The sequence below is a fragment of the Aeromonas sanarellii genome (assembly GCF_000820085.1).
GTDB classification, from domain to species: Bacteria; Pseudomonadota; Gammaproteobacteria; order Enterobacterales; family Aeromonadaceae; genus Aeromonas; species Aeromonas sanarellii.
Window position 1 is genome coordinate 1 of sequence record NZ_CDBN01000012.1, and the last position, 40,392, is coordinate 40,392.

Sequence of the window (40,392 nt, forward strand, 5' to 3'; positions counted from 1 at the left end):
GGCACCCAATTAAACAGCGATGTGAAGAATCACGTCACTGGCTGCGAGGATGACACCTCATAGAAGCGGCACATGATTTAGCGAAAGCTAACCGAATGCGGAGCGGTAGTTCAGTCGGTTAGAATACCGGCCTGTCACGCCGGGGGTCGCGGGTTCGAGTCCCGTCCGCTCCGCCACTAATTTGAAGGCCTTCCCTGACGGGAAGGCCTTTTTGCTTTTAAGCCGATCTAAAGGATCCAAAAGCCCGGTCATATGACCGGGCTTTTTTCGCTTCGCACGATGTATCGCCGTGGCCACCACACTCCCCTAGTAATAGATGCAGAGCCAGACGGTCGTCTCGGTTGGGTGGGTCCACTCCACCCTGTGCTGAAGGTGGGCTGGGATGTTGATGTAGTCCCCGGGCCCGAGATGTACGCGCTCCTGCACCTCGGTATCCGGGGTGATGAAGACCAGGATGGCCTCCCCCTGCACCAGCAACACCCATTCGTGTTCATCCTGATCGAACCACTCCCCGGTGGGGGTCTGCTGTCCCTGGGAGAGGATGCGTTCGATGCGAAAGTGGTTCGTGCTGACCAGATCCGTGAACACTTCATTGGGCAGGGGGGAGGGGATTTGGCCGAGCAGGTTGCCTGTGTGCATGGGCTTCTCTCCGGTTGATGGGCGAGTGACTAGCTAAGAGTGTAGAAGCTGGGGACGAGACCTCACACTCAATGGTGAGATTCTTATGGGGCTTTAAAGTGGAAAAGTTAGGGAAAATGCCGGCTGATCCGCTGTAATTTCGCCAAATTCTTGCTATTTTGCGCGCCATCACGCAAACGATTTCCATCACACTTTCAGGATGAATTATGGCAACGCAAGAAATGACGGCCCGTACCGGCAACGGCGGATTTCTGGACTCCTATTTTTCCATTACCCAGCGTGGAAGCTCCGTGCGCCAGGAACTGGTCGCGGGGCTGACCACCTTCCTGGCCATGGTCTACAGCATCATAGTGGTGCCGAACATGCTGGGCGCTGCCGGCTTTGAGCAGGGGCCGGTGTTTGTCGCCACCTGCCTGATCGCCGCCTTCGGCTCCCTGCTGATGGGTCTGTGGGCCAAGCTGCCGATGGCCATCGGCTGCGCCATCTCCCTCACCGCCTTTACCGCCTTCAGTCTGGTGCTGGGTCAGGGGTTGAGCATTCCGGTCGCACTGGGGGCCATCTTCCTGATGGGGGTGCTGTTTACCCTGATCAGCGTCACTGGCGTGCGCCAGTGGATCCTGGACAACCTCCCCTCCGGCATCGCCCACGGCACCGGCATCGGTATCGGCCTGTTCCTGCTGCTGATCGCCACCAATGGCGTCGGCATGGTGATCAAGAACGAAGGCGCCGGTCTGCCGGTGCAGCTCGGTGAGGTCACCGCCTTTCCCGTGATCATGACGGTGCTGGGTCTGGCTGCCATCTTCGGCCTGGAGCGCCGCAAGGTGCCGGGCGGCATCCTGATGGTGATCATCGCCATCTCCATCCTGGGCCTCATCTTCGACCCGAAAGTGACCTGGCAGGGCTTCTTCGCCATGCCGAGCCTGACCGGCGAGAAGGGCTCCCTGGTGGGTAGCATGGATGTGCTGGGTGCCCTCAATCCGGTGGTGATCCCCACAGTGCTGGCGCTGGTGATGACCGCCGTGTTTGACGCCACCGGCACCATACGTGCCGTGGCCGGCCAGGCCGGGCTCATCAACGAACGTGGCCACATCATCAGCGGCGGCAAGGCCCTGACCGCCGATTCCGTCAGCAGCATGGTCGCAGGCGCCGTCGGTGGTGCTCCGGCTGCCGTCTACATCGAATCTGCCGCTGGCACCGCCGCCGGCGGCAAGACAGGCCTGACCGCCACCCTGGTCGGCGTGCTCTTCCTGCTGATGATCTTCCTCTCGCCCCTGAGCTATCTGGTGCCGGCCTACGCCACCGCCCCGGCCCTGATGTACGTCGGCCTGCTGATGCTGGGCAACGTCACCAAGCTGGACTTCAACGACTCGGTCGATGCCCTCTCCGGCATGCTGTGCGCCGTCTTCATCGTGCTTACCTGCAACATAGTCACTGGCATCATGCTGGGCTTCGTCGCGCTGGTCGTGGGTCGCCTGTTTGCCGCCGAGTGGAAGAAGCTCAACATCGGCACCGTCATCATCGCCTTGGCGCTGGTGATCTTCTATGCCGGTGGTTGGGCCATCTGATCAACCCGGTTATCGAGAAGGGCTCCTGCGGGAGCCCTTTTTTATGGTTGTGAGGTGGTTAACAGTTCTTCCTCATGTGCCTTCCGGATGTTTCAGAGTGAAACGACAGACCCTCCCCTTCCGTTCCAAATCCGAACCGGAACGACCGTCATTTTTCTCCCGATTGATCCCGTTAGACTGGCTCCATCAATCATCTGCCCCCCGTGCGGTGGCAAGCCAAGGAGTGAGCCATGAAGAAGCTGATCAATGCCGTCGATGCCGTGGTCCGTGAACAACTGATGGGGATGGCGGCCGCCCACCCCGAGCTCAAGGTGCGGATCGAACCCCACTACATCACCCGCGCCGACGCCCCCGTGATGGGCAAGGTGGCGCTGGTCTCCGGTGGCGGCAGCGGCCACGAGCCGATGCACGGCGGTCTGGTAGGCAAAGGGATGCTGGATGGCGCCTGCCCCGGCGAGATCTTTACCTCCCCGACTCCGGATCAGATGTACGAGTGCGGCCAGGCGGTCGATGGCGGCGCCGGCGTGCTGTTTCTGGTGAAGAACTACACCGGGGACGTGCTCAACTTCGAGACCGCGGTCGAGCTGCTGCACGGTGACGGGGTCAAGGTGGGCTTCGCCCTGATCGATGACGACGTGGCGGTCAAAGACAGTCTCTATACCGCCGGCCGTCGCGGCGTCGCCACGACCGTGCTGTGCGAGAAGCTGGTCGGGGCCGCCGCCGAGGCGGGCTACGATCTGGCGCGCTGTGAGGCGCTGGCCCGCCGCATCAACAACCAGAGCCGCACCATAGGCGTGGCCATGCATGCCTGCACCGTCCCTGCTGCAGGCAAGCCCTCCTTCACCCTGGCGGACAACGAGGTGGAGTTCGGCGTCGGCATCCACGGCGAACCCGGCATCGAGCGCCGCCCCTTCACCGACCTCAACACCCTGGTAGACGACATGTTCAAGGAGCTGGCCGACAACAGCCCCTATGGTCGCACCCTGCGCCACTGGGATCGTGACTCCGGCAGCTGGCAGGAAGAGCACACCTTTGTCGAGCCATTGAATGCGGGAGACAGGGTCATCGCCCTGGTCAACAGCCTGGGCGGCACCCCCATCTCCGAGCTCTACGGCGTCTATGCTCGGCTCGCGGCCCTGTGCGAAGAGGCGGGCATCCACCTGGTGCGCAACCTCATCGGCCCCTACTGCACCTCCCTCGACATGACCGGCATCTCCATCACCCTGCTCAAGGCGGATGACGAGCTGATGACCCTGTGGGATGCCCCCGTTCACACCCCGGCCCTGCGTCGCGGCTGCTAAGGAGCCCTCATTCTCATGCTAAGCAAACACCAGATCGTCAACTGGCTGCTCGACTGCGAGCACATCTTCACCGAGCAGCGCGACTACCTCACCGCGCTGGATACCGACATCGGTGACGGCGACCACGGCCTCAACATGCAGCGTGGCTTCACCAAGGTGGCGGAGAAGCTGCCCGCGGTGGCGGACAAGGACATCGGCCAGGTGCTCAAGACCACCGGCATGACCCTGCTCTCCTCGGTCGGTGGCGCCAGCGGCCCCCTGTACGGCACCTTCTTTATCCGGGCGGCGGCCAGCAGCGATGCCTGCCAGAGCCTGACCCTGAGCCAGCTCGGCAAGATGCTGGGCGACGGGGTGGAGGGGGTCGTCTCCCGCGGTCGCGCCGAACCCGGTGACAAGACCATGTGCGACGCCTGGTGGCCGGCGCTGGCCGCCCTGCAACAGGCCGAGCAGCAGGGCCTGCCGCTGCCCGAGGCGCTGGACAAGGCGGTCGCGGCCGCTGCCGCCGGCACCGAAGCCACCATCCAGATGCAGGCCCGCAAGGGGCGCGCCAGCTATCTCGGCGAGCGCAGCATCGGCCATCAGGATGCCGGGGCCACCTCGACCCTGCTGCTGCTGACCGCCCTGCGTGACAGAGCGAGGTTGTGACATGATCGGCATCGTAGTGGTCTCTCACAGCGCCCTGCTGGCGGCCGGATTGAAAGCCCTGGCCGACCAGCTCGGCAGCCCGGCGAAGCTGTTGCTGGCGGCCGGGGTCGATGACCCCGATCACCCCATAGGTACCGACGCCATCGCCGTGATGAGTGCCATTGAAGAGGCGGACGACGGCAGCGGCGTGCTGGTGCTGATGGATCTGGGCAGCGCCCTGCTCAGCGCCGGGACCGCCCTCGAGCTGCTGCCCCCGGAGCTGGGCGCTCGGGTACGGCTCTGCCCCGCCCCCCTGGTCGAGGGGACCCTGGCCGCCGTGGTGGCGGCCGGATCCGGCCTGACGCTGGACGAGGTGGCCGCCGAGGCGCTCGGCGCCCTGGGCCCGAAACAAGGGATGCTGGCGGGTAAGACAGAGCCGGAGGCCGTCGAGGCTGCCCCTGTGCCCGACGATGGCTGGCTGCGCTGCGAGGTGGCGGTGGAGAATCCCCACGGCCTGCACGTGCGCCCCGCCGCCCGGCTGGTGGCCGCCCTCAAGCCCTTCTCCGCCGAGCTGAAGCTGCAAAAGGGGGACAGAGAAGCCAACCCTCGCAGCCTGACCCGGCTCACCATGCTCGATGTGCGCCAGGGGGACAGGCTTATCCTGCTGGCGCGAGGGGAGGATGCCGGGGCGGCGCTGGACGCCTTCAGGCAGCTGGCCGAGGTGCGCTTCGGCGACTGAGGGGCAGACCCTTCAATACAGGCCCCGCCATGGCGGGGCCTGCTGTTTTCGCCGTGCCGGCGTGCCTCAACCCTGATAGTCGGCAGGATCCATGTCGAGCAGTTTCAGCCGTCGCCACAGTGTGGTGCGGCTGATCCCCAACTGCCTGGCCATCAGGCTGACCTGCCCCTTGCTGGCGTGAGCGCTGCGCAAGATGGCCTGGCGCTCCAGCTCCGCCAGGGTGAGCAGCGGCGGCCCCATCACGGCATCCGCCGCGGGTTGATGGCCGTGGCGGATGGCCACCGGCAGCGCCTGTGGCGGGATCAGGGCCTCGCTGCTGTGGAGCAGGGCGTATTCGATGGCGCTGCGCAGCTCCCCCAGATTGCCGGGCCAGGGGTAGGCCAGCAGGCAGTCGAGGGCCGCCGGGTTGAAGCGCCGCCCCGGCTCTCGCCCCTGCGCTACCAGCTGCTGGCTGATAAGGCCGGGCAGGTCGGCGGTGCGTTCCCTCAGGCTAGGCAACCACAGCTCGCACCCCTGTAGCGCATAGAGCAACTGTCGGCCGAAGTGACCCTCCTGCACCCGCTGCTCCAGCGGTGCACTGCTGGTCGCGATGATCCTCACCCTGAGGGGCAGGATGCGGGCGGAATCGAAACGCTGGATGCAGCCGGTCTTGAGCAGCTGCAGCAGGGCCGCCTGCATGGGGAGAGACAGGCACTCCACCTGCTCCAGCACCAGGGTGCCGCCGTGGGCCAGCTCGAACTTGCCGGCCCGCTCCTGTCCCGCCTCGTCGGAGCCCATCAGCTCCAGTGCCATGCGATCGCCGGGCAGCGCCTGGCAGTTGAGCGTGACGAGGGGCCCGGCGGCCCGTTCGCTGCCGAAGTGGATGGCTTCCGCCAACTGGACCTTGCCCACCTCCTCTTCGCCCCGCAGCAAGACGGGGCCCTGCCCCCTGGCAGCCTGGCGGGCGTGGCGCAGCAGCTTGCGCATGGCGCTCGATTCCCCCACCAGGGCGGAGAGTTCGGGGACCGTCTGGCGCAGCCGATGGATGGCGCGCAGCCTGTCGGCGGGGTGGAGCAGGGCGATAAAGCCGACCCCGTCGGGACCGGGCAGTGGTTTGAGGCTCACCAGGGCGTCGATGAACTCTCCCGTGCCGGTGCACTCCAGCGTTACCTCCACGTGGCTCAGGGGGGCCCTCTCCTCGATGGCGAGCTGCAGGCGCCTAGGCAACAGCAGGTGGCGATCGAGGGGCTGGCCGAGGCAGAGATCCGGGTCGAGTCGCAGCCGGCTGGCCGCCAGCGCGTTGAGGTAGCGCAGCCTGCCCTGGGGATCCCAGGCCAGCACGCCGTCATCCATGCCGTCCAGCAGGGCATAGAGCTCACTCAGATGGTGCTGGGACTCCTGCATCAGGCGCTCCATCTGCAGCAGGTTGGCCAGCTCGCGGCCGGCGCTGACGGTGAGTGCCAGATCCCCCGGCGCGGCCTCCTCCACCCGGCAGATCAGGGCCACTATGGCGACCTGGCGGCCATTGCTGTCGTAGACAGGGCTGGCGCAGCAGTGCCAGGGGTGGAGGCTCTGGTTGAAGTGCTGGGGGCCGCTGACGCAGAGCGGTATCCCCTCCAGCGCCGCCAGATTGATGGCATTGGTGCCGATGCGTCCCTCGCTGAAGAAGGCGCCGGGACCAAAGCCGAGCGCCGCCAGTTTCCCCAGGGTTTCGGGGTGGCCGGTCTGGGCCAGCAGGCAGCCGCTCTCGTCGGTGAGCAGCAGGGCGCAGGGGCGCCCCTCCATGAATTCGTAGAGATCCTCGAGGGCCATCTCGCCCGTGGTGAGCAGGTCCCGCTTGCGCTGGCGCAGGCTGTGCAGGGTCTGGCCCTTGGCGCTGTGGGGCGGATGCCAGAGGGTGGCGCTGGTCTGGTGGGCACAGCGCAGCCAGGAGGCTGGCAGGTATTCGGGCCATGACGGGGGTGGCAGGGGGGAGGGTGACATGGTCGCTGGGTTATCCGACAAGGGGGAAGGGGTCATTTAACCACCCTTGCCAGCCCGATTCAGTGAGCTATCTCAGAGTGTGGCCTCCCCGCTCCGGGCGGCGGCATCCACCGCATCAGCCGCCATCAGCAGGCCTGATCTGCCGCAAGATGACAGGGGGGGCCGAGGCCCCCTGTCATCGCTTCACCGCGTTCCCTCAGATCCCCGTCATGCCGATCTCGTCGAGCTGGACATGGGCCCCCTGGCGCAGAGTGTAGAGCACGGCCTCGGCGAGATCCTCCACCTGCAGCCAGCCCGGTTTGCGATCCCCCGGGCAGGCCGGTGGCGGCACCTGTACCAGGCCGGGACAGAGGGTGTGGACGCGTATGCCCTGGTGCTGGACTTCTTCCCGCAGCGCCTTGGCAAAGCCCAGGACGGCAAATTTGGCGGCGCAGTAGACGCTGGCCCTCGCATAGCCGTGCCTGGCGGCCTGGGAGGCGATGTTGATGATGGTGCCGTGACGGTTGGCCAGCATGTCCGGCAGGCAGGCCCGGGTCAGCAGGAAACTGCCCTTGGCGCAGGTGTCCATCACCCTGTCCCACTCCGATTCCGGCAGGTCCTGCACCAGATAGTCGCTGCCTACCCCGCTGTTGTTGACGAGCAGATCGATGGGGCCGAGCAGGGCCCTGGCCTGGGCGTGCTGGGCTCGCACCTGATCGCCGTCGCTGACATCCAGCACCAGGGGCAGCACTCTCACCCTGTATCGGGCTCCGAGCCGTGCCGCCTCCTGTTCCAGCAGCCCCTGGCGACGGGAAGCCAGGATCAGTTCCACCCCCTGGCTGGCCAGGGCCTCGGCGATGGCCAGTCCGATCCCGCTGGCGCCACCGCTGATCAGGGCGCGTGTTGCTCTCAATGGATTCATCTCGTTCTCCTTCTGAATGGTGCCCGCATTGTGGCGGGTGGCTCAGGGAGAGGACAGGGGAGGCGGGGGGCAGATTCGAACCCTGGTTCGTGTTTTGGCGATCCGGCTCGAACTTTGGTTCTGGTCTATCACCTTGCCAGGGGGCGCGCCGTCACGACAAGACAGAGACGCCGCCCAGCGGGCGGCGTCTTCGAGGGGATTATTCCGCCTTGGGCGGCTCGGGTGCCTCCAGGGCGGGCGCCGGCTCCCCTTCCTTGATCCAGGCATCCAGCAGGGTATAGCCCACCGCCAGCACCACGGGGCCGATGAAGAGCCCTATGATGCCGAGCGCCAGCAGGCCGCCGATGACCCCGACCAGGATCAGGATCAGCGGCAGGTCGGCCCCGCGCTTGATAAGGAAGGGGCGCAGGAAGTTGTCCATGGTGCCCGCCAGCAGGGACCAGACCAGCAGGAAGGTGCCCCAGGTGGTGTCACCGCTCCAGTAGAGGTAGCCGACGCTGGCCAGCAGCACGGGGAAGGGGCCTATCTGGGCGACGATCAGCAGGAACATCAGCACCACCAGGATCATGGTGTAGGGAATGCCGGCGATGAGCAGGCCGAGCCCCGCCACCGAGGATTGCACCAGGGCGGTCACCACCACCCCCATGGCGACGGCGCGGATGGCCTGGGAGGCGAGCACCACGGCATTGTCGCCGCGCTGGCCCGCCAGGCGGTGGGCGAAGCGGCGAATGCCGTCCGCGGCCTTCTCGCCAGAGTGGTAGAGCAGGCCGCAGATGGCCACGGTCAGCAGGAAGTGAACGAACAGCAGGCCGAGGTTGCCCGCCTGGGCTGCCAGCCAGCGGGCGGTCTGGCCGAAGTAGGGGGCCAGCTTGGCGAACAGCACCTGACCACCGCTCGCCAGGATCTGCTGCCAGAACTCGTACAGCCTGTCACCGACCAGGGGCAGCTGTTGCAGCCAGAGCAGCTCGGGGGGCGGCGAGTGGCTCAGCTCGGTACCGAGGTCGATGAGCATGGGGGCCTTCTCCGCCACGTTGGCCAGCGCCATGAACAGGGGGATGACGAACATCAGCAGCAGGATGACGCTCATCAGCAGGGCCGCCAGGGTACGCTTGCCCCACAGCAGGCGTTGGGCCATCTGCATCAGCGGCCAGGTGGCGATGGTGATCATGGTGGCCCACACCAGGGCGGGCAGGAAGGGGCGCAGCACCATGAAACACGAGATGATGAGCAGGCTGAGGAACAGCACGCCCAGGGTGATCTTGGCCAAATCCACTTTTTTCATATTCATGACTTTCCCTTTAACGAGGGGTAGGGCTCCCGGGAGGGGAACCGGTCGGGACGACGGAGAGCAGCCACCAGAGCCCGGCACTCAGCCAGAACCCCAGGCCGCCATAGAGTAACCCGTTTCCGGCCAGGATCAGCAGGGAGCTGCTGGTGAGCATGGGCACCACGAGCAGCAGCCCGGCGATGACCAGGCCGCCGGCCAGGGCCAGCAGTGCCGCACGGAGGGCGGGAGTCGGGTGCCGTTCGAGTTGTAGCAGATTACCCGATGCGAGCCCCAGGGTGAACATGGCGAGTCCCCCCAGGGTGGTGGACTGGGTGAGCCAGGCGGCCAGGGTGCTGACCAGCAGCAGAATTGCCCAGGGGAACTGGCGCGCAGCCAGTGCAGCCAGGGGCGCGCGCAGCGCCAGCAGCAGGGCGCCCAGCGCGAGGCCTGCCACCACATCCGAGAAGAAGTGCACCCCCAGCCAGACCCGCGCCACTCCGGCCAGCCCGGCCAGCAGCAGCGCCAGCACGCCCCCATGCCAGGGTCTGAGGGCCGGCAGGCTGGTCAGCAGCAGGCCCCAGTAGAGCAGGGTCGAGGCGGCGTGGCCGCTCGGCATGCCAAAGCCCTGGGCGCTGCGCTGCGCCAGCAGGGGGTCGAGGTGGAAGGGCCTGGGCCAGGCTATCCCCTCCTTGAGCAGGTTGACCACCAGGGTGAGCAGCACCATGGCAAACAGCAGGCTGCGCACCCTTGGCCAGCCCAGCAGGGGGAGCAGGAAGGGCAGCAGGGCCAGCTGGAAGGGGGCGGAGCCCAGCAGGTTGCCGGTCAGGAGCCAGGTGGAGTCCGGCCCCAGCCACTGCTGCAGGCGCTGGATCGGTGGCAGCTCGGCCTGGTGCAGGGCGCTGGCCCCGGCGCTGAAGTCGGTGACCCACTGCACCTGGCTCTCTGGGACGTCGGCCAGCCGGGGAGCCAGCCAGTCCAGCTGCGCCGGGAAACGACGCTGATCCTGGGGCAGCTGGGTGGCATCGATCAGCCTGGCATTGAGGATCTCGCCGCCGAGGTTGGGGGCCCGCAGTATGGAGACGAAGCCGGAGCCGGTCTGGGCCTGGATGGGGGAGAGGGTCTGGCAGGCGAACACCTGCGCCCTCTGCCAGCGCCCCAGCTCGGCGGTGACGCGCCCTCGCAGCCCCGTCTCCTCGTACAGCTCCCGCAGTGCCGCCTGGGCCGGGGTCTCCCCCGCGTCGATGTAGCCGCCACTCAGGCTATAGCGGGAGGAGATCCTGTCTTGCACCAGCAGCAGCTGCTGCTGGTGGCGGATCACGCAGGCGCCCGCCGAGGGGGGCGACTCGGCGGCGCGCAGGGGGGCGCAGAGGGTGCCAAAGAGCAGGATCAGGAAGAAGGCGGTTCGGATCATGATGGGCCCATGGCAAGGAGATGGGGACAAGGGTCACAGAAATCAGATACTTGGGCAATGACTTCCCGACGAGGGGGCGTCAGCCAGGGGAGCGGACGGTGCGATCTGGGGCGGAAGGATTGCCGTCTGCCCGGGCAGTCCCTAGTATTGGCGGCTATTGTTCTTCTCATTCAACACATCTTGGGGCCCTTCATGCGACAGTTCGGTTTCTTCCTGGGGATTGCCATCGGCGTCATCCTGATACTGTTTGGCAGCATCGTCATCTTCCAGGCCCTGCCTGCGGCGCTGGACGTGCTGGAGATGCCGAGCCGCATCCCCTTCGTGCGCGAGGTCTACACCTGGCTGATGAGCAGCGCCAATGGCCTCACCGCCCAGCTGGAACAGAACTTCCTGGAGGCGTTCCAGACGGTGCTCAAGCTGATCCTGCTCATCACCTTCATGTGGGTCTGCGTCAAGCTGGTCAACATGGGGGTACTGATCATCCGGGCCGGCGTCGATCTGATCCGTACCGCCATCGAGCACAGCGAGGACAAGGTGGCCAAGCCCACGGAGCAGGACCGCCACTTCTAAGGTTTACGCCTCCTCGCAGATAGACGACAGGCCACCCCGGGGTGGCCTGTTTGCATGGTGGTGCGGCTTGCCCGAACTCAGTTGAGCAGCTTCTCCAGCTCGGCTTCCGCATCCGCCCTGGCCTGATCGCTCAGGGCTCCCGCCTGCTCTTCTCCCTTGCCGGCCTGTGGCTGCACGGTGGCGGCGGCGCTGCTGGCGGCCTGCGTGGCACCGTCGGTCATCGCCTGGGTGGCCTGTTGCTGCGCGGTGGCGGCCTGTTTGGCGCCGTCGGTCACCGCCTTGGTGGCCTGTTGCTGCGCGGTGGCGGTGGCGCTGCTGGCGGCTTGTTTGGCGCCGTCGGTCACCGCCTGGGTGGCCTGTTGCTGCGCGGTGGCGGTGCTGCTGGCGGCCTGTTTGGCACCGTCGGTCACCGCCTGGGTGGCCTGTTGCTGTGCCGTGGTGGTGGCGCTGCTGGCAGCCTGCCTGGCGGTGTCGCTCACCGCCCGCTTGGCGGAATCCGTCACGGCCTGATTGGCCTGCTGCAGGGTGCCGGTGACGCTCTTGTTCACCTTCTGGGTCGCCGCGCTGGTGGCGCCGTTGACCGCCTGGCTGGCGGAGTTGGAGATCGCCTGGGTCGCGCTCTGCTGCAGGCTGCCCACCATGTTGCCGAGCAGGGAACCGCCGGAGCCCGTCATGGCCTGACCGACGCCACCGAGGGCGGTCGTCGTGGCCGCGGAGGCGGTCTGGCTCTGCCAATCCTGCATGGTGCTGGGCCAGACCGGGGTGGCCGCAGTCAGGTTCTCACCGAATACCTGGGTCGCCCCGTCCCCCTTCTGCAGCATGACGGCAAGCTGGTTGGTGTCGGCGTTCCACACCATGCCGGCCTGCTTGGCCGCGTCCGGTATCGGGGCGTAGCGGGAGACCACGTAGAACAGCGGCCCCTCCTGCTGCAGCTCGTTGGCGGTCTTGAGCAACTGCATGGTGGTGTCGTAGTTGGGTCCCAGCATGGCGGTCATTCTGTCCTTGATCAGCGGCTGCTCGAACAGGTTGGCCTCGTTCGGATCGAAGCCGACCAGGGGCTTGAGCAGGGCCCACATCAGCTGGCTGGTGGGGCTCATCATCAGCAGGGGGGCCACGCAGGCGGACAACATCAGGCTCAGGCAGGCAGCCTTGAGCAACGGCATGATACGCATCGACAACATATCCAAGTAATTATTTGATTATTAACTGTTATTCATTGCCGTCCCACGGCAATGCCAGCCGAACCGGCCCGCCGCTTCGTGGTTGGATCCGGCGGGCGCAGGCAGGCTACCATATTGCTTCCGGAATGCCAGATGAGCCGACATTTATTGGTCAAGTAGGCGACCCCGTTGGTCGCTTTAGTGCATCACTCCCCTCAGTCACAGGTGTCACCCATGATCCGAACCGCGTTTTGTCTGTTTGCCCTCGGCGGCCTGTGCCCCGTGCTGGCCGCCCCGGCATCGAACCCCCTCAGCCACTCGGTGGGCACCGAGCTGGTGCTGCCGCTCGGATCCTTGCCCGAGCGGGTCTGCTGGTATCAGGATCAGAAATATTCCCTCGGTGCCCGCATCCAGCAGGGGGACCTCTGGCTGGAGTGCGCGCCGCAGAACGTGCAGGAGAGCAACGGCCCTCTGGCCTGGCGTGAGCCTGCCGTGCTGCAGCCCCTCGAGGAGGACGCGAGCAACAAGGTGACGATCCGCGTGGGTCAGTGAGCCTTTTCTTGATCCAGCTACAGACATGGGCGTGATCTCTATCGCATAATGCGGCTCTTTCTTCTCTTGACTGGGATCTAGGCAATGGCTCGTCGCTCTTCCAATGCACAACGTCGTCGTAGCAGCTGGTGGTACAAACGCTTGTTGGCAAGGGAGCGGGAAGAGCGCGAAGCGCGTTCCGTCCGGGATTGATACCTCATTGAAAAAACGGAGCCTCTGGCTCCGTTTTTGCGTCTATCACACATCATGAACACGGGGGCCATCAGGCCCCCGTGTTGACTTTCCGGCCTGCGACTCAGCGCTGCAGGGCGGCCAGCGCCAGTTCGACCCGTCTGGCGTACTCGGGGTCGGCCTGCTCGAAGTGCCTGAGCTGGGCCGCGACGATGGCGTCATCCTCCACGTTGACCAGAGAGCGCGCCAGGTTGGCGGCCAGGCGCGTGCGCTGCCCCTCGTCCATCAGGCGGAACAGATCCCCCGGCTGGCTGTAGTAGTCGCTGTCGTAGTCGCGGAAATCGTAGTGCAGGGCGGCCCCTTCCAGACTCAGCGCCGGTTCGTGCTGCTCGCTCGGCTGCTGGGTGCCGAAGCGGTTCGGCTGGTAGTTGGGGCTGGCGCCGCCGTTGCTGTCCGCCCGCATGGCGCCATCGCGGTGGGCACCGTGGTGGAACGGGCAGCGCGGGGCGTTGACCGGCAGCAAACCGTGGTTGACGCCGAGGCGATAGCGCTGGGTGTCACCGTAGGAAAACAGGCGGCCCTGCAGCATGCGATCCGGCGAGAAGCCGATGCCGGGCACCACGTTGGCCGGGGTGAAGGCGGCCTGCTCCACGTGGGCGAAGTAGTTGTCCGGGTTCTGGTTGAGCTCCAGCACGCCGACCGGGATCAGCGGGTAGTCCTTGTGGGGCCACACCTTGGTGAGGTCGAACGGGTGGATCGGGTAGGTCTGGGCTTCGGCCTCCGGCATCACCTGCACATAGACCTTCCAGCGCGGGAAGTCGCCCCGTTCGATGGCGTTGAACAGATCGGCCTGACTGGTCTCCCGATCCTGGCCGACGGCGGTGGCGGCCTCTTCATCGGTGTAGAAGCTGTGGCCCTGCTCGGTCTTGAAGTGGAACTTGACCCAGAAGCGCTCGTTGGCATCGTTGATAAAGCTGAAGGTGTGGCTGCCGTAGCCGTTCATCTCCCGCAGGCTCCTGGGGATGCCGCGATCGCTGAACAGTATGGTGACCTGATGCAGGGACTCGGGATGGCGAGACCAGAAGTCCCAGGCGGCGGTGGCGCTGCGCAGGTTGGTGCGCGGATCCCGCTTCTGGGTGTGGATGAAGTCGGGGAATTTCAGCGGGTCGCGAATGAAGAACACCGGGGTGTTGTTGCCCACCAGATCCCAGTTGCCCTGCTCGGTGTAGAACTTGAGGGCGAAGCCGCGCACGTCGCGCTCGGCGTCGGCGGCGCCCTTCTCACCGGCCACGGTGGAGAAGCGCAGGAACACCGGGGTCTGCTTGCCGACGGCATTGAACAGGTCGGCCTTGCTGAAGGCGCTGATGTCATGGGTCACGGTGAAGGTGCCGTAGGCGCCCGAGCCCTTGGCGTGAACCACCCGCTCGGGAATGCGCTCGCGGTCGAAGTGGGCGAGTTTCTCCATCAACCAGATGTCTTGCATCAAGACGGGGCCGCGCGGGCCGGCGGTGAGGCTGTTGTTGTTGTCGACGACGGGGGCACCGTTGGCGCTGTGCAGGGTCTTGTCGGTCATGGGGCATCTCCTTGTGATGAGCCGCCAGACTAGGGGAAGGGCGCGCCCGGCTCCAATGGAGTGTGCCTAACCCTTTGATTGGTTTCGCTGATGGGGGGTGGAAACGAACGCCAGCCTTGCGGCAAGATGGGACTCTGCCAACCAGGAGGTCTCATGTCCATCACCATTCGCCGCGCCGGTCCCGAGGACGCCCCCGCCCTGCGCGATCTCTACGCCATGCCCCAGGCCCAGGCCGGCACCCTGCAACTCCCCTTTGCCTCGCTGCATCACTGGCAGCAGCGGCTCGAACCGCGCGACGGCGTCACCGTGCTGGTGGCCGAGTCCGATGGCCTCGTGGTGGGTAACCTGACCCTGTGGCAAGAGCCCAACCCGCGCCGGCGCCATGTGGCGGGCCTCGGCATGGCGGTGCGCGACGACTGGGCCGGGCGCGGCGTGGGCAGCGCCCTGATGGCGGCCGCCATCGACCTGGCGGATAACTGGCTCGGACTGACCCGCCTCGAGCTGACCGTGTGGAGTGACAACGAGGCGGCGCAGGCCCTCTATCGCAAGGTTGGGTTCGTGCAGGAGGGGATAGCCCGGGAATACGGCATGCGCCACGGCCAGCTGATGGACACCCTCTACATGGCCAGGCTGCGCCCATGATCGACTACCGTCGCCGCCTGCTGCCGGTGGTACGGGCGCTGGAGCGCAAGGAGGGACACGCATGGGACGGGCTGCTCCCCTATGCTGAAGACCTCTCATCGGCAAGGAGCAACACCATGAAAACCGTCGAGATGGACGCCCGCACCCTGGCCTATATCCGGGTCACCGGCCCCTATGGGGAAGGGTATGACGCCGTCTGCCACCGCCTGCACCAGTGGGCCGCGCCCCGCGCTCTGGAAGGGGGGGAGTGGATCTTCATCTACCACGACAACCCCGAGGTGACGCCGCCGGCCCAGTGCCGCACCGACATCGGCATCACGGTGCCGGCAGGCACCCAGGGGACGGGGGAGGTGGAAACTCAGCTCATTCCCGCCGGGCGCTACGCCCAGTCCCGCTACCTCATCACGGATCGCAGCCAGTACGGGCCACGCTGGCAGGAGCACATCGGCGATATCGTCGCGGCCGGGCTCGCCTTTGGCGACGGCCCCTGCTTCGAGCTCTATCACAGCGTGAGCAACGCTCCCCTGCGCGATGATGTGAGCTTCTGCTCCAGCGTGCGCTAAAGGTGCGGCAATAAAACGAGGCGCCCAAAGGCGCCTCGTTTTATTGGGGGTGGGTGGCCCCATCTCGGCGACACCTTCATCCCGTGTAGCAGGCCGCCCGTATCAGGGCACAGCCGACCAAGGGGCGCTTGTTCAGGACTGGCTGGGCACCTTGTCCCGACGGGATTTCCACCACCAGCGCAGGCGGATCTGGGAGATGAGCATGCCCGCCAGCATCAGGGCGCAGCCGACGATGGCTCGTTCGTCCAGGTGCTCTCCCAGCAGCAGCACGCCGCCGATGGCGGCGAACACCGTCTCCAGGCTGAGGATGATGGCGGCGTGGGCCGGGTGGGCCCCGCGCTGCCCCACCACCTGCAGGGTATAGCCGATGCCGACCGAGACCAGGCCCGCATAGAGCAGCGCCTGCCAGCCCGCCAGGGCGCCGCTCACCGTCGGTGTTTCGATGACGAAGGCGGTGGCCAGGCTCAGCAGGCCGCACACCACGAACTGCACGCCGGCAAGGCGAATGGGGGCGACCCGGTTCGAGTAGTGATCCAGCACCAGCAGGTGCACGGCCCAGAACAGAGCCCCCACCACCTGCAACAGATCGCCGTAGCCTATGGTGAACTCCTCGGTGACGCTGAGATAATAGAGCCCGGCCATGGCGATGAGGGCGCCGACCCAGGTGTTGGCCCCCGTCTTGTGGCGCAGGGCCAGGCCGATGACGGGCACCAGTATGATGTAGAGGCCGGTGATGAAACCCGCCTTGGCGGCCGTGGTATAGAGCAGCCCCACCTGTTGCAGGGAGGCGGCGGAGAAGAGCACCCCGCCGGCGATCAGCCCCCCCGTCAGCAGCAGGCGGCGATCACCGGCCGGCTGCCCGGGCTGGCGTGACTTGAGCCACCACAGCAGGGGCAGCAGGGAGAGGGCGCCGAGCAGGAAGCGCAGGCCGTTGAAGGTGAAGGGCCCCATGTGATCCATCCCCAGGCGCTGGGCGACGAAGCCCAGCCCCCAGATGGCGGCGGCCATCAATAACATCATGTTTGAACGCATACGGAATCATCCCTGAGAAAGAGTCGCGGTGGCACTCGGGCCCCTCTCAGTACGATACCCGTGTGCGGGGGGCTTTGTCGCCGGTCATTTGCACGCTGACCGGGGGTCAGCGACTGGCCAGCCTGGCGAGCAGGGGCAGCAGGGCGAGCAGCAGCAGGTTGCCCCTGAGGATCCAGATCACCCAGAGCTGCTGCTGGGTGGAGACGATGGGGGCACGCCCCTGGCGCAGGGAGCGGCGCCAGCGATGGAACAGCCGGCTGGGGTAGCCGAAGCTGAGGGCCATGACGAAGAACAGCAGCAGCTTGGTGCGATAGCCGGGGTTGGCGAGCAGGGTGGCGGGGGGCTGCGGGTGGGCGAGCACCAGCAGCAGGCCGGTGATGAAGATGAGCAGCAGGGCCAGCGCGGCCAGGCTGTCCGCCAGCAGCAGCTTGCGCACCTGGTCGATGGACATGCCGCGCCGGAACAGAAAATACTCCGAGGTGATGGCGCCGGTCAGGGTGATCACGGCGCAGTAATGGAGCGCGGTCAGCAGATCCGGGTTCAACATCCAAGCCAGTTCCTTCTCGTCGGCCACATGGCACGCTTCCCTTTGGACGCCATCAGGCGGGGCTGATATTCTGACACTACACGGCCTCAGGGGATAGCAGGAGTCAGGGTTGGATAAGCGAGCAGTCTCCAAAAAAACCTGGTCCCTGGTTGCCCGGATGCGCCTGGGCCTGCTTCTGCTCTTCATCCCCGTGCTGATGCTGGGGGCCATCTACTACCTGCACATGGAGCGCAGCCTGCAACGGGAGTTGCAGCAGCGCCTGCTCGCCACCAATCACCAGTTGCGCCACGTCTTCATCGAGCCTTATCTCCATGAGCTGGAGCGCCAGTTCTCCCTCATCTACGACCGGGTGAGGGTGGAGGACATCAGCGGTCCCCGGCTGCTCAACACCGAGACCTATCTCAGGGAGTGGCGCCTCTACAAGGGGGTCATGGCGGATCTCGTCTACATCTATGTGGGCACCGCCGAGCGCCAGATGCTGATCTATCCCGCCTGGCAGGCGGATGCCGGTTTCGACCCCAGGACGCGCCCCTGGTATCAGCTGGCCAGCCAGCATCTGGGGGAGATGGTCTGGACCGAACCCTACTACGACTACACCAACGGCAACCTGGTGATCGCGCTTGCACGGGCCATCACCGACAAGGAGGGCAGGGTGCGCGGCGTCTTCGCGGTCGATGCCATCCTGGCTCCCTTCTCCGCCCAGCTGAACCGTCAGTGGAACAGCGGTTACCAGATGATCGTCAACCAGTCCGGCAAGGTGCTGACCCATCCCGACCCGTCCCGGTTGCTCAAACCCATGACGCACCCGAGCTGGCTCTCCCGTTTCAACGGGGCGGATGGCATCTTCCTGGATCCTGAGTCGCGGCAGTTCGTGGCCTACAGCCGGCTGCCGGAGCGCAACTGGGTGCTGATCAGCGTGCTGCCGGCTTCCAGCATCCAGGCCGTGGTGGCGAGCGCCTCTCTCAACGTGCTCGGGATCATCGTCCTTGCCAGCGTGCTCTACGTGGTGCTGGCGCTGATCTGGTCCCGGTACTTCAGGCGCATGGTGGACGAAATTTCCACCCGGATCCGCGCCAGCAGGACGCAACCGGAAGGGCTGTCCCACGGGGGGATGCGCGAGCTCAGGCACGTCTATGCCGAGCTGGCCGAGGTGAGCAAGGATTACCACGAGGCGCGCCAGCAGGCGAACCTGGACAAGCTGACCGGCCTCTACAACCGCCGCTTCTTCGACGAGCGTCTGAACCGGTTGCTGCTCGATCAGCATCCCTTCTGCCTGGCCATGATCGATCTGGATGGCTTCAAGCGGGTCAATGATACCTATGGTCACCAGACCGGGGACGTGGTGCTCAAGCGGGTGTCGAGCCTGGGCGCCCGATTGCTGGGGGATCATGGCTGGGTCTGCCGCTACGGCGGCGAGGAGCTGGTGGTGCTGTTCGCCAACCCGGACGTCCACTTCTGCCTGATGCTGCTTGAGCAGTTTCGCAAGGGGGTGGAGTCACTGGACTGGCGCGAGCCCGGCCTTGGGATCACCTTCAGCGGCGGCCTGGTGGCGAGCGCCCCCGGGATGGATGCCAGGCACCTGCTGGCCATGGTCGATGCCGAGGTCTACCGGGCCAAGCGGGATGGCAAGAACCGCATCCATCTGGGGGAGGCCGCGCCGTCGAACGGCTTGCCGTCAGACGACGGCATGCTGAGCAAGGAAGAGGCCTGAGGGCCTCTTCCTCGTCTGGAGGGTCAGGCCTGCCCGGACCAGTGGAGCAGGGGCCAGCCCAGCTCCGAGGCGCAATGGCGCAGCGCGGGGGCCGGATTGACCGCATGGGGATGGCTCACCGCCCGCAGCATGGGCAGATCGTTGTGGGAGTCGCTGTAGCCAAAGCTCCCCTGCCAGGGGTTGTCCCGCCCGGCAAAGAGCTGGTTGATGCGGGCCACCTTGCCCTCGCGAAAACTCAGGGTGCCGCGGGTCTGGCCGGTCAGCATCCCCGACTCTTCATCGAGCAGGATGGCGACGCAGTGATCCATTCCCAGCATCTTTGCCATGGGCGCCACCAGATGCTCGCCGGAGGCGGAGATGAGCACCAGCTCGTCGCCCCGCTCCCGATGCCACTCGATGCGCGCCAGCCCTTCGGGGTAGAGGCGCTCGCGCAGCACCTGCTCGGCGAAGTGGTGGCACTGCTGATCCAGCCACTGGCGCGACCTGCCCGCCAGCGGCTGCAGGGTGAAGGCCATGTACTGGTGCATGTCCATCTTGCCCTGGTGGTAGAGGGACATCATAGCCTGCTCCTCCGCGATCATGCTGGCGGGAGCAAGCTCCTCGGCCACCATGTACTCCAGCCAGAGGCTGGCGGAATCCCCGGCAATCAGGGTCTCGTCCAGATCAAACAGTGCCAGTGCCATGGGCGCTCCTCGTAGTGAAAATGGAAATGAAATGCTGCCTCATGCTACCTCACAGAGCTGATCCCGGGCCACCGCCAGGGTCACGGCGCCGCCCACCGGCCACAGATCCCGGGCCGAGCGGTTGAGGCAATCCACCGTCAACAGCCCCGCCTCGCACTCCACCTGATAGCGGATGACGTTGCCGAGCAGCTGTCGCTGGCGAACGATGCCGGGCAGGCTGGGCTCGCTGCTGGTCGCCCCGGCGGGCAGCAGGGTGATGGACTCCGGTCGCAGCGCCAGCTTGCCCTGAAAACGGGGGCCGAACAGCGACTTGCCCTGCTCGGCGCCGAGCAGGTTGTAGTTGCCGATAAAGCCCGCCACAAACTCGCTGGCGGGTCTGGTGTAGATCTCCTCCGGCGTGCCGCTCTGCACGATGGATCCCTTGTTCATCAGGAAGATCCGGTCCGACATGGTCAGCGCCTCCTCCTGATCGTGAGTCACGAAGAGGGTGGTGAGCTCAAGGCGCTGCTGGATCTCGCGGATCTGCTGGCGCAGGCTGCGGCGGATGCGGGCATCCAGCGCCGAGAGCGGCTCGTCCAGCAGCAGGATCCTTGGCCGTACCACCAGAGCCCGGGCCAGCGCCACCCGCTGGCGCTGGCCGCCGGATAGCTCACTCGGATAGCGGCGCTCGAAACCGGTCAGCTCCACCAGCTCCAGCGCCTCTTGCACGCTGGCGGCCAGCGCCCGCCCCGGCTGGGGTTTCATCTTGAGGCCGAAGGCGACGTTGTCCCACACCGTCATGTTGGGGAACAGCGCATAGCTCTGGAACACCATGCCGATGCCCCGCTTCTGGGGTTCCTGCCAGGTGATGTCTTCACCGGCCACCCGCACCTGACCACCATCCACCGGGGTGAGCCCGGCCAGCGCCCGCAGCAGGGTTGACTTACCGCAGCCGGAGGGGCCGAGCAGGGTCACCAGCTCCCCCTTGCGGATGCCGAATTCGATCCCCTCGAACACCCTGGTGTCGCCGTAGGATTTGTGCAGTTGATTTACTTCTAAATGGAACATGTTGATTCACCGATGAAATCTGTTGGCCGCCCAGGTGAGCAGCAGGGTCAGCAGGAAGTAGCTCATCACCAGGGCGCTGGTGAAATGGCCCGAGGTGGCACGCATGTTGTAGAGGTAGACCTGCAGGGTTTCGTAACGGGTGCCCACCAGCATGTTGGCAAACACGAACTCGCCGAGCAGGAAGGAGAGCGAGAGAAACAGTGCCGCCAGCAGCCCCTTGCGCAGGCAGGGGATCACCACCAGCAGGAAGGCGCGGGCACTGCTCGCCCCCAGCAGATGGGCGGCATCCATCAGATCCTTCAGCGGTACCCCCTGCAAACTGTTGGCCAGCGCCCGGTACATGAAGGGCAGCACCACGGTGAACCAGGTGCCGATGAGGATCCACGGCGTGCCGATGATGGGCAGGACACCGTCGGCGTAGATCTGCAGCAGCCCCACCGAGGAGACCACAGGTGGCACCGCGAAGGGGAGCAGGATCAGCAGGTTCATCCAGGGATCCAGCTTCGGGAAGTAGTAGGCCACCACCAGCACGGTCGGTACCAGCACCAGGGTCCCCAGCAGCAGGGTGGCGAAACAGACCAGGAGGCTTCGGCCAAAGGCCGCGAGAAAGCGCGGATCGCCCCACAGCTTCAGATACCAGTCGAGGGTGAAGCCGTCCGGCAGCAGGGTGGCCCCCCAGCGGGTGGAGATGGAGTAGAGAAAGGTGGCCAGCAGCGGCAGCAGCAGGGTGGCCACCAGGGCCCCCAGCACCCAGCGCGGCCAGCCCGGTTTCAAATCATGCATGGGATTGCCCCTTGTTCACGTAGCTCTTTTTCAGCAGCCACTGGTTGGCGGCCGTCACCACCCCCAGCAGCACCATCAGGATCACCGCCAGCGCCGCTGCCATGTTCGGCTCGAGGAAGATGTCGCCGGAGACCAGGCTGGCCACCCGGATGGTCACCAGGTTGAAGTTGCCGGTGGTGAGGGCATAGGCGGAGGCATAGGCCCCCACAGCGTTGGCAAACAGGATGATCAGGGTGCCGAGCAGCGCAGGCGTCAGCACCGGCAGCGCCACGTGCCACACGTATTGCCCCTTGCTCGCCCCCAGCAGCGCGGCGGCCCGGGGCCACTCATCCTGCAGGGCATCGAAGGCTGGGTAGAGCAGCAGCAGGGCGAGCGGGATCTGGAAGTAGGTGTAGATGAGGATAAGGCCGCTGCCGGAGTAGAGGTTGAAGCCGTCGATCCAGCCCCAGGATTTCAGCAACAGAGTGACCGCTCCGTTGGTACCGAGAATGATGATAAAGGCGAACGCCAGCGGCACCCCGCTGAAGTTGCCCGTCATGGTGACGAAGGCCAGCAGCAGCCGCTTGACCCGCTCGCCGCTGTGGCGCAGCGCGGCCGACCCCAGGGTGCCGATGGCAAGCCCCGCCAGACTGGCGATGCCGGCGATGCGCAGGGAGTTGCCGAAGGACTGCAGGTAGAAGGGGGAGCTCAAAATCTCCCGGTAATGGTCGAGGCCCCAGCCATCCGGGGTCTGAAAGCTGCCCACCAGCACCCACACCATGGGAGCGAGCTGGAACAGGATCATCAGCAGGATAAACGGCAGCAGCACCAGGGCCGGCAGCCAGTGGCGGCGCACCTTGTGCTTGGTTGCCACGGGTTGATCCGCGAGGATCTCGGTGGTGGCAGGCATCATCAGTGCACCTCGCGCATAAAGGCCGCCTTGAGCAGCGGTGGCGCTGCCGGCTTGTCGTGGGGCAGGCCCAGCAGGTCGGCCATCAGGGCGCAGAGCTGGGTCTGGGCAACAGCCACCTCATCCGGCCAGCGCTCGACGAAGGCGTCGCCAAACAGCCAGAGCGGCACGGTGCGCTCTTCGGGCAGGGTGCCGCCGTGGCTGAGATCCTCGTTCATGCCGTGATCCGAGGTGATCACCACCTGATACCCCTCTGCCAGCCACTGGGGCAGCAGGTCGGCCAGCAGGCTGTCCATGCGGCGCGCCTGGTTGCGGTACTGGCGTGAGTCGAGGCCAAACTGGTGACCCGCATCGTCCACCCCCATGGGGTGGAGCAGCAGAAAATCGGGGTCATACTGGCTGCGCAGCCACTCGCCGTCCATCAGCAGATGGCTGTCGGGGTAGGCGTCATCCCAGTAGAAGCAGCCGTGCTGGATGGGCAGCTGCTCGTCGTGAGTGAAGCGATCGCGGGCCGCCAGCCAGGGGCTCTGGTTGTAGAGCTCGCTCACCCAGTAATAGGCCGCGGCCGCGGTGCGTTTGCCCGCGGCGCGGGCCAGATGGAAGATGGAGTCATGCAGGCTGAGGCGACTCACCCCGTTGTGGGTGATGCCGCTCGCCACCGGCGGCACGCCGGTCAGGATGCACTCGTAGAGGGGCCGGGAGAGAGACGGCAGGGCAGCATTCAGGGTCGTATGCAGGCCCCGCCCCGCCTCTACCATGCCACCGAGGTAGCCCATGCAGTGGGCTACCTCGGCTGCCAGACCATCCACAAGTACCACTATCACCTTGTGTTGCACTGGCCGCTCCTTACTGCATATGGATCATGACGTTCTCTTGCCACTGACGCGGCAGGGCCTTGGAGCTCTGCTCCCAGGCGGCGTGATCCTGCACCGGCTTGGCATTGGCATACTGTTCGGCAGGCAGCAGCTTGGCCTTGACGTCATCCGGCAGGGTCACGTTGCTGCGGATGGGGCGGGCGTAGCCACGGGCCAGGTTGATTTGCCCCGCATCGGAGAGGATGTATTCACGGGCCAGCTTGGCGGCGTTGGGGTTCTTGGCCCACTTGTTGATGATGGTGGTGTAGCCGGCGATGACGGATCCGTCGCTCGGGATCACCACATCAAACTTCCTGGGGTCGATCTGGTCGCGGTAGTTCAGGGCGTTGAAGTCCCACAGCACGCCCACTTCCACCTCGCCCTTCTCGATGTTGGCGATGGTCGGGTCGTTCAGCGACAGGCGACCCTGCTTGGCCAGCTGACCGAACAGCTCCAGCGCGGGTTTCAGATTCTTCTCGCTGCCGCCGGTGGCGTAGGCCGCCGCCAGCACGCCGTTGTTGGCCTGGGAGGCCACGCCCACGTCACCCAGGGTTACCTTGTAGTCGCCGCCCAGCAGGGATTGCCAGCTGGTGGGGGCGGCCTTGACCAGATCCTTGTTGATCAGGAAGGCGATGGTGCCGGTATAGGCCAGCATCCAGTGGCCGTCGGCGTCCTTGGCCCAGTTCGGAATGTCGGCCCAGGTGGAGGGCTTGTAGGGCTGGGTGACCCCCTGCTGGACCGCGACCGGGCCGAAGGCACCGCCCACGTCGCCGATGTCGGCGGTGGCGTTGGCCTTCTCGGCGGCGAACTTGGCGATCTCCTGGGCCGAGCTCATGTCGGTATCCTGATGCTTGATGCCGTAGAGGCTGCCGAGCTGCTGCCAGGTGTCCTTCCAGTTGGCCCAGCTGTCGGGCATGCCGACGCTCTGGAGCTGGCCTTCGCCGCGGGCGGCTTTTTCCAGGTCCGCGATATTCTCGGCTGCATAGAGCGGCTGACTGATGGCCGCCAGGGCCAGTGCACTTGCGATCACGCTTTTCATCATCATCCCATCCCTCTGGACTAGGTCAGTTAAGGTTCGAGAGGGATGCTAGAGGGGGAATATGACGGTGGCGGGGCGCTTTGATGGCAATTTGATGACATGTCGACCTGTCACCGGGCTGTCATCCCGCGGGGGTACAACTCCGGGTGACAGCCGCTGGTCTATGCCAGCCATGAGCCACAGGAACCTGACAGTGACCGACAGCCGAATCCCCTCCAAGTGCGAACAGATTTGCCGGACCTTGCGCCGCTACATCGGCAGCGGCCAACTGGCCCCGGGGCAGCAGTTGCCCGCCGAGCGGGCGCTCAGCGAGCGCTTCGCCACCACCCGCATCACCATCAAGGAGGCGCTTTCCAGCCTCGAAGCGGACGGCCTCATCTACCGTGCCGAGCGGCGCGGCTGGTTTGTGGCGCCGCCCAGGCTCACCTATGACCCCGCCATCCACACCCACTTTCACCAGTGGATCGGCGAGCAGCAGCGCACCGCCGAGACCCAGGTGCTGGCCCACGGCAAGGCGATTGCCAGCAGCGAGCTGTGCAGCCGGATGGGGCTGGCCCCCTTCACGCCGCTTTATGAAATCCGCCGCCTGCGTTTCATCGACGGCCGCCCCGTGCTGCACGTCAGCCACCATCTGCTGGCGAGCCGCTTCCCCGATATCGCGAACGCCCCCCTGGCGGACTCCCTCACCGAGCTCTATGCGCAGCGCTATGGCATAGGCCAGGGCGGGGCCAGCCTCGAGATCACCCCTTCGGCGGCGCGGGGAGAGATAGCCCGCGCCCTCAATCTGGCGGAGGGGAGCGCCGTGCTGCGGCTGGTGCGGGTCAACTACGACGAGTGGGGAGCGCTGGTGGATTGCGATATCGAGCACTGGCGGCCGGATGCCATTCGCATCTGCCTCGATACCCGGGTGTTGCAGCCGCTCGCAGGCAAACTACAGCAAACCCAGCTTGCCGATTAGGGAAATAGCCAGAGCACTGACGGGCACAGTGGCCATTCGCATCTGCCTCGATACCCGGGCGGTAGAACCGGTCTTGGGCAGATCGCAGCCAGTTCAACTTGCCGAGTAGCGGGCCGCCAGCGCCGCGGATCCCGCAGGATCCGCCGGGATCAGTTGTCGATGTTGGGGATCAGATCGTCGAAGCTCTGGTAGCCGCAGTCCGCCAGTTGCAGGGACATGGTGTAGGTCTTGCTGCCCTCCCGCTGGCCGATGGCGGGACGGTTTAGCTTGAGCTCCTGGTGCCAGTACTCCTTCATGCGATCGATCAGCGCCATGGCCTCGGGTTCGTCCAGGTGAAGCTGGCACAGCGCCATGTAGTTGTTGGGCTTGTGCATGTTCTCCACCAGATAGTCCCCCAGCACCGACATGGCCTGGCGCGCCTGCTGGCGGGCGAAGCGGCTGTGCTGCTCGAAGCTGATCCGCTCGCTGATGAGGAAGTGGTAGCTGTTGTCGATGCCGAGCTGCAGGATGCCGAGCTTCTCCAGCTTGCGCAGATAGAGGTAGCAGGAGGCGTCGGTCAGGCCGTACTCCCGCTTGAGATCGATCAGCGTCTTGTCACGCCAGAAGATGTTGGCGAGGAAGGCGTAGAGCCCGGGCTCCTTGTGGAATGCCTCGTCCTGCTCCTGGGTGAAGACGGCGCGCCGGCTCTGGGCATCCTGGGTGCGATCCAGCAGCTCCTCGAACGAGAGCCCCACCAGGTGGCAGATTTCCAGCAGGGTGTCGAATGGCAGGGAGGGCTTGTTCATCATGCGCTTCACGGTGGCGATGGAAACCCCCATGGCTTCGGCCAGGGTCTGGTAGCGGATCCCCTTGTCGGTGAGCGTCTTCTTCAGGGTGTCGAGGATGTGATTGGCCAGGGTCTGGCTGTAGGTCATGCAACTATTCCTTTATCTGCATTTTTAGTCGTGTCAGAAAATGAGTGGTTTGTCTGTATTGGGCTCAATTTTTGACACCTAGAAAAACCAGAGGAGAGTAACCCGGTGATGACGGCTGAAATGGCCTGACCAGTTGTGGTGCAAGGTGGCAGAAAGTGACACTCGGTGGTGCATATCCTTCAACCTTTCAACATTTTGCTGGTGATGCATATTACATCGCACATAATTCAACACGAATCGGATTCAATACCTTCCTGGTTGAGAAAACGATTGTTTGCTTCCAATTTAAGGGTTTTTTTAACCGCAAGGTTTTATTCTTTCCTGGCATTGAGCGGAACTCGCAAGAGGTCCGCTTTTTTTCTTTTCCCCGAATCTGAGCCCGCCGTCAAGAAAGAGGCGCAGTTTTGGAGCTTCCTGCGCCACCGACCCCGGGAGACAGGCCCTTATTCCCCCTTGCAGGGGAACAGCTTGGGGATCTCCCGCACCAGCCAGCTCTTGGCCTTGCCCATGGTGTCCCGCCGCCAGGCCAGCACGACCTGGATCTGGTGGCGATACTCGGGGCTGATCACCTTGAGTCTGCCCGCCTTGATGTCCTCTTCGATCCAGCTCTGCGGCATGGTGCCGATGCCGAGCCCCGCCAGCAGGGCGTCCCGTTTCTCCCCCATGGTGCTGACGGTGAGGCGCGGCTGCTTGTCCAGCAGGCGATAGGTGAGCACCGGCTTGCGCAGCGCCGTGTCGGCCACCGCGATGGCGCGATGGCGGCGCAGGGTCTCGTCCGCCAGGGGCTCGGGCTCCAGGTGCAGGGGGTGATCCGGGTGGGCGACGTAGAGCATCACCTCCTCCTGCAGCGGCTGATGCTTGATGCCGGTCAGGGTGATGTCGGGGTTGAGGGAGGAGATGAGCAGGTCGGCGCGGCCATCCTCCAGACACTCCCAGCTGCCGGCCAGCACCTCGGCCCGCAGTCGCAGCCGGGTATCCGTCAGCTCGGCCAGCCGCTCCACCAGGGGGTAGAGCGCCTGCAGGGGGACCAGGGCGTCGACGGCGATGGTGATGTCGGTCTCCCAGCCCCGGGCCAGGGCCCGGGTCTCCCCCACCAGGTGCTCGGCCGCGTCCAGCAGCACCCGGCCCCGCTCCAGCAGCATGCGCCCGGCCGGGGTGAACTTGGTCCTGTGGCCGCTGCGATCGAACAGCATGGCGTCCAGCTCGTCCTCCAGCTTCTGCACCGTGTAGCTCAGGGCGGAGGGGACCTTGCCCAGCTCGTCGGCCGCCGCCGCGAAGCTCCCACGGCGATCGATGGCATCCAGCACCCGGATCGCCTCCAGAGTCAGCGCCCGCTCCTTGTTCGATTCCTTGGCCATATCCAACCTTCAATTTTTTTGAATGTGTTTACCAGATTATCTCGCTAACAACTTATGGCAAGCCACTTTAATATTCAACCAACGCTTAGGCAGGAAGGCCAAGCGGCCAAATAAAAGGTAGTTCCGGGCTGAGACATCACAAAGAGCGATGTCTGATGTCGGTGAAAGAACAACATAGTATTTGAATGATCTCTTGCATGGATGCATTGATTCGGGCCACAGCGGCCTTGGCAATGACACAAAAACCAAGAGAGTGAAAGAACATGAAAAACGTAATCAAGATGCTGGCCGTTGCAGGCCTGATGACCGCAGGTGTTGCCCAGGCCTCCGTGCCGGCTGACTTCAATGCCGCCCCTGGCGTGCTGTTCGTCAACTGGAGCGCCACCGCCGCGATGGATGGCAAGGCCAACCCCATGCTGGAGGTGCGTGACGAGTCCGGTGATCTGCTGGCCTCCGTCCACGCCAGCCTGATGGGCACACAGCAGGTGCAGATCCCGAGCCGCACCCAGGGCAACCTGACGGTGAGCCTGGGCGACGAGAGCAGCAGCTACCGCATCCCCTTCGGTCTGGGTGACGGCCGCCAGCGTTAATGAACCACTTTGGTCAGTGAGGAGCACACCATGATGAAATTGAGAGCCGCAGAAGCACGGGGCAAGGCCAACTTTGGCTGGCTGGACGCCCGTCACAGCTTCTCCTTCGGTCACTACTATGACCCGGAATGGATGGGGCACTCGGCCCTGCGGGTCATCAACCAGGATCTGGTGGCGCCGGGTGGCGGTTTCGCGACCCACCCTCATGCCAACATGGAGATCCTCACCTGCGTGCTGAGCGGCGCCATAGAGCACAAGGACAGCCTCGGCCACGCCGAGCAGATCCCGGCGGGGGATTTCCAGCTGATGAGCGCAGGGTCCGGCATCCGGCACAGCGAGTACAACCCCTCGCACACCGAGCCGCTCTCCCTGCTGCAAATCTGGATCGAGCCGAACGAACACGGCACGACTCCCGGTTATCAGCAGAAGAAGATCGAAAGCAAACCCGGCATGACGCTGGTGGCGTCGCCGGATGGCGAGGCAGGATCCTTCAGGATCCGCCAGCAGGCCAAGGTATGGCGGCTGCAGCTCGCCGAAGGGGAGACCCTCGAGTGGGCATTGCAAGGACGTCATGGTTACCTGCATATGATTTCAGGGGAGCTGACTGGCAACGGTCTGGCTGCCCGACCCGGCGACGGCCTGCTCAGCCGTGACGAGTCGTCCTGGGTGCTCAAGGCTTCGAGCGAGAGTGAAGCCCTGCTGTTTGATCTGCCTTGATAGATAAATCTCGGCGAAATGAATGAGTTAACAATTAGCTCTTACACTGTTAATACCATGATGGTAAGCAAAGGAATCTGACGATGGACAAGATGAAAGATGTGGCACTGCTGGTGGGTCGTGTACTGCTGGCGCTGATGTTCGTGATTGCAGGCTGGGGCAAGATCGGCGGTTACGCCGGTACCCAGGGCTATATGGAAGCCATGGGCGTGCCCGGGTTCATGTTGCCCCTGGTGATCCTGCTGGAGCTGGGTGGCGGCCTCGCCATAGTGCTGGGCCTGTTTACCCGCAGCCTTTCCGTGCTGCTGGCCGGTTTCACCCTGATGGCGGCCTTCATCTTCCACTATCAGCCTGCGGATCAGATGCAGATGCTGATGTTCATGAAGAACCTCTCCGTGGCCGGTGGCTTCCTGGCCCTGGCGGCGGCCGGTGCAGGGGCCTTCAGCCTGGATGCCCGTCTCGGCAAGAACTGGTAATACCCCGCAAGTTCGAGTTTTCCAACGCCTTTTGGCCGGTGCCCAGCACCGGCTTTTTTATGCCCGTTCGCGGGCCTATGGCATTTGTGTGACGGCGCCCCGTTCCGGGGCAACAAGCGCCTTTTGCATCTTCTCCCCCGATCCCCGACAATCCCGATTTGTGTGAAGTGACGGGAATGCCAGACATTTTCCGGCGCGCACCCCTCTTCATGAAATCGGCGGGAGTCGTCCATGTTTACCCTCTACCACTCCAATCAGCTGGATCTGCTCAAGGAGCTGCTGGTGAGCCGCATCCGGCAGTCCCCCCTCGACCACCCCTTCGATCGGGAGCAGATCCTGGTGCAGAGCCCGGGCATGGCCCAGTGGCTCAAGCTGGAGCTGGCCAAGGCGTTCGGCATCGCCGCCAACATCGACTTTCCCCTGCCCGCGAGTTTTATCTGGGAGATGTTCACCCGGGTGCTGGCGGATGTGCCCCGCCAGAGCCCCTACAACAAGGACGCCATGAGCTGGCAGCTGATGACCATATTACCCGCCCTGCTCGACCGCCCCGCCTTCGCCCCGCTGGCCGCCTATCTGGGGGGCAGCGAAGGGGAGGCGCCGGAACAGGTGCGCCTCTGGCAGCTCTGCCAGAAGGTGGCGGATCTGTTCGACCAGTATCTGGTCTACCGGCCGGACTGGATCGCCCGCTGGGAACAGGGGGAAGGGCTGGGGCTCGAATTGGCCGGGGTCAGCGGCCAGGATTGGCAGCCCGAGTTGTGGCGCGAGCTGGTGGCCCGCACCCTGGCCCTTAGCCCAAGCGGTTACCACAGGGCCAACCTCTACGAGGAGTTTATCCACGAGTTGGCGCGCAGCGCCGAACTGCCGGGCAAGCTGCCCCGACGGGTCTTCGTGTTCGGCATCTCGGCCCTGCCGCCGCGCTATGTGGAGGCCCTGCTGGCCCTCGGCAGCCGCGCCGAGGTGGAGGTGCACCTGTTTGTGACCAATCCCTGCCGCTACTACTGGGGGGATCTGCTGGACAGAAAGACCCTGGCGCGGCTGGAAAACAGGCTCAAGCCCGGCACGGATCTCGAGACCCTGCAGGGCCCCGCCAACCCGCTGCTCGCCTCCATGGGCAAGCTGGGGCGCGACTACCTGCACCAGTTGATGGAGCTGGAGGTGCCGCAAATCGAGGCCTTCGTCGACATCGAGGATCGCGACGATCAGGGCAACGTCACCCTGCTGCGTGCCATCCAGAAAGACGTGCTGGAGCTGGCCGAACGGGGGGCAGGCGAGTTCAGCCTCGACGTCAGCCACCACAAGAGCCCCATCGACCCGGCGGACGGCTCCCTGCAGATCCACGCCTGCCACGGCCCCATGCGGGAGCTCGAGGTGCTGCACGACCGCCTGCTGGCGCTGTTCGAGCAGGATCCCACCCTCACCCCCAAGGACGTGGTGGTGATGATGCCGGACGTCAACAGCTACGGCCCCTACATCCAGGCCGTCTTTGGCAAGGAGAGCGGCGGCGCCCGCGGCCAGATCCCCTTTGCGATCTCCGATCGGGCGGCGAGCCAGGAGAGCCCGCTGCTGCAAAGTTTCCTCGCCCTGCTCAGGCTGCCGAACGCCCGCTTCGGAGCGGGGGAGCTGCTCGCCATCCTGGAAGTGCCCGCCGTGCTGCGCCGCTTCGAGCTGGACGACGACGAGTTCAACGTGCTGCGGCGCTGGGTGCAGGAGACCGGCATCCGCTGGGGACTGGATGACGACTATCCCGAGCGCTTCGCGCTGCCGCGTCTGTCCGGCAACAGTTGGCTGTTCGGCCTGAGGCGCATGCTGCTGGGCTTTGCCATGGGGGACGGGGAGCCGGTAGCGGGGATCCTGCCCTATGCGGACATCGAGGGGCAGCAGGGGCTGATCCTCGGCAAGCTCGCCTGGTTCGTCGACTCCCTGGCGGAGTTTCTGCCCCGGCTGCAACAGGCGCAGCCGCTGGCCGAATGGCACGCCTGCCTGCTGGCGCTGCTGGAGCGCTTCTATCTCGCCGACGAGGATGAAGAGCGCCAGCTCCAGCTCATCCGCAGCCAGCTCATCGACTGGCAGGCCCAGCTCGGCGAGGCCCGCTTCGAGCAGGCCATCAGTGCCGACCTGTTGCAGGACTACCTCGGCAGCGTGCTGGGGGAGTCCCGCTCCAGCCAGCGCTTCCTCGCCGGTCAGGTCAACTTCTGCACCCTGATGCCGATGCGCTCCATTCCCTTCCGCCAGGTCTGCCTGCTCGGCATGAACGACGGCGTCTACCCGCGCACCCTGCCCCCCATGGGCTTCGATCTGATGGCGGTGGCCTCGCGGCGAGGGGACCGATCCCGCCGGGATGACGACCGCTACCTCTTCCTCGAAGCGCTCCTCAGTGCCCAGCAGGGGCTCTACATCAGCTATCAGGGGTTCAGCGCCCAGGACAACAGCGAGAAGGTGCCCTCCGTGCTGCTGGCAGAGCTCATCGACTACGTGCGCCAGGGCTTCGTGCTGGCAGGGGATGAAGATCTCGACGACGACACCTCGGGCCAGCGGCTGCTCGAACACCTGATCGTGGCGCACCCCCTCACCCCCTACAGCCCGGCCTACTTTTACCCCGAGCCCGGCTCCGGTCTCTTCACCTATGCCGCCGACTGGCTGCCGGCCCTGAGCCCGGTGCGGGGTGCCGCCAACTTCCAGAGCGGCGATCTGCCCCTGCCCGCGGAGTGGGGCAGGGAGCAGGGGCTGGAGCTGGCGGAGCTGCTGCGCTTCTATCGCCAGCCCGCCAGGTACTTCCTCAACCGCCGCCTCAAGGTATGGTTCGAGCTGGAGGAGGCGACCATCGAAGACAGCGAGCCCTTCGAGCTGGACGGCCTGCAGCACTATCAGCTCAAGGCGCTGCTGCTGGATGCCCATCTGACCGAAGGGGAGAGCGAGGCCCGTCGCCACCGGCTGCAACTCTCCGGCCTGCTGCCGCAAGGGTGGTTCGGCAGCCTGCTGCTGGAGGAGATCGACGGCGAGATGGGCAAGCTGGCGGCGCGGCTGCGCCCCTGGACGGGGGACAAACAGGCGGTGGAGATCGACATCGCCCTGGCCCAGGGGCAGCTTCAGGGCTGGATAGACACCCAGAAGGGACGAGCGCTGGTGGTCAAACCCGGCAGCTTCAACGGCAAGGATCTGCTGCTGGCCTGGATCCAGCACCTTTGCCTCTCATTGAGCAGCGCCCCCGGCGACACCCTGCTGTTCGATGCCAAACAGAGTCTGCGGCTGCCAAGGCTTGCGGCGGACGAGGCGCGGCCCAGGTTGGCGGCCCTGGTGGCCCTCTGGACCCAGGGGATGAAGCGGCCGCTGCCCTTCTTCCCGAGCACCGCCTGGGAGTGGCTCAAGGGGATCGAGAAGGATCCGGCAAAGCCGGAGGAGGCCGACAAGGCGGCGCTTGCCCGCTTCAACGGCGGCTACATGGTGACGGGAGAGGGGCAGGACGTCTATGTCGCCCGCTGCTTCCCGGAACTCGATGACGAGGTGCTGGCCCAGTTGCAGGGGCTGGCCCGTGAACACCTGACCCCGCTCCATCAGGCGCTGGAGGAGTTGCAATAATGGCTAACCCGCTCAATCCCCTGCGTTTTCCCCTCTATGGCGAGCGGCTGATCGAGGCCTCCGCCGGGACCGGCAAGACCTATACCATCGCGGGCCTCTATCTGCGCCTCTTGCTGGGCCACGGCCCGGTTATCGAACAAGCAGGCGAGGAGGGGGGAGACGCCGGTCAGCCCTGTGCCCACGAGCGGCCCCTGTCGGTGACCGAGATCCTGGTGGTGACCTTTACCGAGGCGGCCACCGCCGAACTGAGGGGGCGGATCCGCGCCCGCATCCACGAGGCGCGTCTCGCCTTTATGCGCGGCCACAGCACGGATACCCTGCTGGCCCAACTGCTGGCGGAGGTGGAGGATCACGACCTGGCGGCCCGTCGCCTGCTGGCCGCCGAGCGGCAGATGGACGAGGCGGCGGTCTTCACCATCCACGGCTTCTGCCAGCGGATGCTCAGGCAGAACGCCTTCGAGTCGGGCGCCCTCTTTGAAACCGAATTTTTGACCGACGACAGCCGGCTCCGGCTGCAGGCGGTGAGTGACTACTGGCGCGCCGAGTTCTATCCGGTGGATCAGCCCCTGGCCCGGGCGGTGCGAAGGCTCTGGCCGAGCCCCGCCGCCCTGCTGCGGGAGATGGGGAGCTGGCTCGACAACGACGAGCTGGAGATCCGCCCGGTGGCGGGGGACGAGACCCTGGCGGCGCGGCACAGCGTCGCCATGGCCCGCATCGGGGCGGTGAAAGCCGGGTGGCTGGTGCAGACGGACGAGATCCGCCGCCAGACCGAGGGGCAGATCAGCCGTTACACCGGCAAGAACTATGAGGGCTGGCTTGCCAAGATTGGCGACTGGGCGCAGAACGAGACCAGCGGCTACGTCCTGCCCAAGGAGCTGGAGCGCTTCGGCCAGCAGGCGCTGGAGGAGAACCTCAAGAAGGGGGGAGCGGTGCCCACCCTGCCGCTCTTTGGCGAGATAGACGCCCTGCTGGCGAGCCGACCCGGCATCCGGGATCTCGTCTTGCAGCGGGCGGCCAGGGTGGTGCGCAGCCGAATGCAGGAGAGCAAGCGCCAGGCCCATCAGCTCTCCTTCGACGATCTGCTGCGGGATCTCGACGGGGCGCTCGGCTCGGGCCTGGGGGAGCGGCTGTGCGAGCGCATCCGCGCCACCTACCGGGTCGCCATGATCGATGAATTCCAGGATACCGACCCCCAGCAGTACCGCATCTTCCATCGCCTTTACGGCGGTCACCAGGACACGGCGCTCCTGATGATCGGCGACCCCAAGCAGGCCATCTACGGCTTTCGTGGCGCCGACATCTTTACCTACATCCAGGCGCGGCGAAATGTGAGCGCCCACTACACCCTGGGGCGCAACTGGCGCTCAAGCCGCGCCCTGGTGGCGGCGGTCAACGGCCTGTTCGAGCGGGCGAAGGATCCCTTCATCTACGAGGCGGACATCCCCTTCCTGCCGGTGGAGGCGCAGGGCAAGAGCCGGGCACTGTTGATCGAGGGGCAGACCGCCCCCGTGCTGCACTGCTGGCAGCTCACCGGTCAGCCCACCTTCAACAAGGGGGAGTACCAGAGCAGGATGGCCCGCGCCACGGCGGCGGAGATCCATCGCCTGCTCACGCTGGCCCGGGAGGGCAAGGCGATGCTCGGCAGCGAGCCGGTCAGGGCCGGGGATATCGCCGTGCTGGTGCGCACCGGCGCCGAGGGCAAGCTGGTGCAGCAGGAGCTGGCACGCCTTGCCATCGCCTCCGTCTATCTGTCGAACCGCGAGAGCGTGCTGGCCCAGGTGGAGGCGCGGGAGATCCTGCTGATCCTGCACGCCTGCCAGAACCCGAGCGATGAGCGAAGCCTTAGGGCGGCGCTCGCCACCGGCCTGTTCGATCTCGATGCCAGGGCCCTGGACGCGCTGGCCTCGGACGAGCGGGCCTGGGAGAGCGCGGTGCAGGAGTTCATGGGATACCGCGCGGTCTGGCATCGCCACGGGGTGCTGGCCATGCTGCGGGCCCTGATGCACGGGCGCAACCTCGCCGCCTCCCTGCTGGCGAGCCCCTACGGGGAGCGGCGGCTGACCAACTTCCTCCATCTCGGCGAGCTGCTGCAACAGGCGAGCGGCGAGCTGGACGGGGAGTACGCCCTGCTGCGCTGGCTCGGGGAGGCGGTGAGCCAGCCCAACGGCCAGGACGGGGAGCAGATACTTCGCCTGGAATCCGAGCGCAAGCTGGTGCAGATCGTCACCATCCACAAATCCAAGGGGCTGGAGTACCCGCTGGTCTTCCTGCCGTTCATTTGCAGCCACCGCGCCGCCGACACCCCCCTGTTCCACGAAACGGGGGAGGCGGGCAATCGCACCGTGCTCGATCTCACCGGTGCCGAGGCGTCTCTGGCCGAGGCCGACAAGGAGCGCCTCGCCGAAGACTTGCGCCTGCTCTACGTGGCCCTGACCCGGGGGGTCTATGCCACCTGGCTCGGGCTGGCGCCGGTGCGCTCCGGGGCGGGCAAGTCTGAGAAGACCGACCTGCACCGCACCGCCATCGGCTACCTGCTGCAAAAAGGCGAAGAAGGGGACGCCGCCACCCTGGCCACCGCCCTCACCGAGTTGGCCCAGGCGCTGCACGGGGTGGCCGTCGGTGAGCCCTCGCTCACCCGCCCGGCCCCGCTGCCCGCCGAAGAGGAGCAGCCGGGGGAGCCCACTGTGCGCGAGTTCAAGGGCCAGCTTGAGCGGGACTGGTGGATCAGCTCCTACTCCGGGCTCGCGGCCCAGGGCAATGGCCACGGCAAGGGGGTGCTGGCCAACCCCGGCTTCGACGACGAGGTGGCCACCGAGGCCGCCGTCACCGTGCAGGACGAGGAGGCGCCAGCCCCTTCCATCTTCACCTTCCCCAAGGGGGCGCGCCCCGGCACCCTGCTCCACAGCCTGTTCGAGACCATCGACTTCCAGATCGCGAAGGGCGAGCCGCTGGCAGAGCATATCGCCGCCCTGCTGGCCCAGGAGGGGTTCGACGAGGGCTGGGCCCCCGTGTTGCAACAGCAGGTGGAGGCGGTGCTGGACACCCCCCTTGGGACCGGCCTTGGGGATCCGGTGCGGCTGCGGGATCTGGCCCCCGAGCGCAAGCAGGTGGAGCTGGAGTTCTTCCTGCCCATGGGGCGGGTGACGGCACCGGCGCTCACGGCGCTCTGCCAGCGGCACGACCCCCTGTCGCGGGGAGGCAAGCCGCTGGGCTTTGCCACCGTGCAGGGCATGCTCAAGGGCTTTATCGACCTGGTGTTCGAGTGGCAGGGGCGCTGGTATCTGCTCGACTACAAATCGAACCACCTTGGCATGAGCCCCGCCGATTACGACCGCCCGGCCCTGGAGTCGGCCATGGTGGAGCATCGCTACGACCTGCAATACCAGCTCTATTCCCTCGCCCTGCACCGGCTGCTCGCCCTGCGGCTGCCGGGCTACGATTTCGACCGGCATTTTGGCGGGGTCTTCTATCTCTTCCTGCGCGGCATGCCCCAGGGGGGCATTTTCCATGCCCGGCCCAGCCGGGAGCTGGTGCTGGGGCTGGATCGGCTGTTTAGGGAAGGGGATGGCTCGGGCGTCATCTCCTCAGACGCATTGAACGAGGCAGAACTATGAGTGGCGGCATAAAGAGCGACGTTGTGATCGAACGGCTGAAAGCCCTGGCGCTGGCGGGGCGCATCCGCCAGCTTGACCTGCAATTTGCCAGGCTGGTGGCCGACCTTGGCGGCAGCCCCGAGCTGGTGCTGGGGGCGGCGCTCGCCTGCTTCGAGCTGGGGCGCGGCCATGTCTGCCTGCCGCTGGCGATGCTATCTGCCGGATCCCTGCGCCCCTTCGGGCTGGATCCGGATCAGGGCCGGGATCTGCTGGCCGATCTCGCGGAGCCTGCCCGCTGGCCCGCCCTGTTTGCAGCCAGTTCGCTCGTTGGCACCGAGCAGCATGATGGGGAAGCCCCGCGCTGGCCGCTGCGGCTGTGGCGCGATCGCCTCTACCTCACCCGCTACCACGACTTTGAGCTGGGGGTGGCCCGCCATCTGCGAGCCTTGAGTGAACGCGCCGAATGGCCCGAGATTGCCCCGGCCCTGTCGCGCCTCTTTGCCCGCGACTACGGCCTGGTGTTCGATGCGCTGCTGAAAGTCCGCCTCGCGCCGGATTTCTCCGTCCGCCACTTCGCCCTGAAGTACCTGGATCTGGTGTTCCCGCACGAGGTGGAGTGGCCCGCCGTCGAGACCCTGCTAAGGAGCGCCCAGGCGGCGAACGAGCTGGAGCGGCTGGATACCCTGGTGCCCGAGGCGCTCTGCTGCAACGGCCAGAAGCTGGCGGCGGCCACCGCGGCGGCGCGCCCCTTCGCGGTCATCTCCGGCGGCCCCGGCACCGGCAAGACCACGACTGTGGCCAAACTGCTCGCCATCTTGGTGGAGACCGGCCTGCAATCGGGCAAGGCCCCGGCGATCCGGCTGGTTGCCCCCACCGGCAAGGCGGCGGCGCGCCTCACCGAGAGTATCGGTTCTGCCCTGCAGGCCCTCGACCTGCCCCCAGAGTGGCGTGATGCCATTCCCACCGAGGCGGGCACATTGCACCGGCTGCTCGGGGTGATCCCCGGGCGCAGCCAGTTCCGCCACCACAGAGGCAACCCGCTGCACCTGGACCTGTTGGTGGTGGACGAGGCCTCCATGGTGGACCTGCCGATGATGGCGCGCCTGCTGGATGCGCTGCCCAGCCAGGCCCGCCTGATCCTGCTCGGCGACAAGGATCAGCTCGCCTCGGTGGAGGCGGGAGCCGTGCTCGGGGATATCTGCAGCTTTATCGAACAGGGCATCAGCCCGGCGCAGGCGGACTGGCTCTCCCGCCAGACCGGCTACCGCTTGCAGGGCTCGCCCGTCGGTGCACCGGTGCGCGACAGCCTCTGTTTGCTGGCCAAGAGCTGGCGCTTTGACCAGCATTCGGGCATCGGCCAGCTGGCGCGGGCCTGCAACGGCGGCGACGGGGCGGCGGTGGAGGCGGTCTGGAGCGCAGGATTTGGCGACATCAGCCTGCACCCCTGGGCCGGGGAGGCCTATGACGAGTTGATTGCCCAGGGGGTGGCCGGTTACGGCAGCTATCTCAAGGCGGCCCGGGCCGGAGAAGATCCGGCGGCGGTGTTCAAGGCGTTCAACGGCTTCCAGATCCTCTGCGCCCTGCGGGATGGCCCTTTCGGAGTGCAGGGTCTCAACGAGCGGCTCGAATTGGCCCTGTCACGGGCCGGGCTCATTGCCCGGGATGGCGACTGGTATGCCGGCCGCCCGGTGATGGTGGTGCGCAACGATCACGGGGTCGGCCTCTACAACGGCGACATGGGGCTCTGCCTGCCCGATGAAACCGGGCGACTCAAGGTATGGTTCGAGCAGCCGGACGGCACCCTGCGGGCCCTCTTGCCAAGCCGCTTGCCGCCCCATGAGACGGTCTACGCCATGACCATCCACAAATCCCAGGGCTCGGAGTTTGCCCATACCGTGCTGGTACTGCCCGACAGCCCCAGCCCGCTCCTGACCCGCGAGCTGGTCTATACCGGCATCACCCGCGCCAAGGCCCGCCTCGATCTCTACGGCGATCGCGCCCTGCTGGCACAGGCCGTGCGGAAAAAGACCGAGCGTTATTCCGGATTGGCGGAGCGGTTGGGGGCGTGATTTATTGGATGGCGGTAAAGGAATTTGCCGCTGTTTGAATACGTAGTAGGAGTCCTACTGTGGGCTTCCTTACCCGTCATGGGGGGGAGCGTTGAGCGCTAGGTTTTCATCGACCGTGACATCAAAGTAAGTAACCTCTCGAAATCACGTTGCAACCATATGATAAATATGAAGATTATCTGTTGCTGCTTTTGCGGGAGGGTTGAATATTATTTTTGTTTTATAAATAGCGCAGTGTGACAGCGATTTATGAAGGAGAAGACGGTGGTTGAAGAAGCATTGTCGTACAAGGAACTTGGTCCGTGCCTGAGTAGTGAGTTGGCAGCGCATCTTGTGGATGCATATGGATTGTCAAAAGAGGCTGCTCGTCAACGAATCAGCAGGGCAAGTGATAAAGTCAAGCAGCTCTCACATTTGAAATTTTCTAGAGGTACTCGCTTTACATATTTAGAAAAAGACTACGGTTCACCTATATTTTGGGATAATTTGTTTCGAGTGATTTATAGCCAGAAGGGCGCATATGCATTAGCCCTTAGAGCTGTGGAAAGTAGAGGCATTGTCCCAATTGAACATTTTAAAATAGCTTGTGGTTCACCAAAGGCTCAGCAGAAAAAAAATAAGTTTATTCAGTGTTATGGAAAGAATGCTTGAGGCGAACATCTTTGTAAAAGATGAGATAAATGGTATAGGAGAATGCATTCTTACTAAGAAACTACATGATAATAATGTTTTAAAAGAACAAGTGGTAAACTCTATTAGATCAAGGCTCCTCGCAGAACAGGTATTTATTGGCGCGATTAAAGAGTGGCTTCGTCGTTTATCTATTGCAAGTTATGACAGTATTAAAACCAGGGAGGATTTTTCAAATCCCCCTTTGGTTGGGCCATTCTTTTGGGATATTTCATCACCTAGTTATCTAGCCCCGCTTGTAGAATGGAAGACGAAAGATAAACCAACGCCTGGTTTTGTTGTTTGTGATGTTCTATTTAGTACGAATGTCAATATGGGTGATTTGGAGCCATTCTTTAACAAGGTCCAGTCATTGCAATCACTTAAAAATATAAAAAGGACGCTTTATATTTTTGTGGCGCTTAGTTATGAGAATGATGCTTATAGAAAGTTAAGGGAGAAAGGTATAATACCCGCAACACCGGAGAGTCTCTTTGGTAAGGATATTGCTGAAGCATTTATTTCTCTAATTAAAGTTACTGAGAAGTCAATTTCTGGCAATCTAGAAAGCAAATGTCTTGATGAAGTCATGGCTAAGCTGAACCGTTTAGAGGGGGTGATGGGTAATATGCGGGGAGCATTTTTTGAAATGCTTGTCAGTCATATAGTTAGAAGCTCTACAGCTGGGATTTTTGAACTAAATAAGATATGCAAGAATAATAAAGGAGAAAATGCGGAGGTAGATGTCTATGTGATTCCTCAAATTGGAAATCCTAGGATGATAGAGTGCAAAGCAATGAAACCAGGCTCTTTTGTTAGTAATGAGGAAATTGATAGATGGTTGAATGTTAGGATTAATAGAGTAAGAGAGCACTTAAATAGATTGGAGATAGTCAAGCCAAACAGAGAAATTCCTATATTTGAATTGTGGACAACAGGAAGAATTTCAGATGATTCTATGGCTAGAATTTTAAAAACAAAAGAGATAAACAAACACAAATATAACCTCATTGTCGTTGGCCCAGTCGAAATTAGAGATGCTGCTAAGTCTGATGATGCAGCGCTGAAAGTGTTGAATGATTATTTTCTTCCGAGGATTTAGATAATTTCATCACATGATAGTTATTACTTGTTAGTGGTGTTATATATATCGCGAAATATTTTTTTCTTTCCCTCATCCCCACCCTTCTCCCGCAAGGGGAGAAGGGAGCAAATACGTCGTCCGATTACGCTTCGCTAATCGAACC

The 40,392-nt window shown here is 64.5% G+C and carries 34 protein-coding genes, 1 tRNA gene and 1 pseudogene; 19 read left to right on the top strand and 17 right to left on the bottom strand.

Going from position 1 to position 40,392, the window contains the following annotated elements:
- The first annotated feature begins 99 nt into the window (after positions 1 to 99).
- Positions 100 to 176 (top strand) — tRNA-Asp (locus tag BN1132_RS01865).
- Between the two features lie 130 nt (positions 177 to 306).
- On the opposite strand, the gene BN1132_RS01870 is transcribed toward BN1132_RS01865, so the two are convergent.
- Positions 307 to 639: a cupin domain-containing protein gene (locus tag BN1132_RS01870; protein ID WP_042074476.1), complete on the bottom strand. Its 333-nt coding sequence runs from the start codon at positions 637 to 639 to the stop codon at positions 307 to 309.
- A 206-nt stretch (positions 640 to 845) separates the two neighbouring features.
- Between BN1132_RS01870 and BN1132_RS01875 the strand changes: the two genes are divergently transcribed.
- The 4 genes from BN1132_RS01875 (at position 846) to dhaM (ending at position 4,868) form a co-directional block, all read left to right on the top strand.
- Positions 846 to 2,204 (top strand): NCS2 family permease, encoded by a 1,359-nt coding sequence (locus tag BN1132_RS01875; protein WP_042074477.1) that lies wholly within the window; start codon positions 846 to 848, stop codon positions 2,202 to 2,204.
- A gap of 230 nt (positions 2,205 to 2,434) precedes the next feature.
- Positions 2,435 to 3,505, top strand: a complete 1,071-nt coding sequence (gene dhaK, locus BN1132_RS01880) for a dihydroxyacetone kinase subunit DhaK (protein WP_042074479.1) — start codon at positions 2,435 to 2,437, stop codon at positions 3,503 to 3,505.
- Positions 3,506 to 3,520: 15 nt separating this feature from the next.
- A complete protein-coding gene (dhaL, locus tag BN1132_RS01885) occupies positions 3,521 to 4,150 on the top strand; it encodes a dihydroxyacetone kinase subunit DhaL (RefSeq protein WP_042074481.1) in 630 nt (209 codons plus the stop codon).
- 1 nt (position 4,151) lies between these two features.
- A complete protein-coding gene (gene dhaM, locus BN1132_RS01890; protein WP_042074483.1) occupies positions 4,152 to 4,868 on the top strand; it encodes a dihydroxyacetone kinase phosphoryl donor subunit DhaM in 717 nt (238 codons plus the stop codon).
- 66 nt (positions 4,869 to 4,934) lie between these two features.
- Here dhaM and dhaR read toward each other — a convergent pair whose 3' ends face one another.
- The 4 genes from dhaR to BN1132_RS01910 form a co-directional block, all read right to left on the bottom strand.
- Positions 4,935 to 6,830: a dihydroxyacetone kinase operon transcriptional regulator DhaR gene (dhaR, locus tag BN1132_RS01895; RefSeq protein WP_167335693.1), complete on the bottom strand. Its 1,896-nt coding sequence runs from the start codon at positions 6,828 to 6,830 to the stop codon at positions 4,935 to 4,937.
- A gap of 196 nt (positions 6,831 to 7,026) precedes the next feature.
- Complete coding sequence (locus BN1132_RS01900; protein ID WP_042074485.1) at positions 7,027 to 7,731, bottom strand: SDR family oxidoreductase; 705 nt, start codon at positions 7,729 to 7,731, stop codon at positions 7,027 to 7,029.
- A gap of 199 nt (positions 7,732 to 7,930) precedes the next feature.
- Entirely contained in the window at positions 7,931 to 9,019 is a 1,089-nt protein-coding gene (gene ydiK / locus BN1132_RS01905) for an AI-2E family transporter YdiK (RefSeq protein ID WP_042074487.1), read from the bottom strand.
- Positions 9,020 to 9,029: 10 nt separating this feature from the next.
- Positions 9,030 to 10,409, bottom strand: a complete 1,380-nt coding sequence (locus BN1132_RS01910; RefSeq protein WP_042074489.1) for a bifunctional NUDIX hydrolase/phosphatase PAP2 family protein — start codon at positions 10,407 to 10,409, stop codon at positions 9,030 to 9,032.
- A gap of 192 nt (positions 10,410 to 10,601) precedes the next feature.
- Between BN1132_RS01910 and BN1132_RS01915 the strand changes: the two genes are divergently transcribed.
- Positions 10,602 to 10,979 carry a hypothetical protein gene (locus BN1132_RS01915; RefSeq protein WP_005330064.1) on the top strand — a complete coding sequence of 126 codons (378 nt, stop codon included), beginning with the start codon at positions 10,602 to 10,604 and terminating at the stop codon, positions 10,977 to 10,979.
- A 77-nt stretch (positions 10,980 to 11,056) separates the two neighbouring features.
- Here BN1132_RS01915 and BN1132_RS01920 read toward each other — a convergent pair whose 3' ends face one another.
- Positions 11,057 to 12,151 carry a hypothetical protein gene (locus BN1132_RS01920; protein WP_042074534.1) on the bottom strand — a complete coding sequence of 365 codons (1,095 nt, stop codon included), beginning with the start codon at positions 12,149 to 12,151 and terminating at the stop codon, positions 11,057 to 11,059.
- A gap of 222 nt (positions 12,152 to 12,373) precedes the next feature.
- On the opposite strand from BN1132_RS01920, the gene BN1132_RS01925 reads away from it, so the two are divergent.
- Positions 12,374 to 12,691 carry a YnjH family protein gene (locus BN1132_RS01925; protein WP_157005284.1) on the top strand — a complete coding sequence of 106 codons (318 nt, stop codon included), beginning with the start codon at positions 12,374 to 12,376 and terminating at the stop codon, positions 12,689 to 12,691.
- A 295-nt stretch (positions 12,692 to 12,986) separates the two neighbouring features.
- Here the strand turns inward: BN1132_RS01925 and BN1132_RS01930 are convergent, their stop codons facing one another.
- The gene (locus BN1132_RS01930) at positions 12,987 to 14,435 is read right to left on the bottom strand and encodes a catalase (RefSeq protein ID WP_042074491.1); all 1,449 of its coding nucleotides are present in this window, start codon (positions 14,433 to 14,435) and stop codon (positions 12,987 to 12,989) included.
- A gap of 153 nt (positions 14,436 to 14,588) precedes the next feature.
- Between BN1132_RS01930 and BN1132_RS01935 the strand changes: the two genes are divergently transcribed.
- Both BN1132_RS01935 and BN1132_RS01940 read left to right on the top strand, forming a co-directional pair.
- The gene (locus BN1132_RS01935) at positions 14,589 to 15,077 is read left to right on the top strand and encodes a GNAT family N-acetyltransferase (RefSeq protein ID WP_042074494.1); all 489 of its coding nucleotides are present in this window, start codon (positions 14,589 to 14,591) and stop codon (positions 15,075 to 15,077) included.
- Positions 15,078 to 15,115: 38 nt separating this feature from the next.
- Positions 15,116 to 15,640, top strand: a pseudogene (locus BN1132_RS01940) (AraC family transcriptional regulator); the annotation flags it as partial.
- A 132-nt stretch (positions 15,641 to 15,772) separates the two neighbouring features.
- Here the strand turns inward: BN1132_RS01940 and BN1132_RS01945 are convergent.
- On the bottom strand, positions 15,773 to 16,672 hold the full coding sequence (locus BN1132_RS01945; protein WP_042074498.1) for a DMT family transporter: 900 nt from the start codon (positions 16,670 to 16,672) through the stop codon (positions 15,773 to 15,775).
- A 106-nt stretch (positions 16,673 to 16,778) separates the two neighbouring features.
- Positions 16,779 to 17,219, bottom strand: a complete 441-nt coding sequence (locus tag BN1132_RS01950) for a DUF2214 family protein (protein WP_042074499.1) — start codon at positions 17,217 to 17,219, stop codon at positions 16,779 to 16,781.
- A gap of 109 nt (positions 17,220 to 17,328) precedes the next feature.
- Between BN1132_RS01950 and BN1132_RS01955 the strand changes: the two genes are divergently transcribed.
- Entirely contained in the window at positions 17,329 to 18,930 is a 1,602-nt protein-coding gene (locus BN1132_RS01955) for a sensor domain-containing diguanylate cyclase (RefSeq protein ID WP_042074501.1), read from the top strand.
- A gap of 23 nt (positions 18,931 to 18,953) precedes the next feature.
- Here the strand turns inward: BN1132_RS01955 and BN1132_RS01960 are convergent, their stop codons facing one another.
- Genes BN1132_RS01960 through BN1132_RS01985 form a run of 6 tightly spaced genes read right to left on the bottom strand, consistent with a single transcriptional unit; the run spans position 18,954 to position 24,225 of the window.
- Entirely contained in the window at positions 18,954 to 19,613 is a 660-nt protein-coding gene (locus BN1132_RS01960; RefSeq protein ID WP_042074504.1) for an HAD family hydrolase, read from the bottom strand.
- A gap of 39 nt (positions 19,614 to 19,652) precedes the next feature.
- On the bottom strand, positions 19,653 to 20,660 hold the full coding sequence (locus tag BN1132_RS01965) for an ABC transporter ATP-binding protein (protein WP_042074506.1): 1,008 nt from the start codon (positions 20,658 to 20,660) through the stop codon (positions 19,653 to 19,655).
- A 6-nt stretch (positions 20,661 to 20,666) separates the two neighbouring features.
- Entirely contained in the window at positions 20,667 to 21,443 is a 777-nt protein-coding gene (locus tag BN1132_RS01970) for an ABC transporter permease (protein ID WP_042074508.1), read from the bottom strand.
- Positions 21,436 to 22,335, bottom strand: a complete 900-nt coding sequence (locus BN1132_RS01975; RefSeq protein ID WP_042074511.1) for an ABC transporter permease — start codon at positions 22,333 to 22,335, stop codon at positions 21,436 to 21,438. Before BN1132_RS01975 ends, BN1132_RS01970 begins: the two co-directional genes overlap by 8 nt.
- Positions 22,335 to 23,168: an alkaline phosphatase family protein gene (locus tag BN1132_RS01980; protein WP_042074513.1), complete on the bottom strand. Its 834-nt coding sequence runs from the start codon at positions 23,166 to 23,168 to the stop codon at positions 22,335 to 22,337. The genes BN1132_RS01975 and BN1132_RS01980 overlap by 1 nt, the downstream gene beginning before the upstream one ends.
- 10 nt (positions 23,169 to 23,178) lie before the next feature.
- Positions 23,179 to 24,225 carry an ABC transporter substrate-binding protein gene (locus BN1132_RS01985; RefSeq protein ID WP_042074542.1) on the bottom strand — a complete coding sequence of 349 codons (1,047 nt, stop codon included), beginning with the start codon at positions 24,223 to 24,225 and terminating at the stop codon, positions 23,179 to 23,181.
- Positions 24,226 to 24,397: 172 nt separating this feature from the next.
- Between BN1132_RS01985 and BN1132_RS01990 the strand changes: the two genes are divergently transcribed.
- Positions 24,398 to 25,183 carry a UTRA domain-containing protein gene (locus tag BN1132_RS01990; RefSeq protein ID WP_042074516.1) on the top strand — a complete coding sequence of 262 codons (786 nt, stop codon included), beginning with the start codon at positions 24,398 to 24,400 and terminating at the stop codon, positions 25,181 to 25,183.
- Between the two features lie 149 nt (positions 25,184 to 25,332).
- Here BN1132_RS01990 and BN1132_RS01995 read toward each other — a convergent pair whose 3' ends face one another.
- Positions 25,333 to 26,097 carry a helix-turn-helix domain-containing protein gene (locus BN1132_RS01995; protein WP_042074518.1) on the bottom strand — a complete coding sequence of 255 codons (765 nt, stop codon included), beginning with the start codon at positions 26,095 to 26,097 and terminating at the stop codon, positions 25,333 to 25,335.
- Between the two features lie 443 nt (positions 26,098 to 26,540).
- Positions 26,541 to 27,455 (bottom strand): LysR family transcriptional regulator, encoded by a 915-nt coding sequence (locus BN1132_RS02000; RefSeq protein WP_042074520.1) that lies wholly within the window; start codon positions 27,453 to 27,455, stop codon positions 26,541 to 26,543.
- Positions 27,456 to 27,718: 263 nt separating this feature from the next.
- Here BN1132_RS02000 and BN1132_RS02005 point away from each other — a divergent pair, with 263 nt between their 5' ends.
- From BN1132_RS02005 to BN1132_RS19265, 8 genes are all read left to right on the top strand, one after another.
- On the top strand, positions 27,719 to 28,045 hold the full coding sequence (locus tag BN1132_RS02005) for a hypothetical protein (RefSeq protein WP_042074523.1): 327 nt from the start codon (positions 27,719 to 27,721) through the stop codon (positions 28,043 to 28,045).
- A 30-nt stretch (positions 28,046 to 28,075) separates the two neighbouring features.
- The gene (locus tag BN1132_RS02010) at positions 28,076 to 28,762 is read left to right on the top strand and encodes a pirin family protein (RefSeq protein WP_042074543.1); all 687 of its coding nucleotides are present in this window, start codon (positions 28,076 to 28,078) and stop codon (positions 28,760 to 28,762) included.
- Between the two features lie 83 nt (positions 28,763 to 28,845).
- Entirely contained in the window at positions 28,846 to 29,238 is a 393-nt protein-coding gene (locus BN1132_RS02015; protein WP_042074524.1) for a DoxX family protein, read from the top strand.
- Positions 29,239 to 29,469: 231 nt separating this feature from the next.
- A complete protein-coding gene (gene recC / locus BN1132_RS02020; protein WP_042074526.1) occupies positions 29,470 to 32,814 on the top strand; it encodes an exodeoxyribonuclease V subunit gamma in 3,345 nt (1,114 codons plus the stop codon).
- Positions 32,814 to 36,428 (top strand): exodeoxyribonuclease V subunit beta, encoded by a 3,615-nt coding sequence (gene recB / locus BN1132_RS02025; protein ID WP_042074527.1) that lies wholly within the window; start codon positions 32,814 to 32,816, stop codon positions 36,426 to 36,428. The genes recC and recB overlap by 1 nt, the downstream gene beginning before the upstream one ends.
- Positions 36,425 to 38,476, top strand: coding sequence for an exodeoxyribonuclease V subunit alpha (recD, locus tag BN1132_RS02030; protein ID WP_042074528.1), 2,052 nt, complete (start codon positions 36,425 to 36,427; stop codon positions 38,474 to 38,476). The genes recB and recD overlap by 4 nt, the downstream gene beginning before the upstream one ends.
- Positions 38,477 to 38,740: 264 nt before the next feature.
- Positions 38,741 to 39,127 carry a hypothetical protein gene (locus tag BN1132_RS20200; protein WP_244462893.1) on the top strand — a complete coding sequence of 129 codons (387 nt, stop codon included), beginning with the start codon at positions 38,741 to 38,743 and terminating at the stop codon, positions 39,125 to 39,127.
- A complete protein-coding gene (locus tag BN1132_RS19265; RefSeq protein ID WP_244462894.1) occupies positions 39,120 to 40,247 on the top strand; it encodes a hypothetical protein in 1,128 nt (375 codons plus the stop codon). Before BN1132_RS20200 ends, BN1132_RS19265 begins: the two co-directional genes overlap by 8 nt.
- Positions 40,248 to 40,392 lie beyond the last annotated feature (145 nt).

Bases quoted from the DNA above. Each gene is read 5' to 3' on its own strand.
- BN1132_RS01870 (WP_042074476.1), bottom strand. From the start codon at position 639: ATGCACACAGGCAACCTGCTCGGCCAAATCCCCTCCCCCCTGCCCAAT.
- BN1132_RS01875 (WP_042074477.1), top strand. From the start codon at position 846: ATGGCAACGCAAGAAATGACGGCCCGTACCGGCAACGGCGGATTTCTG.
- dhaK (WP_042074479.1), top strand. From the start codon at position 2,435: ATGAAGAAGCTGATCAATGCCGTCGATGCCGTGGTCCGTGAACAACTG.
- dhaL (WP_042074481.1), top strand. From the start codon at position 3,521: ATGCTAAGCAAACACCAGATCGTCAACTGGCTGCTCGACTGCGAGCAC.
- dhaM (WP_042074483.1), top strand. From the start codon at position 4,152: ATGATCGGCATCGTAGTGGTCTCTCACAGCGCCCTGCTGGCGGCCGGA.
- dhaR (WP_167335693.1), bottom strand. From the start codon at position 6,830: ATGTCACCCTCCCCCCTGCCACCCCCGTCATGGCCCGAATACCTGCCA.
- BN1132_RS01900 (WP_042074485.1), bottom strand. From the start codon at position 7,731: ATGAATCCATTGAGAGCAACACGCGCCCTGATCAGCGGTGGCGCCAGC.
- ydiK (WP_042074487.1), bottom strand. From the start codon at position 9,019: ATGAATATGAAAAAAGTGGATTTGGCCAAGATCACCCTGGGCGTGCTG.
- BN1132_RS01910 (WP_042074489.1), bottom strand. From the start codon at position 10,409: ATGATCCGAACCGCCTTCTTCCTGATCCTGCTCTTTGGCACCCTCTGC.
- BN1132_RS01915 (WP_005330064.1), top strand. From the start codon at position 10,602: ATGCGACAGTTCGGTTTCTTCCTGGGGATTGCCATCGGCGTCATCCTG.
- BN1132_RS01920 (WP_042074534.1), bottom strand. From the start codon at position 12,151: ATGCGTATCATGCCGTTGCTCAAGGCTGCCTGCCTGAGCCTGATGTTG.
- BN1132_RS01925 (WP_157005284.1), top strand. From the start codon at position 12,374: ATGATCCGAACCGCGTTTTGTCTGTTTGCCCTCGGCGGCCTGTGCCCC.
- BN1132_RS01930 (WP_042074491.1), bottom strand. From the start codon at position 14,435: ATGACCGACAAGACCCTGCACAGCGCCAACGGTGCCCCCGTCGTCGAC.
- BN1132_RS01935 (WP_042074494.1), top strand. From the start codon at position 14,589: ATGTCCATCACCATTCGCCGCGCCGGTCCCGAGGACGCCCCCGCCCTG.
- BN1132_RS01945 (WP_042074498.1), bottom strand. From the start codon at position 16,672: ATGCGTTCAAACATGATGTTATTGATGGCCGCCGCCATCTGGGGGCTG.
- BN1132_RS01950 (WP_042074499.1), bottom strand. From the start codon at position 17,219: ATGTTGAACCCGGATCTGCTGACCGCGCTCCATTACTGCGCCGTGATC.
- BN1132_RS01960 (WP_042074504.1), bottom strand. From the start codon at position 19,613: ATGGCACTGGCACTGTTTGATCTGGACGAGACCCTGATTGCCGGGGAT.
- BN1132_RS01965 (WP_042074506.1), bottom strand. From the start codon at position 20,660: ATGTTCCATTTAGAAGTAAATCAACTGCACAAATCCTACGGCGACACC.
- BN1132_RS01970 (WP_042074508.1), bottom strand. From the start codon at position 21,443: ATGCATGATTTGAAACCGGGCTGGCCGCGCTGGGTGCTGGGGGCCCTG.
- BN1132_RS01975 (WP_042074511.1), bottom strand. From the start codon at position 22,335: ATGATGCCTGCCACCACCGAGATCCTCGCGGATCAACCCGTGGCAACC.
- BN1132_RS01985 (WP_042074542.1), bottom strand. From the start codon at position 24,225: ATGAAAAGCGTGATCGCAAGTGCACTGGCCCTGGCGGCCATCAGTCAG.
- BN1132_RS01990 (WP_042074516.1), top strand. From the start codon at position 24,398: ATGAGCCACAGGAACCTGACAGTGACCGACAGCCGAATCCCCTCCAAG.
- BN1132_RS01995 (WP_042074518.1), bottom strand. From the start codon at position 26,097: ATGACCTACAGCCAGACCCTGGCCAATCACATCCTCGACACCCTGAAG.
- BN1132_RS02000 (WP_042074520.1), bottom strand. From the start codon at position 27,455: ATGGCCAAGGAATCGAACAAGGAGCGGGCGCTGACTCTGGAGGCGATC.
- BN1132_RS02005 (WP_042074523.1), top strand. From the start codon at position 27,719: ATGAAAAACGTAATCAAGATGCTGGCCGTTGCAGGCCTGATGACCGCA.
- BN1132_RS02010 (WP_042074543.1), top strand. From the start codon at position 28,076: ATGATGAAATTGAGAGCCGCAGAAGCACGGGGCAAGGCCAACTTTGGC.
- BN1132_RS02015 (WP_042074524.1), top strand. From the start codon at position 28,846: ATGGACAAGATGAAAGATGTGGCACTGCTGGTGGGTCGTGTACTGCTG.
- recC (WP_042074526.1), top strand. From the start codon at position 29,470: ATGTTTACCCTCTACCACTCCAATCAGCTGGATCTGCTCAAGGAGCTG.
- recB (WP_042074527.1), top strand. From the start codon at position 32,814: ATGGCTAACCCGCTCAATCCCCTGCGTTTTCCCCTCTATGGCGAGCGG.
- recD (WP_042074528.1), top strand. From the start codon at position 36,425: ATGAGTGGCGGCATAAAGAGCGACGTTGTGATCGAACGGCTGAAAGCC.
- BN1132_RS19265 (WP_244462894.1), top strand. From the start codon at position 39,120: ATGCTTGAGGCGAACATCTTTGTAAAAGATGAGATAAATGGTATAGGA.